The following is a 54,525-nucleotide window of genomic DNA, read 5'->3' as shown; positions in this document are numbered from 1 at the left end:
CCAGGATGCAGGCGCCCAGTGCCACGGCGGACAGGGCCATTTCGGGGCCAATGCTGTGGTCTGAAAAGCCGATGACAGCACGTGGAAAGGCATTTCGCAGCTCGGTAATGCCTTGCAGGCTGACGATTTCAGGCGGTGAGGGGTAGAGGTTGGTGCACTCCAGCAGGGCGTAGTCAATGCCGGCGTCGTCGAGCACTTTGACCGACGGGCGCATGCTGTCGATGGTCTGCATGCCGGTGCTCATGATGATGGGCTTGCCGAAGCTGGCAATGTGCCGGATGAGCGGCAGGTGGTTGCATTCGCCCGAGCCGATCTTGAAGCCGGCCACGCCAATGTCGTTCAAAAAATCGGCTGCAGCACGCGAGAACGGCGTGGAGATGTAGATCATGCCCAGCGCTTCGGCGTGCTTTTTCAGGGCAATTTCATCGTCTTTCGACAGGGCGCACCGGGCCATCACCTCCCAGATCGACACGTCGGCATTGGGCGGGAAAATGCCCTTGGCCTCGTCGGTCATTTCGTCATCGACAAAGTGCGTCTGGTGCTTGACCATTTCGCAGCCGGCCTTGTGCGCGGCGCTGACCATGGCCTTGGCCACATCGAGGCTGCCGCCATGGTTGATGCCGATTTCGGCGATAACCAGTGGCGGCTGGGCGAGGGAGATTTCTCGGTGAGCGATTTTCATCATGAAGTTCCTGCGGGAAGACCAGTGAGGAGCGCTTCGCAACGCTCGAAGTCAGGGAGATTATCGATGTCGTGGCTGCGCTCGGGCGGCATGACAATGCTGCCCATGCGCTGGGTAACAAAACCTTGGTTGTCCAAAAACCACTGGGCCTGCATGGCGTAGACAGCGCCGTTGGGTTTGTAAACAGCAGGTAGGCTCTGGCGGTTGGCAAAGCAGTGTTCGGGGCGCGACAAGGGGACAAAGCGGCCGTCTTCGATCTGCCCCCACTTCAAAACGCCTCGGTCAGCTTCTGTGACGGACAAGACGAGATCGAACTCGCCACTGGACAGACTGCGCAAGGCAGCTTGCACGTCGTCCATCACACGCAGGGGCGAAGTGGCTTGCAGCAGCACCACCGCCCCGCTCACTTTTTCGGTTTGCAGCGCGTGCAACAGCACTGGCGCCATCGAGACGGTGTCGCCGCACAATGCGTTTGGGCGGTGCAATGTGGTCACGCCGCTGGGGAGATCGGCGTTCAGCACCTCGATGATGTCGGTGCTGATGAGCACGCGGCTGGCACCTGCTGCCAAGGCAAGATCCACCGCATGGCGGTAGAGCGGCTTGCCAGCCAGCAAACGGGTGTTTTTTCCGGGCAGGCCCTTGGAGCCCCCGCGAAGGGGAATGATGGCTGTCCAGGGTGTCGATGGCGGTGTGACGAGCATGGGCCTAACTATACTGAAGCGTTGAGCCACCAAATGGCGCCCGTTTTTGCACCATGAACCAACCACCTCACCTTGCCGCACCGCCTTTTCCCAGCTGGGGGCTGGGCTTGATCATCAGGGCATATGAGTTGATGTGGCACCTGCTGCTGCCCTTGGTCTGGGTGTTGCTGTGGCGGCGAGGGGCCAAGGAACCCATGTACCGGCAGGGTTGGAACGAGCGATTTGGCGCAGTCCACTGCGCTTTGACGAACCCGGTCTGGGTCCATTCGGCGTCAATGGGTGAAATGCGGGGAGCCGCGCCCTGGGTGCACGCGCTGCTGGCACAAGGCCATTCGGTGTTCATCACCACGCTCACCCCTGCGGGTCGACTGACGGCACAACAGCTGTTTGGTGCAGCCATGCAGGAAGGGCGCCTGCAACTGGCTTACGCCCCGCTAGAGCTGAGTTGGGCGGTACGCCGGTTTTTGGCCCGCGTGCGGCCCTGCTGCGCGGTTATGACCGAAATTGATACTTGGCCGGTGTTGCTTGCAGCGGTACGCCGCGCCGGCGTGCCGCTGGCCATGGCCAATGCCCAATACCCCCGGGCCAGCTTTGAGCGCGATCAGCGCTGGGGAGGCTTTCGGGCCCGGTTATTCAAAGCGTATGAGCTGGTGATGTGCAAGTCACACCTGCACGCGCAGCGCTTTGAAAAAGTGGGTTGCCCACGGGTCGCCATCGTGGGCGAGACGCGGTTTGATCTGCCCGTGTCAGCCAGCCAGCTGGAAGCGGCTGGCAACACGCTTCTGACCTATCGTCTCCACGACCGGCCGGTGGTGTGTTTTGCCAGCGCCATTGTGGGCGAGGACGGCATTTTTATTGGCGCCATGCAAGCCATGCAGCGCGCAATGGCACAAGCGGGGCGCCCCGCCCCGTTGTTTGTGTATGTGCCGCGAAGCCCGCAGCGTTTTGATGCAGTGGCCGAGCTGATGCTCGCGGCAGGGCTGCGGGTGGTGCGACGCAGCCAGGCGCTGGATGCGAAGCTGCAATGGCAGCACACACCCGACTGGGCACAAACCGAGGTGCTGCTGGGCGACTCCCTTGGCGAAATGTATTTTTACCTGGGGTTGAGCCAGGTGGTGGTGGTGGGTTCATCGTTTGGCGACAAAGCAGTCCACAACATCATTGAGCCGCTGGCGATCAACAAGCCGGTGTGGACCGGGCCCAGCGTGCGGGGCATTGAATACCCGGCACTGGAGGCCATGGAGGCCGGTGTGCTGCACCATGCGCAAGATGGTGACGATCTGGCTCGGCAGCTCACAGCGGTCCTGGCTGAACCCAGCGCGTATGCGGCGCTGGTGCAAAAGACGCAACACTTCAATGCCACCCATGCCGGATCGGCTGCCAAGCACATGGCGGTGTTCTCAACCTGGCTGCGAGCGCGCTCCACACCATGAGCTTGTTTCGACCCCGCGCTTTGCGCTTCTATGGCGCCATGTTTGAGGCACTTTCGCCCCTCTGGCGCTGCTGGCTCAAACGCCGCCTTCACCAGGGCAAGGAAACACCGAAGAGCCTGGACCAGCGCTGGATGCGCCACGCACCTGCGCGCCCACAGGGCACGCTGGTGTGGGGCCATGCGGTCGGCGTGGGTGAGGCCCTGGCCTTGGCGGGCTTGCTCAAAAGACTGCATGAGCAACGCCCAGATCTGCACTTCCTGATCACCACCACCGCCCGCACCTCCGGCGAGGCGCTGGCGCGGCAGCGGTTGGGACCCCACTTTACTCACTGGTTTGCGCCAGTGGACACGCCCAGCAATGTGGCCAAGTTTTTGACTCACTGGCAACCTGACTTGGCCTTGTGGTGCGAAATGGACCTGTGGCCGGCCCTGATAGATGCCACGGCCCAAAGGGGTATGCCGCATGTGCTAGTCAATGCACGGTTGAACGACGCTTCAGCCGCCAAACGGCGCTGGGGACGCAATCTGTATGCACCGCTGCTCGCTGGTTTTAACGCCATCTGGGCACAAAACGCCGAAACGGCTGGCCATCTGCAAGCACTTGGAGCACGGGCAGATCGGGTCGAGATCACAGGCACCATCAAGGCCATGGTCCCCCCACCTGCGGCCGACACCGACGAGCTGCAACGCTGGCACACCGCGCTGGAAAGCCGTGTGGTGTGGGTGCTGGCCTCAAGCCACCCGGGAGAAGAAGAGCTGGCACTGGCTGTGCACGCCCTTTTGCGCCGCAAATACCCGGATGCTCTGCTGGTATTGGTCCCACGCGACGCAGGTCGCGGCCCGATGGTGGCGGACCTGTGTGGCCCAGCCACCCCGTTGCGCAGCCAAGGCGCCATGCTGCCCACAGAAGCCGCATGCTACGTAGCAGACACCATGGGCGAGCTGGGGCTGTGGTACCGCCTGAGCCGCGTGGCCATGGTGGGCGGATCGTGGGTGTCCGTGGGTGGACACAACCCGTATGAAGCCACCACCCTGGGCAACACCGTTTTGCATGGGCCTCTGGTTCACAACTTCAGCGAAAGCTATGCCGACCTGGATGCTCAGGGTTTGAGCGTGCTGGCCTCTAGCCCCGAGTCGCTCGCGGCAGCCGTACGCGAGGTGTGGGCTGCCACCCAGGTGACCGGGCCACAGCTGTGCGCCGATGGACCCGCCAACAGGGAGCGAAGCGCTGTGCACATTGCAGACCTTCTGGCCCTGCTGCCTTCAGCGAACGCGCCTTAAACCAACGTGCCTCAGTGCGCGCTGGCGCCCACCACCGCGTCGGGCTTGGCCTGCTTCAGTAAAGCGAACATGGCAGTTTCTATGCGGTGTAGCGCCTCAGGCGTGTGCCCTTCAAACCGCAGCACGAGCACCGGTGTGGTGTTGGACGCGCGGATCAGACCAAAACCGTCGGGCCAGTCCACGCGCACGCCGTCGATGGTGGAAATCTTGGCGGGCGCGTCGAACCGGGCCAGTGCAACCAGTTGCTCCACCACCGCATGCGGCTCGCCTTCGGCGCAGGCCACGTTGAGCTCAGGTGTACTGAAGCTGGTGGGCAGCGCGTTCAGCACCGCATTGGCATCGGGGCTGCGGCTCACAATTTCCAGCAGACGCGCACCAGCGTAGCTGCCATCGTCAAAGCCGTACCAGCGCTCCTTGAAGAAAATGTGGCCGCTCATTTCGCCACCGAGCGGGCTGTCCAGCTCTTTCATGCGCGCCTTGATGAGCGAGTGACCGGTCTTGTAAATGTGGGCCACGCCGCCTGCTGCCTCAATGGCTGGCGCCAGACGCTGCGAGCATTTCACGTCAAAAATGATATTGCCGCCGGGTACGCGCGAGAGCACGTCTTGGGCAAACAAAATCATCTGGCGGTCGGGGTAAATGTTGTGGCCTTCTTTGGTCACGATGCCCAGGCGGTCGCCGTCACCGTCAAAGGCCAGGCCCAGCTCGGCGTCGGTTTCGCGCAGCACACGCATCACGTCTTGCAGGTTTTCAGGCTTGCTGGGATCGGGGTGGTGGTTGGGAAAGTTGCCGTCCACTTCGCTGAACAGCTCCACCACCTCACACCCCAGCGCCCGGAACAGCGCGGGCGCCGAAGCGCCGGCCACGCCGTTGCCACAGTCCACCACCACCTTCATCGGGCGGGCCAGTTTCACGTCACCCACAATGCGGTCGGTGTAGGGCTTGAGCACATTCACCAGGCGCACGCGCCCACCCTCGGCGAGTTGGTGGTTTTCTGCCTCAATGATGCGGCGCAAAGCCTGAATGTCGTCGCCGTAAATAGCACGCCCACCCAGCACCATCTTGAAGCCGTTGTAGTCTTTGGGGTTGTGGCTGCCCGTGACCTGAATGCCGCTGCTGCACAGCGTGTTGGCCGCAAAATACAGCATGGGCGTGGTGGCCAGGCCCACATCGATCACGTCCACACCCGCCGCCACCAGGCCGCGAATGAGTGCCGCAGCCATGCTCGGGCCGCTCAGGCGGCCATCACGCCCCACCGCCACGGTGCGCTCACCCTGGCGCATGGCCACCGTGCCAAAGGCCAGGCCCAGGGCTTCGGCCACGCCTTCGTTGAGCGTGCTCGGCACAATGCCGCGAATGTCATAGGCCTTGAAGATGGATGCGGCGACTTGCATGGTGTTTTTCCCTGAACGCTTGGAGTGCCGGCATTGTAGGGGGCACGGCTTGCGGAAACACTTTGCTGGAGCACCTGAGAAGCTTGTCCGGAAATGGCCAGTCAGGGCGGCCGTACCGGCTTACCATGTGCCCCATGAACCGCCCTGTGAACCTCGATGACGGAGCCCGCTACCGCGCGCTGTGCTCGCACGACGCGCGGTTCGATGGCCGTTTTTTCATCGGGGTCACCTCCACCGGCATCTACTGCCGCCCAGTCTGCCGCGTGCGCACGCCGCGGCGCGAAAACTGCCGCTTTTTTGACCACGCGGCGCAGGCCGAGCAGGCAGGGTTTCGACCCTGCCTGCGCTGCCGCCCCGAACTGGCGCCGCTGGACCGCCACTGGTCTGCTGAGGACGCCGGCGCCATCCTGGCCCGCCAGGCCATGTGCTTGCTGGACGACCCACAAAGCTGGACTTCCGCCGCCGCAGAAGGCACGGCCGTTAGCCGGCTTTCAGCGCGGCTGGGTGTGAGCGATCGGCACTTGCGCCGCATTTTTGAGGCACACATCGGGGTCTCACCCCAGCGGTATTTGCAAACCCGCAAACTGCTCATTGCCAAACAATTGCTCGCCGACACGCGCTTGCCGGTGTCGCAAGTGGCGCAGGCCAGCGGCTTTGCCAGCCTGCGGCGCTTCAACAGTGCCCTGCAGGCCCACTACGGGCTCAGCCCCACGCAAATGCGACGCAGCCAGCCCACACCCCACGCCCACGAAGCGGCACACGCAGGCACCACCGTACACCTGTCGTGGCGCCCGCCGTACGACGCCACAGCCATGCTGGCGTTTCTGGCCGCGCGGCAACTGCCCGGTGTGGAATGGGTGCAACCCGAAGCGCTTAGCCTGCACCGCACCGTGCGGCTGGTGGTGGGCGGTCAAGTGCACACCGGCTGGCTGATCGCGCAGTTGCAGCCTGCGGCCCACCGGCTGGAGTTGCGCGCCAGCGTCAGCCTGCACGCCGTGCTACCCAGCCTGCTCTGGCGAGTGCGGGCGCTGTTTGACCTGGACGCCGACCCGCAAGCCATCAACGCGGTGCTGCACCCGCACTTCCCCACCGGCGACGGCTTGCGCGTGCCGGGAGGTCTGGACGGCTTCGAGCTGGCCGTGCGCGCGGTGCTGGGTCAGCAGATCACGGTGGCAGCGGCGCGCACCCTGGCTCAGCGCCTGGTGGAGCGCTTTGGCGTACCCATCGACACACCGTTTTCGGGCCTGAACCGCCTGTTTCCGTCGGCACACACCCTGGCCAACGCGGAGCCCCAGGCTTTGGGCGAGCTGGGCATCGTGCGCCAGCGCCAAGCCGCCATCCAGGGGCTGGCCCGAGCCGTGGCAGACGGTTCGCTGGACCTGGACGGCCAAGCCGATCTGTTGTCGACGCTACAGGGCTTGCAGGCGCTGCCTGGCATCGGTCCCTGGACGGCGCACTACATCGCCCTGCGGGCCCTGCGCTGGCCAGACGCCTGGCCCACGGGCGACGTGGCGCTGCACCAGGCCCTGGGTCTGAACCACCGCCTGGGCGCCGCCACCCGGCGCCAGGCCGATAGCTTGGCCAGCGCCTGGCGACCCTGGCGCAGCTACGCGGTATTGCGCACCTGGGCTGGCACCTACCTGGGACCGGCCACTGCCCCACTGGAACCCACCCCATGAAAAAAACCCCGATTTTGGTCAAAACCACGGTGACATCACCACTTGGCAACCTTTTGCTGGCAGCCAGCGCACAGGGTTTGGCTGGTGTCTGGTTCACCAACCAGCGCCACCTGCCAGCTGACAGCCTCATCGACAGCTGGCCCACCGATGCCGGCCACCCGGTGCTGCAAGCCGCAACGCAGCAGCTCACCCGCTATTGGGCGGGCGCGTTGAACGCCTTCGACCTGCCGCTGGACTTGTCAAGCGGCACGCACTTTCAGCAATCGGTCTGGAACGCCTTGCTCACCATACCCGCCGGCCACACACAGCGCTACGGCGAGCTGGCCAGCCAGATCGGCCGCCCCGCGGCAATGCGCGCTGTGGGTACCGCCATTGGGCGAAATCCCTTGAGTATCGTGGTGCCTTGCCACCGGGTGGTCGGAGCGGACGGCTCACTCACCGGCTATGCTGGCGGGCTTGACCGCAAGGCCGCCCTGCTCCGCCTGGAGCAGGGCGCTGGTCTCTTTTCGACACCCTCCCCATGTCACCCACCCTGATTACCGAATTTTTCCTGCTCGCCGCGCTCTGGGGCTCTTCGTTTCTGTTCATGCGCTTGGGCGCTGCCGAGTTTGGTGCCCTGCCCACCGCTGGCTTGCGTGTGACGATGGCAGCACTGTTTTTGTTGCCCGTCTTTCTGGTCAAAGGCGTCTGGGCCGACTTCAAACAACGCGCCAAACCCATCCTTTTTGTGGGCCTGCTCAACTCCGGCATTCCCTTTGCCTTGTTCGCCTTTGCGGTGATGCACATCACCACCGGCCTCACGTCCATTCTCAACGCCACGGTGCCGCTATCGGGCGCGCTGGTGGCCTGGCTATGGCTCAAAGACCGGCCGAGCGGCTCTCGCATGCTCGGTTTGCTGATTGGTTTTGTGGGCGTTGCGTTGCTGGTGGTCGGCAAATCGGGCTTCAGCGCAGCCGGGGTAGCCGGCTCAGGTGCCTCCGGCACCACCTTGCTGGCCATGGGAGCCTGCCTGCTGGCCACCCTGTGCTACGGCCTGGCGGCGAGCTTCACCAAGCGCTACCTCACCGGCGCTCACCCGCTGGCCACCGCCACGGGCAGCCAGATGGGAGCAGCACTGGGCCTCGCCCTGCCCACGCTCTGGCTGTGGCCCGCCCAGCCCGTGAGCCTGAGCGCATGGGGTGCCTTGGCCGCGGTCGCGCTGTTTTGCACGTCCATCGCCTACATCCTGTTCTTTCGCATCATCGCCAAAGCCGGCCCCAGCCGGGCCCTCACCGTGACCTTTCTGGTGCCAGTGTTTGCGCTGATGTACGGCGCACTGTTTCTGGGCGAAAGCATCACCGCCTGGATGGTGCTCTGCGGTGTCGTCATTGTGTGCGGCACAGCGCTGTCCACCGGACTGGTTCGGCTGCGCTGGCTGGAACGCGCCACATGAGCCTTCGCAAGATTGGACACGAGGAACAGCCATGAACTCAGCGCGCCACAAAAAACTGCGGCTCAAAACACCCAAGCCCCGCAACCCGCTGGTGGTGCCGGCGGCCAAACGCAAAGCTGGAGCCCACGGCAAGAGCACGGCAGCGCAACGGCGTGCCGAAAAAATGGCGCTACAGAAAAGGGATTGGAACGCCCAAAAAGACGGTGACTAACGCGCAACGACACGCAAGACACAACCAACAGGCAAGAAAAAACCGCCCAAATCTTACGACTTGGACGGTCTATCATTTTACTGGCGGAGTGGACGGGACTCGAACCCGCGACCCCCGGCGTGACAGGCCGGTATTCTAACCAACTGAACTACCACTCCGCAGTGGTGCAGCTTTTGCCTGATTCTTTAAAGCTTCAGGCCAAGTGCCACAAACTTGGCGACCCTACGGGGATTCGAACCCCGGTACTCACCGTGAAAGGGTGATGTCCTAGGCCTCTAGACGATAGGGTCAAAACCTTGGAACTAACCGAGCTTTGTATTATATCACCGATAAAAACCGGCTTTAAGACACAAAACTAAATTTTGGTGGAGGTAAGCGGGATCGAACCGCTGACCTCTTGCATGCCATGCAAGCGCTCTCCCAGCTGAGCTATACCCCCACAGGGTTTGTCGTTTTGCGCTTCTAAGTTATTCACTGATCAGTGCATCCCGCCAAGCCTCAAATTATAGGACAAATTTCAAGCGTTTTGCAATCTGTCCAAAATTGTTTGTTGTTTTTGCAATTCAAGCACCGCGTCCAGCGACGGCGTCTGGGCGGTGCCCATGACGAGCACACGCACCGGCATGGCCAGTTGCGGCATTTTCAACCTGTGCGCAGCCAACACCTCTTTGATGGCTGCTGAAATGGCTGCACGTTCCCAGGCACAGGTGGCCAACTTGGCGGCCAGCGCCAGCACCGCAGGGCGCACGGCATCGGTCACATGCTGTGCGTGCTCGTCAGGGTTCGGGGTGATGTCGGCGTAAAACGCTGCCGCCCAGTTGGCCAGGGCCACGGTGGTGTCGCAACGGTCTTTGAACAAGGCGCAAATGCGGGGTAGGCGCTCGTCAACCAAGATGCCGCGCTTCTCCAGTTGCACGGCCACCAGCGGGGCCAGGGCGTTGTCGTCCATGGCCTTGAGGTGCTGCGCATTGACCCAGCGCAGCTTGGCCTCGTCAAACTGGGCGGCGCTGCGGCCCAGGTGATCCAGGTTGAACCATCCGAGGAACTGAGCCCGGCTGAAAATTTCGTCGTCACCGTGGCTCCAGCCCAGGCGGGCCAGGTAGTTCACCATCGCGTCGGGCAGGTAGCCTTCGTCGCGGTACTGCGTGACGGGTTTGGCGCCATTGCGCTTGCTCATTTTTTCACCCAGCTCGTTGAGCACGGTGGGCAGGTGGGCGTACACCGGCGGCTCTTTGCCGAGCGCCTTGAAGATGTTGATCTGGCGCGGCGTGTTGTTCACATGGTCGTCACCGCGGATCACGTGGGTGATGGCCATGTCAATGTCGTCCACCACGACGCAAAAGTTGTAGGTAGGCGTGCCGTCCGGCCGGGCGATCACCAGGTCGTCAAGCTCGTCATTACGGATTTCGATCAGGCCCTTGACCTTGTCGTCCCACGCCACCACACCGCCCTGCGGGTTTTTGAAACGCAGCACCGGGCGCACGCCCTCGGGCACTGGCGGCAGCACCTTGCCGGGTTCTGGGCGCCAGGTGCCGTCGTAACGCGGCTTTTCCTTGTTGGCCATCTGGCGCTCGCGCAAGGCGTCCAGCGCTTCCATGCTCATGTAGCACGGATACACATGGCCGGCGGCCACCATGTCGGCCAGCACCGCCTTGTAGCGGTCCATGCGCTGCATTTGGTAGAACGGGCCTTCGTCGTGATCCAGGCCCAGCCACTTCAGGCCTTCAATGATCACGTCCACGGCGGCCTGCGACGAGCGCTCCAGGTCGGTGTCTTCGATGCGCAAGATAAACGTGCCGCCGTTGGCACGGGCAAAAGCCCAGGGGTACAAGGCCGAGCGGATGTTGCCCAGGTGAATGAAGCCGGTGGGCGACGGGGCGAAACGGGTGCGGATGGGCGTGGTCATGTGTTGGATCGGTGGCAGCGGCTTGGCGGGCAAGGGCGCTGTGTCAAATACTGGAAAGGCCGCGGTCCAGGTCGGTCTGGATATCGGTGATGTGCTCCAAACCCACCGCCACGCGAATGAGGCCCTGGCTCACGCCGGCCAGTTGGCGCTGCGCTTCGGTCAGGCGGCCGTGCGAGGTGCTGGCGGGGTGGGCAACCAGTGTTTTGGTGTCGCCCAGGTTGGTTGAAAGCGACAGCATCTGCATCGAATCGAGCACATGGAAGGCGCGCTGGCGTCCCTGGTCGGCGTCAGCCGCCTTCACCTCGAACGACAACACAGCACCGCCGCAGCCGGACTGCTGCGCCATGGCGAGTTCGTGCTGCGGGTGGCTGGTGAGGCCTGGGTAATGCACCCGTGCAACCGCCGGATGCACTTGCAGCCACTGCGCCAGCGCCAGTGCGCGAGCCGACTGCGCCTGCATGCGAATGTCCAGCGTCTCCAGCCCTTTGAGCACCACCCAGGCGTTGAACGGCGCCAGCGTCATGCCGGCGCTCTTCATGATGGGCAGAAAACTCTTGGTCACCAACGCCTGGCTGGCACACAGCGCGCCGGCCATCACGCGGCCCTGGCCGTCCAGGTATTTGGTCCCGGAATGCATGATGATGTCGGCACCCAGCGCCATGGGGCGCTGCAGCGCTGGCGTGGCAAAACAGTTGTCCACGCAGAGCAAGGCGCCGGCGTTGTGGGCAACGTCGGCCAGCGCGCGGATGTCGCACACATCGGTGAGCGGGTTGGTGGGCGTTTCGGCAAACAGCAGTTTGGAGCTGGGCTTGATGGCGGCTTTCCAGGCGTTCACGTCGGTCTGCGACACGAAACTGGACTCGACACCGAACTTGGCCAGGTCGGTGCCAATGAGCTTGATGGTGGAGCCAAACATGGAGTGCGAGCAGATCACATGGTCGCCCGCCTTGAGCAGGCCCATGCACATCAGCAAGATGGCCGACATGCCCGAGGCGGTGGACATGCAGGCCTCGGCGCCCTCGAGCGCGGCCAGACGCTGCTCCAGGCTGGCCACGGTGGGGTTGCCGTAGCGGCCGTAAGTGAAGCCTTCTTCGTCGCCGGCAAAGCGCCGGGCCGCCGCTTCGGCGCTGGGCTGCACGTAGCCGCTGGTCAGGTACAGCGCTTCGGAGTTTTCACCGTACTGGCTGCGCTCCACCGCCGCGCGCACGGCGAGCGTGTCGCGGTGCAAGCCTGCCAACGCATCGCCGTGGGCCGGGTTCTCTGTGTTCATGTTCAAGCTGTCTTCAGAAAAGGCCTGCACGCATCAAGCGGTCTGGGCGTTGGGCAAGGCCAGGCGCGAGGTGTCTTCCTCGCCCTCTTCGCTGTGGTCGCGGCCGGCGTTCATGCGCGCGATGTCTTCCAGCGTGATGTCGCCGGTGACGTACACACCGTCAAAGCACGAGGCGTCAAAGCCGGCGAGCTTGGGGTTGAGCGAACCAATGGCCTGCTTCATGGCGTCCACATCCTGGTAAATCAGCGCGTCGCAGCCGATGCTGATGCGGATTTCATCAACCGTGCGGTTGTGGGCCACCAGCTCGTCGGGCGTGGGCATGTCGATGCCGTAGACGTTGGGGTAGCGCACCGGCGGCGCGGCACTGGCCAGGTACACCTTGCGCGCACCGGCGTCGCGCGCCATCTGCACAATCTCGCGGCTGGTGGTGCCGCGCACAATGGAGTCGTCCACCAGCAGCACGTTGCGGCCCTTGAACTCGCTGGCGATCACGTTGAGCTTCTGGCGCACCGACTTTTTGCGCACGCCCTGCCCCGGCATGATGAAGGTGCGGCCCACGTAGCGGTTTTTCACAAAACCTTCGCGGTACGGCAAGCCCAGCAGCTGGGCGAGTTCCATGGCGCTGGGGCGCGAGGACTCTGGAATGGGGATGACCACGTCGATTTCGTTCGGCGGCACGGTAGACACCACGCGCTTGGCCAACGTTTCACCCATGTTCAGGCGGGCCTGGTAGACGGAGATGCCGTCCAGCACCGAATCGGGCCGGGCCAGGTACACATACTCAAACACGCAGGGGTTGTGGCTGGTTTTTTCGGCGCACTGCTCAAACTGCATGTTGCCGTCCAGGTCCACAAACAGCGCCTCGCCGGGCATCACATCGCGGTCGAGTTCAAAGCCGTTGCCCTCCAGGGTGACCGATTCGCTGGCCACCATCACACCGGCCGGACTGCGGCCCACACACAGGGGGCGGATACCAAAGGGATCGCGAAACGCCACCAGGCCGTGCCCCGCAATCAGGGCAACCACTGCGTAAGACCCGCGCACCCGCTGGTGCACCCCACGCACGGCAGCGAACACGTCGGCCGGTTTCAGGGTGATGCCACGGGTGACCTTTTCCAGCTCGTGCGCTAGCACGTTGAGCAACACCTCGGAATCGCTGTCGGTGTTGATGTGCCGGTGGTCGGTCTGAAACAGCTCCTTTTTCAGCGCCTGGGCGTTGGTCAGGTTGCCGTTGTGCACCAGCACCAGGCCAAACGGCGCGTTCACGTAAAAAGGCTGCGCTTCTTCTTCGCTGTAAGCGTTGCCCGCGGTGGGGTAGCGCACCTGGCCCAGGCCGCAGTTGCCGGGCAGCGCCCGCATGTTGCGGGTGCGAAACACATCGCGCACCATGCCTTTGGCCTTGTGCATGAAAAATTTGCGGCCCTGCTGGGTCACGATACCGGCAGCATCTTGGCCGCGGTGCTGTAACAGCAGCAACGCGTCGTAAATCAGTTGATTAACCGGCGCCTGGCTGACCACGCCCACGATTCCACACATGTTTGATCCTTGACGAGAAACGAAAAATTCAGACTAAAACCACAGCGCTCTGAAGCACGGCTCAGGGCAGATAGCGGGCCACGGCCTCGGGCAACAAAGGCTTCACCTCGTGCAGCGTGGCAGAGAGCACACCCGCCCCGCGAGAGGCCTGCCATGCGCCTTGCTGCAAGGGCGTCATGCTCACCACCACCGCAACGCCGAGCAAGATCACGACACCGCGCACCAGCCCAAACGCACCACCCAGCACCCGGTCTACCGGCCGCAGGCCCACCGACTCCACCAATTTTTTAACCACCCAGGCCACCAGACCGCCCGCAAAGGCCGCCACCATGAACACCACCGCAAAACCGGCTGCCAGCTGCAGCGGGGCTGAAAAACCGTCCATGGGCAGCCAGGCAGCCACATCACTGGCGTAAGCCTGGGCCAGCACAAACGCCGCCACCCAGCCCGCCACGGAAATCACCTCGTACACCAGCCCGCGCCACAAACCCAGCACAGCCGACAGCAACAGCACGGCCAGCAAGGCCCAATCGATCCACACCATGGGCATCAGGCCCGGGCCGCTGCGAAAGGCATCACAGCGTGAGAATGGCCGCAGGCAAGCCCAGCGCCTTCACGCGCGCGGCCGCTTTGTCGGCCTCGGCTCTGGACGCAAACGGACCCACCCGCACCCGGATGCGCTTGCCTTCTGATGTTTCGGCCACATGGGTATAGGTCTTGAGGCCAGCGCGTTCCAGCTTCAGACGCACTTCGCGGGCCCGGGCAGCGTCGGCAAACGCGCCCACCTGCACCACAATGCGCTCGGCCGATTCAGCGGGCTTGCCTTCCAGCAGCGCTTTAGCGCGCGCGGCTTCGGTGGCGCTGGCTTTGGCAGCCGCTGGCGGCGGCGCTGCAGGTTTGGCGGATTCGGGCTGCACTTCGGGCGCCGGGGCCTGTTTGGCCGGTGAAGCTGCAGGGCGCACGCTTTCAACCACCTCTTCGCGAGCGCTCAGGCTGTCGCTGGTGGTCACGCCGCTGCCTGCACCCGCAGCGGGCTGCTGGGTTTCGGCTGGCGCGGACGGGCTAGTGGACGGTGATGTTTTGGCGGCCTTGAGGGGCGCGACCGGGTTCTTGGCTGGAATCTCGATGGGAATGTCCACCGAAATCGGGCGCGGCTGGGTGTCAAACAACAAGGGAAAACCCAGCACGCCCAACAGCACCAGCACCGCAGCCCCAATGAGGCGGTGGCGGGCGCGCCGGCGCACGGCCTCAATGCTTTGGGGCGGGTGTGTCGCCGGGTTGCCCTGGGAGCCTGAACGGGATTTGAACATTCGCGGTAGAGACCCTGACACCATCAACGCCTGGCGATAACGGCCTCAGGAAACAAGGTGTTTGGCGGACATTCGAGGTACGCCGTCCTGCAAAACGCCGCCCACGGTGAAGAACGAACCGAAGACCACGATTCTATCAGCGGGGTCTGCCTGCGCCACGGCTGCGCGCAGCGCCTCCATCGGGCTGGCATGGCAGCCGGCCACCCGGGTTTTGCCCCCGGGCGCTGTGGCCGGGGTGTTGTTGAGCACCTGCGCCAGCGCATCGGCCTTCATGGCGCGTTCCAGCGGCAGGTCGGTCAGGTGCCAGTGGTCGATCAGCGGCGCAATGCGCTCCAGCATGGCGGGCAGGTCTTTGTCGGCCATGGCGCCAAACACAGCGTGGGTGGTGGGGTAGTAGCCCATGGCATCCAGGTTTTCGGTGAGCGCGGCCACCGAATGCGGGTTGTGGGCCACGTCCAGCACCAGGGTGGGCGTGCCAGGGACGATCTGGAAACGACCCGGCAGCTCCACCAGCGCCAGCCCGTTGCGCACCGCCTGCGCCGTCACGGGCAGGCGCGAGCGCAGCGCTTCCACAGCTCCCAGCACACCCGAGGCGTTCACCAGCTGGTTGGCGCCGCGCAGCGCGGGGTAAGCCAGGCCCGCATAACGCCGCCCGCCGTGCGATGGGTGCATGGCCCAGCCCCACTGCTGCTGGTCGCCGGCGAAATGGAAGTCTTTGCCCAGCCGCCACAAGTCAGCACCCACTTCCAGCGCACGGTCCAATATGCTTTGGGGTGGCACCGGGTCGCTCACCACCACCGGGCGCCCGGTGCGCATGATGCCGGCCTTCTCGTAGCCAATGGCTTCGCGGTCGTTGCCCAGCAGGGCCATGTGGTCCAGCGCAATGCAGGTGATGACAGCGCAGTCGGTGTCGATGATGTTCACCGCGTCCAGCCGGCCGCCCAGGCCCACTTCCAAAATGGCGACATCGAGCCCGCTGCGCGACAAGGTGCGCAAAATGGCCAGGGTGGTGAATTCAAAGTAGCTCAGGCTGACCTCTTCCTGGTCAGCACCCTGCCCCTTGCGGGCCGTTTCCACTTCGGCAAAGGCGGGCAACAGTTCTTGCGTGGCCACCGGTTCGCCGGCGATGCGGCAGCGCTCTTCAAAATGCACCAGGTGCGGCGAGGTGTACACCCCGGTGCGGTAGCCCGACTGGGTGTAAACCGCTTCCAGCATGGCGCAGGTGGAGCCCTTGCCGTTGGTGCCAGCCACGGTAATGACCGGGCAACCCATGGCCAGGCCCATGCGCTGGGCCACGCGCTGCACGCGCTCCAGCCCCATGTCGATGGTGACGGGGTGCAGGCGCTCGCAGTGGGCCAGCCACTCGGGCAGGGTGTGGGGGTGGGAAGGCAGATCGATGTTGAGCATGCGCCGATTGTCCCATTGCGCTTGGTGCAGCCAAGGCATCAAGGACAATCTGCGACATGACCACGATTTACGGCATCCCCAACTGCGACACCGTCAAAAAAGCCCGCACCTGGCTGACGGACCATGGCGAGGAACACCAGTTCCACGATTTCAAAAAACAAGGCGTGCCCGAGGCGGCGCTGGACCAATGGCTGGCCGCGCTGGGCTGGGAGCCCCTGGTGAACCGCAAAGGCACCACCTGGCGCAAGCTGGACGAAACCACACGCGCCGCCGTGGTGGACGCCGCCAGCGCACGAGCACTCATGTTGGCGCAGCCCAGCGTGATCAAGCGCCCGGTGGTGCAGTGGGCCGACGGCGTGACCGTGGGCTTTGACGCCGAGGCTTGGGAAAGCCGTCGCTGAACGCGAAACGCCCGGCCTAAAATCAACGTTTTCGCCTTTACATTTTCTCCGCCCATGACCACCACCCACATCGACGGCGTGACCGTCACCACCCAGGCCAGCGTGTACTTTGACGGCAAGTGCGTCAGCCACGGCATCACTTACCCCGACGGCACGAAAAAATCGGTCGGCGTGGTGCTGCCCGCCGCGCTCACCTTCAACACCGGCGCGCCCGAAATCATGGAATGCGTGGCCGGCGGCTGCGAATACAAACTGGCCGGCACCGACGCCTGGCTCAAGTCCGGCCCCGGCGACACGTTCGCTATCCCCGGCAACAGCAGCTTCGACATTCGGGTGACCGAGCCCTACCACTACATCTGCCATTTCGGCTGATCGGACACAGAACATGGCCACCATTCTTCAAAACCTGCCCACACAGCAGAAAGTCGGCATCGCCTTTTCCGGCGGCCTGGACACCTCCGCTGCCCTGCTGTGGATGAAGCAAAAAGGCGCAATCCCCTACGCCTACACCGCCAACCTCGGCCAGCCCGACGAGCCGGACTACGACGAGATCCCGCGCAAGGCCATGCAGTACGGCGCCGAACAGGCGCGCCTGATCGACTGCCGCACCCAGCTGGCGCACGAAGGCATTGCCGCGCTGCAGTGCGGTGCCTTCCACATCAGCACCGCCGGCGTGACCTACTTCAACACCACGCCGCTGGGCCGCGCCGTCACCGGCACCATGCTGGTGGCCGCCATGAAGGAAGACGACGTCCACATCTGGGGCGACGGCAGCACCTACAAGGGCAACGACATCGAGCGCTTTTACCGCTACGGCCTGCTCACCAACCCCAGCCTGAAGATCTACAAGCCCTGGCTCGACCAGCTGTTCATCGACGAACTGGGTGGCCGCGCCGAGATGAGCGCCTTCATGACGGCAAACGGCTTCGGCTACAAAATGAGCGCCGAAAAAGCCTACAGCACCGACAGCAACATGTTGGGTGCCACGCACGAAGCGAAAGACCTGGAGCACCTCAACAGCGGCATTTCCATCGTCAACCCCATCATGGGCGTGGCGTTCTGGAAAGACGAGGTTGAAGTCAAGCGCGAAACCGTGACGGTGCGCTTTGAAGAAGGCCAGCCGGTCGCCCTGAACGGCCAGACGTTTGACAGCCTGGTGGACCTGATCCTGGAAGCCAACCGCATCGGTGGGCGCCACGGCCTGGGCATGAGCGACCAGATCGAAAACCGCATCATCGAAGCCAAGAGCCGCGGCATTTACGAAGCCCCCGGCCTGGCGCTGCTGCACATCGCCTACGAGCGCCTGGTCACCGGCATCCACAACGAAGACACGATCGAGCAGTACCGCATCAACGGCCTCAAGCTCGGCCGCCTGCTCTACCAAGGCCGCTGGTTCGACCCGCAGTCCATCATGCTGCGCGAAACCGCCCAGCGGTGGGTGGCGCGCGCCATCACCGGCGAGGTCACCATCGAACTGCGCCGCGGCAACGACTACTCGATCATGAACACCGAGAGCCCGAACCTGACCTACGCGCCCGAGCGCCTGAGCATGGAAAAGGTGGAAGACGCACCGTTCACGCCGCTCGATCGCATCGGCCAGCTGACCATGCGCAACCTCGACATCGTGGACACGCGAGCCAAGCTGGGTATTTACGCCAAGAGTGGACTGCTGTCGCTGGGTGAAGGGGCGCAAATGCTCCGACTGGAAGGCGATAAGTAATCCGTCGCACTGCTCAACGAAAAACGGCCCTCAAAGGGCCGTTTTTTATATTGATTACACACAAACTCGGCGGATTCAAAAGTGAAGTGCAACACCCTGGATTTCACTGAACAATGGCGGAATGTTGCGGGCTGAACGTCTCTGAGGCCTGAACCGGGCTCGCTTGATGTGCGGAGCGGAAGCAGTTACAACGAGATCTCGATTTTGGTGGCGAGGTCCAATCAGGGTTGACGCCACTGCCTGCAGGCAAAAGGCAGGACATGAAACCGCTGCGGCCGAGCAGGATGGGGCCGAGCGGATCGTCGCTGAGCGCCGTGGCCATCGCGCGCTCGCCGCCGGGGCCCCTTTGACGCGGTAACCGGCCCTCAGGGCTTCGACAAGCGAGGCGATGTTGGCCGGCGTGTCATTGAAGACAAGGATCGTTTTCTTGGGCAGCCCGCTCACTTGGGCGAGCTGAATCGAAACAAGGGGGTGGCAGATGAACATCGAACTCGGTTTCTACGACGGGCTTTCGGCCGTCTCGTACGGCTTGCTGACGCTGTCGTACATGATGCGCGACATCGCGTGGCTGCGGGTCATCACGGTGTTCGCCTGCCTGATCGACTTCATCGTCTACTACTTCATTCGCCCCGGGCAGCCCATGTGGGTGCAGATCGGCTTCAACGTCGGCATCGTGTTGATCAACGGCTACCAGCTCTGGCTGTTGTACCGCGAGCGGTCGATTACGGACCTGACGGAAGACGCCGCAGCGCTGTACCGCAAGACCTTCTCCGTGCTGACGCCGGTCGAGTTCCGGCACCTGCTGCAAATCGGCCGCCAGAGGGCTCTCGCCGACGGTGAGGCGCTGGTGGAGGCGGGCCGCCCGGTGGACGGGGTTGCAGTGGTTACCCGCGGCCGGCTCGCGGTCAGCCTGAACGGCCACCCCATCTCCCAGGTGGAGGACGGCGGCTTCGTCGGCGAGGTCAGCTACCTGACCGACCGGCCAGCGTCGGCCGATGTGCACGCGGCCGGGCCGGTGCAGGTGTTCGAGCTGCCGCGCGAGGCGCTGACCCAACTGCTCGACAAGCGCCCTGAATTGAAGAGCAAGCTCGAAGGCCTGTGGGGGCGCTTGCTGGCGGACCGCTTGCGTATGCTGACCAACAAAGTGGGCGCGGCGCCGCCGCCGACGGCCTTTGAGTGGGCGCCGACTTCGTAGGCGGGGTATGGGACACACCTCGAACACCCGAAGGCCGCGAGCACCATGCAAAGGGGTCTTGCCTTTTGCCCTCCTGCGCGGATTCCTCGGCGAAGTCCACAAAAACGCGCGACAGTCTGACCCTGCATGGAGGGAGGCGCCCGATCCCCTGCTCTCACTTTCCAATGCCCCAAACAGAAAGGCGCCCCGTGGAGTGCCTTTCTTCGATGTGTCAATGACCGGTGTCTGTCAGATCACCACCGGCTCCGGCTCCAGCAGGATGCCGAAGCGCTCGTACACGCTGGTCTGGATGGCTTTGGCCAGCGTCATCACCTCGCCGCCGGTGGCGCCACCCCGGTTCACCAGCACCAGCGCCTGGCGTTCAAACACCCCGGCGTTACCCACGCTTTTGCCTTTCCAGCCACAGGCGTCTATCAGCCAGCCTGCGGCCAGTTTGATGCTGCCGTCGGGCATGGGGTAGTGCACCACTTTGGGGTCGCGCGCAATGATGTCGGCGCACTGCTCTTCGTTCACGGTGGGGTTTTTGAAGAAGCTGCCGGCGTTGCCAATGACGGCCGGGTCGGGCAGCTTGGCGCGGCGAATGGCCACCACCCAGTCAAATATCTGGCGTGCGTCGGGCGCTGAAATGCCGGTCTCGGCCATCTTGCGTTCCAGATCCAGGTAGCCCAGCACCGGCTTCCAGGGCTTGGGCAGCCAGAACCGCACCCGCGTGATGAGCGCCCGCCCGGCCAGCCCCAGGCCCTTTTCACCCGCTGGCGCGTGCTTGAACACCGAGTCGCGGTAGCCAAAACCGCACTGCGCGGCGTCGAGCGTGAAGGCTTTGCCGGTGTGCAGGTCGATCGCGTCCAGCGAATGAAAGCGGTCTTGCAGCTCCACGCCGTAGGCCCCAATGTTTTGCACCGGCGAAGCGCCCACCGAGCCGGGAATAAGCGCCAGGTTTTCCAGCCCCGGCCAGCCTTGGTCCAGCGTCCAGGCCACAAAGGTGTGCCAGTTTTCACCGGCTCCGCCTTCCACCAGCCAGCCTTTGGGGGTTTCTTCCACCAGGCGGCGCCCGGCGATTTCGACCTTGAGCACCAGCGGCTTCACGTCGCCCGTGATCACGAGGTTGCTGCCGCCCCCCAGCACAAACGGCGGTGCGGCGGCGGTGTCGGCAGCCCAGTCGGCGCTGCCCATGAGTTGAAGCACATCGGCCTCGGAGCGCACGCGGGCCAGCCGCTGCGCACGGGCCACGATGCCAAAGGTGTTGTAGGGCTGGAGCGCCACGTTGTTCTCGACTAACATCGTTGGATTGTCTCACCCACGCTCTCTGGAATCCTCACCATGCCCTCTTTTGACACCGTTCTCGAAGCCGATTTTGTAGAAGTGAAAAATGCCGTTGAACAGGTGGCGCGCGAAATTGGCACGCGCTTTGACTTCAAGGGCACCAGCGCCGCCGTTGAACTTAAAGAGAAAGACATCACCCTGTTTGGTGACGCCGACTTTCAGCTCCAGCAGGTGGAAGAGGTGCTGCGCAACAAACTGGCCAAACGCAACGTGGACGTGCGCTTTCTGGACAAAGGCAAGGTCGAAAAAATCGGCGGCGACAAGGTCAAGCAGGTGGTCAAGGTGCGCAACGGCATTGCCACCGAAGATGGCAAAAAGATCCAGCAGGCGCTCAAAGCCAGCAAGCTCAAGGTGCAGGGCGCCATCCAGGGTGACGCGGTGCGCGTGACCGGCGCCAAGCGCGACGACCTGCAGGCGGCCATGAATGTGATCAAGGCTGAGCTGAAAGACCTGCCGCTGTCGTTCAACAACTTCCGGGATTGAACGTGCCCACACGCTCCGCCGCTTCGCGGGTCGCGGCCCCCCAAGGGGGCGCGCTCGCCTTGGGGCGGCACAGCCGGGCCTTCGGCGCCCGCTGATCCAGACACCCCATGCCCACGCCTTTGCTGCCTGCACTGGTCCTCGCGCTCGCCGCGGGTTCGTCGTTGGCGCAGTCGGTGGCGCTCTCGGGCGTGGCGGGCGCCAAGGCGCTGCTGACCGTGGACGGCGCGGCGCCCAAGTTCGTCAGCGCCGGCCAGACGCACCAAGGCGCGAAACTGCTGAGCGTGCAAGGCGAAACCGCTGTGGTGGAGGTGAACGGCCAGCGCCAGACCCTGCGGGTGGGCGACGCACCCGTGAGCGTGGGCAAGCGCACAGGCGACGCGGGCGCGCAGCGCATCGTGCTCACGGCCGACAGCCAGGGCCACTTCATGCCGCCGGGCCAGATCAACGGCCGTGCGGTGCAGTTCATGGTGGACACCGGCGCCACCCTGGTCATCTTGAGCGAAGCGGACGCCAAACGCATCAACCTGCCCTTCGAGCAGGGCCAGAAGGTGCGGGTCAGCACCGCCAACGGCGGCGCGGTGGGCTACCAGGTGCGGCTGGACTCGGTGAAAGTGGGCGACGCCCAGGTGTTTGCGGTGCCCGCCATCGTGCTGCCCCAGGCCATGCCTTATGTGCTGCTGGGCAACAGCTTTCTGACCCGCTTTCAGATGCAGCGCAACAACGACCAGCTCACGTTGGAGCGGCGTTTCTAGGCCTCCCATCGCCGGTTTCACTCTGGGGTGGGTGGAGCATCTTCGCTGGCTGGCGACGTATCAGAGCGGCTCGTTCTGCGCAGCGGTCACCACGATCTCGATCTTCCAGGCCCGGTCGGCCAGCGCCGCTTGCACCGTGGCGCGCGGCGGGGCGGTGCCGGGCACCACCCAGGCGTCCCACACCGCGTTCATGGCGGCAATGTCGTTGATGTCGCTCAGGTAAATCTGCGCCCGCAAAATGCGCGACTTGTCGCTGCCGGCTTCTTGCAGGCGCGCCTGCACCTGGTCCAGCACATCTTGCGTCTGGCCTGTAACGTCGGTGTCGCCGCGCTCGGGCACCATGCCGGCCAGGTACACCACGCCCTGAAACACCGCCGCCTCGCTGTACCGCGCGGCCACACCGTGGCGCACCAACTCGTTGCTCATTTTTTTGCTCCCAGTTTGCTTTCTTTGCCCGCCAGCAAACGGTTGATGTTGTCCGCGTGGCGCCACACCAGCAGCACACCCATCACAGCCAGGCTCAGCACCATCACACCCGGCGCGCTCCAGGCTACGCGGTCGCCAAACAGGTAAAACGCTGGCGCAAACACCGCCGTGACGATGGAGGCCAGCGACGAATAGCGAAAAAAGTAGGCCACGATCACCCAGGTGAGCAGCGCAGCCAGGCCCAGCCAGGGCTGAAAACCGATGATGACGCCCGCCGCTGTAGCCACGCCCTTGCCGCCCTGAAAGCGAAAGAACACCGGAAACAGGTGACCCAGAAACGCGGCCAAGCCCACCAGTGCCACCGTACCGTCACCCAGGCCGTAGGGCTCGCCCCACCAGGCCACGGCCACCACGGGCAACCAGCCTTTCAGAGCGTCCAGCAGCAGCGTGACCACCGCCGCAGCCTTGTTGCCCGAGCGCAGCACGTTGGTGGCACCCGGGTTTTTGCTGCCGTAGGTGCGCGGGTCGTTCAGCCCCATGACGCGGCTGACCAGCACCGCAAAGGAGAGCGAGCCGACAAAATAAGCGGCCACCGTGGCCAACAGGGGGTATGCGAATTCCAAACAAAGCTCCTCGTGGTGTGACGGCTGGTGGTTGCCAGCGCTGCGGCTATTCTGCCAGCGCGCACTGCACCGGCTGAGCGCCCAGCGGGCCCGACAGCACCGCCGGGTGGATACCCACCAGAAACCCGCGGCGCCCACCATTGATCCAGATCGCGGGCAGCGCCAGCACCGAGGCTTCTACCCACACCGGCATGCTGCGTTTCAGACCAAAAGGCGAAGTGCCGCCCACAAAGTAGCCGCTGTGCCGGTTGGCCACTTCGGGCTTGCAGGGCTCCACCGACTTGGCCCCGATCTGGCGCGCCAGGTTTTTGGTCGACACGGTGCGGTTGCCGTGCATCAGCACCGCCAGCGGCTGCGCCCGCTCGTCTTGCATGATCAGGGTCTTGACCACCGCAAACGGGTCCAGACCCAGCACCCGCGCGCTGTGCTGGGCACCGCCGTGCTCCAGGTAGTCGTAAGGGTGTTCGGTGAACGCAACCCCATGCGCCTTGAGCCAGGCAGTGGCGGGCGTTTCCGAGACATGGGTCTCCCCCCTGCGCCGTTTCACGGCTTCCCCCCTCTCTGGCGCGCTTTCAGCGCTGGGAGGGGGGACGGCACCTGCGGCCTGACGAAGCCAGTTCCGCGGTGCCTCTGGACAACGCCCCCTCGTGCACGGCCTTGTGGCTTTATTGAGCTGGGTCGCGGCATTCCCACCGAATTTTGTCGATTTCAGCCAGCAGTTCGGGCGAGAGCTCGGTGCCCCACGCGTCCAGGCATTCGTCCAGCTGGGTCAACGAAGTCACGCCAATGATGGTGCTGGCCACGCGCCAGTTGCGGTAGCAAAAGGCCAATGCCAACTGCGATGGCGTGAGGCCGTGGTCGCGCGCCAGCGTGTTGTAGCGGCGCGCTGCGCCCAGTGCTTCCGGGCGGCCCCAGCGCTGCTTGCGCATGGAGTCGTACAACGCCATACGGCCAGCATCACCCACCAGGCCCGTAGCGTCGTATTTGCCCGTGAGCAAACCGAACCCCAGTGGCGAATACGCCAGCAGCGATACGCCGAGGCGGTGGCAGGTCTCGTCCATGCCGTTCTCGTAGCTGCGGTTGATCAGGCAGTAAGGGTTTTGCACCGTGTCCACCCGAGGCAAGCCGTGCTGTTCGGCCAGGCGCACAAACTCGTGCACACCGTAAGGCGTTTCATTGGACAGACCGACTGCCTTGACCTTCCCAGCCTTGACGAGTTCGGCCATGGCTTCCAGTTGTTCATGGATGGAGGCACAAGGCTTGTCTTTGCTGGGGTCAAAGTACAGCGCGCCAAACGCGGGCGTGTTGCGTGCCGGCCAATGGATCTGGTAGAGGTCGATCACGTCGGTTTGCAAGCGGCGCAGGCTGCCCTCGCAGGCGTTGATGATCTCGGCCTTGGTGACCCCGGAGTTTTCGCCACGGATCCAGGGCATGCCGCGCGACGGACCAGCGACCTTGGTGGCCAGCACCAGCTTGTCACGCGCGCCCGGTGTTTTGGCAAACCAGTTGCCCAAAATGGTTTCGGTGGCGCCGCAGGTTTCGGCCCGGGCCGGCACGGAATACATCTCGGCGGCATCCAGAAAATTGACGCCTCGCTCCAGCGAGCGGTCCAGGATGCTGTGTGCGTCGGCCGCGGTCACCTGCTCGCCAAAGGTCATGGTGCCAAGACATATGGGCGTTACCTGTAGCGCGCTGGCGCCAAGTGAGACAGTTTTCATGAAATATTTGTAAGCAAAGATGGAAGTCGTTGGCGAATCAAGAATACAGGGTGTAAGTTTAGACTTCAACCGCGCAGAGGGCTGGTCACTAGCGCAACAAGCGACGCGCTATGCTCACAACCTGGCGAATGCCAGTTGCAGCTTCAGCCGCAGCGATTTTTCGTAACAACCGAACAGGAGCATTGAACATGCATCACAACAAAACGCAATTGCCCCGCGCCTTCACCGCTGCCGTCCTGGCGGCCGCGATTACCCTCACAGGCTGCGCCAACATGACCGAAACCCAGCAAGGCACGGCCAAAGGTGCTGCCATTGGCGCTGCCGCTGGTGCCCTGCTCGGCGTGGCCACCGGAGGCTCCAAACGCGCAGGTACGGGCGCGGTGCTGGGTGCTGGCGCCGGCGCGCTGGGTGGCTACATCTGGTCGCAAAAAATGCAAGAGCAAAAAGCCGCCATGGAAAAGGCCACCGCAGGCACCGGCGTGGGCGTGACCCAAACCGCCGACAACCGCCTGAAGCTGGACATTCCGGCCGACATTTCCTTTGACGTGGGCCGCTCGGCCATCAAGTCCAATATGGCGGGCGTGCTCAACCAGTTTGCCAACACGCTGAACGCCAACCCGGTGACCAGCGTGACCATCGTCGGGCACACCGACAGCACCGGCAGCGACGCGGTGAACAACCCCCTGTCGCTGGACCGCGCGAACAGCGCCCGCGACTACCTGATTGCCCGTGGCGTGGCGGTGAACCGTTTCAGCACCGAAGGCCGTGGCTCGCGCGAACCCGTGGCCGACAACGGCACGGCTGAGGGCCGCGCCAAAAACCGCCGCATTGAGATCTACGTGGCCGAACCAGCCGCCAAGTAAGCCGCCGCCTCGGGGCGCTCGCCCCGAGACCCAGCACAGGGACGCGCCGTCAGGCCCGTCCCTGCTGTTCTTTGTAGCGCCGCTCTTCTTGCAGGCGCAGCACACGCCGCTGCACCTTGCCGGTGGTGGTCATGGGCAAAGCGTCCACAAATTCAATTTCTTTCGGGTATTCGTAGGGTGCCAGCTTGCCCTTCACATGGGCCTGCAGCTCGGCCGTCAGGCGCTGCACAAAAGCGGCATCACCCACCACCCGGCCTGGCTGGGCGGCCAGGTATTCCTGCGCCAGCACCACATAGGCTTTCACCACGGCACCACGCTCGGCATCGGGTTTGGGCACCGCCGCCGCGTTGGCCACGGCCGGGTGCTTCACCAGGCAATTTTCAATTTCGCTGGGGCCAATGCGGTAACCCGCAGCCTTGAACACATCGTCCGCCCGGCCCTGGTACCAGAGGTAGCCGTCGGCATCGCGCACCGCCATGTCCCCGGTTCGGCACCAGCTGTTGGCCGGGTCGCCGGTGTACTTGGCTCGGGTTGAGGCCTCGTTTTTCCAGTAGCCCAAAAAGAATATCGGGTCGGGCTGGCCGTGCACATCCAGCCGGTGCACCGCCACGTCGCCCGGCACGCCCACCGGGCATTCGTTGCCCTCGTCGTCGATCACCGCCACCCTGTGCCCGGGATACCCTTTACCCATGCTGCCGGCACGCGCGGGCCACAAGCGGGCGCAGTTGCCCACGATGTAGTTGATCTCGGTCTGGCCAAACATTTCATTCACCGTGACGCCCAATTGCTGCTCGCAGTAGGCAAACACCGCGTCGCCCACCGCCTCGCCCGCGCTCATCAGGCCCTGCAACTGCAGGCGGTAATGGTCTTGCGGCGCGGGAAAGGCTTTCATCATGGCCTTGAGCGCCGTGGGAAACAGAAAGCTGTGCGTCACTTGGTGGCGCTCCAGCAATTCAAACGCCGTTTGCGGGATGAAGCGGCCGTTGTAACCCACGATGGGCCGGCCGAAATACAGCGTGGGCAACAACGCGTCCATCAGGCCGCCGGTCCAGGCCCAGTCTGCCGGCGACCAGAACACCGCTTGCGAAGGCTGCGCGGCATCAAACGGGTCGAAGCCAAACCAGTTCTGGCTGCACACAAAACCGGTCAGGTTGCCGATCAGTGCTCGGTGCGGAATGAGCGCACCCTTGGGGTTGCCCGTGGTGCCGCTGGTGTAAATCAGCACCGCTGCTTCATCGGCCAGTGTGGGAACCAGATGGAATTCAGTATGTGCCTGGGCCAGCACCGCCGTCCAGTCCAGCGCATTGCCAAGTTGCGCCTGCGCATCCACCGCCAGCACGTTGTGCAGCAACGGGCAATGGGCGCTCACCGCCTGCACGGCGGCCAGCGTGCTCGCATCGCAAATGGCGGCCACTGCCTCGCTGTCTTGCAAACGAAATTCAAGCGCCTCGGGACCAAACAGCTGCGACAGCGGCATGCCAACCGCGCCCATTTGCAGCACCGCCATGTAAGCCACGGCGGTCTCAAACCGCTGCGGCAACACAATGGCCACGCGGTCGCCACGCTGCACGCCCAGCGCCGTGAGCGCGTTGGACAGGCGGTTGGCCTGGTCCTGCAGTTCGGCGTAGCTGTGGTGGCAGTCGGGCTGGTCGGTGGCGCAGGCGATGACGGCGGTCTGCGCGGCGTGGGCAGGGTCGGCGGCCCAGCGCCGGGCGCACACCTCGGCTATGTTGAAGCGCTCGGGCACCAGCCAGCGGAACTGGCTGTGCAAGGCGGCATACACGTTGGCGGAGGCAGCATCTGCGGTCTGGCGACTGCGCGGACTCTGTGCGGTTTTATGTGCTGCGTTCTTGTCTCGGCGTTGACTCGGGCGCATGGCCTGTCTCCATCTCGGTCTTTATGATCCGATGAATGTACCAAGCCCTGAAAGCCTCGCGCAGCGAGTTTGTCCCGATTCGCAACCTCAGCTACCACGTGCGCGTCTGGGGCGAGCCCGACTTGGCCCGCGCTCCGTTGGTGCTGGCGCATGGGTGGATGGACGTGGCCGCTTCCTGGCAGTTCATGGTGGACGCGCTGGCGCACAAGCGCTGGATCATTGCGCCCGACTGGCGGGGTTTCGGCCTGACCCGCGCAGCAGGCCCCGCACCGGACAGCTACTGGTTTCCCGACTACCTGGCCGACCTGGACGCCCTGCTGGACCACTACACCCCCGACCAGCCGGTGGACCTGGTGGGCCACAGCATGGGTGGCAACGTGGTGATGGTGTACGCCGGCGCACGGCCACAACGCATCCGCCGGCTGGTGAACCTGGAAGGCTTTGGCATGCCGGCCACCCAGCCCGCCCAGGCGCCGGGCCGCTACGCCCAATGGATGGACGAGGTAAAAGCGCTGCACCGGGGCGAACAGGCGCTGAAAGCCTACGACTCGCCCGACGCGGTGGCCCGCCGGCTCATGAAAACCAACCCGCGCCTGGCGCAAGACAAAGCCGACTGGCTGGCCCGCCAATGGGCCGCCCCCAACGCGCAGGGGCAGTGGGAAATTTTGGGTGATGCCGCCCATAAGGTGGTGAGCGCCTACCTGTACCGTGTGGACGAGGTACTGGAAATGTACCGGCGCATCAGTGCACCGGTGCTCGTGGTGACCGCCAGCGACGACAGCCTGAGCCAGTGGTGGAAAGGCTGCTTCACCTTGGCCGAACACCACGAGCGCCTGAGCGCCGTACCGCGCTTGGACAACGCGGTGGTGAACGACGCGGGCCACATGCTGCACCACGACCAGCCCCAGGTGCTGGCCCACACCATCGAGCATTTTTTGGCCCGGGCTGACCTGACCTGAACCGCCCAGGCGCATGGGCCCAGGCAGGCTGGACCGACCCCCTTCAGCACGCCCGGCAAGGCTCGGCGCAACCGCAGGCCAGACGTGAGAAAATCGCGGTTTCGGCCCGGCGCAGCACGCGCCACCCGCACCGGGTGGCTCAGCGCCGGACGCCCCTTTTTTCAGCACACCACAACACCGAAGGATCCCCCATGGAAGCCGAACGCAGCAACGCCATCCGCAGCCAACTCGAAGACTTGACCACCCGCGTGGTCGAGTTACGGAGGTATCTTTGACTACGATGCCAAAGCATCCAAACTGAAAGAAGTCGAATCGGCGCTTGAAGACCCGACGGTCTGGAACGACCCCAAGCGCGCCCAGGACCTGGGCCGCGAGAAAAAGTCGCTCGAAGACGTGGTGCTCGTGCTGGACCGCCTGACCAGCGAACTGGCCGACAACTCCGAGCTGTTCGAGATGTCGAACGACGACGGTGACGACGCCGGCCTGATCACCATTGAAGGCGAAGCCGCCAAGGTGGCCGCCGAGGTGGAAAAGCTCGAATTCCGGCGCATGTTCAGCAACCCGGCCGATCCGCTGAACTGCTTCCTGGACATCCAGGCCGGCGCGGGTGGCACCGAAGCCTGCGACTGGGCGAGCATGCTGCTGCGCCAATATCTGCGCTACGCCGAGCGCAAGGGCTTCAAAACCACGATTGAAGACGAAACCGCCGGCGACACCGCCGGCATCAAGGGCGCCACCATCAAGATCGAAGGCGAGTACGCCTTTGGCCTGCTGCGCACCGAAACCGGTGTGCACCGCCTGGTGCGCAAAAGCCCGTTCGACTCGTCGGGTGGGCGCCACACGTCGTTTGCTTCGGTGTTTGTTTACCCGGAAATTGATGATTCGATTGAGATCAACATCAACCCGGCCGACGTGCGCACCGACACCTACCGCGCCTCGGGCGCTGGCGGTCAGCACATCAACAAGACCGACTCGGCCGTGCGCCTGACGCACATTCCCACCGGTATCGTGGTGCAGTGCCAGGACGGACGAAGCCAGCACGGCAACCGCGACGTTGCCTGGAAGCGCCTGCGCTCCAAGCTGTACGACTTTGAACTGCGCAAGCAGCAAGAAGAGCAGCAAAAGCTGGAAGACACCAAGACCGATGTGGGTTGGGGCCATCAGATTCGCAGCTACGTGCTGGACAACAGCCGCATCAAAGACCTGCGCACCAACGTCGAAATTTCGGCCACCCAAAAAGTGCTGGATGGCGACCTGGACGCCTTCATTGAAGCCTCGCTGAAGCAAGGCGTTTGAATGGTTCAAGCCCTGATCTTCGACATGGACGGCACCATGATCGACTCCATGCCCTCGCACCAGCGCAGCTGGGTTGAGTTCACGCGCCGCCAGGGGCTGGACATCGACGTGCCCGAGCTCATGCGCCGCACCACCGGGCGCACGGGTGTGGAATGCATGCGCCAGCTGTTTGGGCAAGACCTGCCCGAAGATCAGGCCACCGCCTTTGTGGCCGACAAAGAAGCGGTCTACCGCGAGCTGTTTGCGCCAGTGTTCAGCGAAGTCGCCGGCTTCAAAGCCTTTCTGGCGCAAGCCCAGGCGCGCGGTCTGGCCGCCGGCGTCGGTACCGCCGGCGACCGCCACAACCAGGCCTTTGCCTACCAGCACCTGGCGCTGGAGCAAACACTGCCCACGGTGGGTGGCGACGAAGGCTTGCCCGGCAAACCCGATCCCGCCATTTTCCTGGAAGTGGCGCGGCGCCTGGGTGTGGCGCCCGAGCGCTGCATCGTGTTTGAAGACGCCCCGCTGGGCATTGAAGCGGCGCGGCGCGCTGGCATGCGCGCCGTGGCCATTTGCAGTTCACACCCGGCCAACGAACTTGACGGCCCCCACGTGCTGGCCCGCGTTCCCGACTACCACGCCCTGATCACATCCCGTTTCCTGGAGACCCACCATGTCCCTTCTGCGTGAGGCCAATGGCCCAACCACGGTGGTCCGCCGCGAAGACTACGCCGCCCCCGCCTACTGGATCGACACCGTCGAGCTGAGTTTTGACCTGGACCCGGCCAAAACCCGGGTGCTGAACAAAATGCGCCTGCGCCGCAACCCCGCCGTGGCGGCGCAAGCGCTGCGCCTGGACGGCGAGGAACTGAACCTGGCACGCGTGCTGGTCAACGGTGCTGGCTGCTCGTTCAAGATGGACGGCAACCAGCTGGTGCTGGAGAACCTACCCGAAGGCGATGCGCCCTTTGACCTGGAAATTTTCACCACCTGCGCGCCCGACAAGAACACGCAGTTGATGGGCTTGTACGTGAGCCAGGGCACGTTTTTCACCCAGTGCGAGGCCGAGGGCTTTCGCCGCATCACGTATTTCCTGGACCGCCCCGACGTGATGGCCAGCTACACCGTGACGCTGCGCGCCGACAAAAAGCGCTACCCGGTGCTGCTGTCCAACGGCAACCTGGTGGAAGAAGGCACGCTGCCCGACGGCCGCCACTTCGCCAAGTGGGTCGATCCGCACAAAAAGCCTTGCTACCTGTTTGCCCTGGTGGCTGGCCAGCTGGTGGCGCGCGAGCAGCGCATCACCTCGCGCAGCGGCACCAACCACCTGTTGCAGGTGTACGTGCGCCCGGGCGACATGGACAAGACCGAGCACGCCATGAACTCGCTGATCGCCAGCGTGGTGTGGGACGAAGCGCGCTTTGGCCTGCCACTCGACCTGGAACGCTTCATGATCGTCGCCACGGCCGACTTCAACATGGGCGCCATGGAAAACAAGGGCCTGAACATCTTCAACACCAAGTACGTGCTGGCCAACAGCGCCACCGCGACCGACACCGACTTCGCCAACATCGAGTCGGTGGTGGGCCACGAATACTTCCACAACTGGACCGGTAACCGCATCACCTGCCGCGACTGGTTCCAGCTCTCGCTCAAGGAAGGCCTCACAGTCTTCCGCGACCAGGAATTCAGCATGGACCTGTGCGCCGAGCCTTCGGCGCGCGCGGTCAAACGCATTGAAGACGTGCGCGTGCTGCGCACCGCCCAGTTCCCCGAAGACGCAGGCCCCATGGCCCACCCGGTGCGGCCCGACAGCTACGTCGAGATCAACAACTTCTACACCGTCACCATTTACGAAAAAGGTGCCGAGGTTGTGCGCATGATGCAGACCCTGGTGGGGCGCGCCGGCTTCGCCGCCGGCATGACGCTCTACTTTGCCCGCCACGACGGCCAGGCCGTGACCTGCGATGACTTCGCCCAGGCCATGGCCGATGCCAACCCGCAGTCGGACCTGGCGCGGCTGCTGCCGCAGTTCAAGCGCTGGTACAGCCAGGCCGGTACGCCGCATCTGCGCGCCGACGGTGTTTTTGACGCCGCTGCGCGCAGCTACACGCTCACGCTCACGCAGCGCTGCGACCCCTCGCCCGGTCAGCCGGCCAAGCAGCCGTTTGTCATTCCTGTGGCCTTGGGCCTGCTGGACGCCAACGGCACCGAACTGCCCCTGCAACTGGCCCACTGGAACCAGCCCGAGGCTGGCACCCGTACCTTTGTGCTGACCGAGGCCAGCGAGAGCTTCACCTTTGTGAACGTCGACAGCGAGCCGGTGCCCTCCATCCTGCGCGGCTTCTCGGCCCCGGTGGTGCTGGACGTGGACTACACCGACGCGCAATTGCTCGGCCTGCTGGCCTCTGATACGGACGCTTTCAACCGCTGGGAAGCCGGCCAGCGCCTGGCTCTGCGCCTTGCCCTGCACGCCATTCGCGCGCAAAGCGCTTTACCGCACGACCCCCTGGACGCAGCCTACTTAGCCGCCATGCGCACCGTGCTGCGCCACCCGGCGCTGGACGCCGCGTTCAAAGAACTCGTGCTCACCCTGCCCAGCGAAACCTACATCGCCGAACAACTGGACGTGGTCGACCCCCAGCGCATCCACGCCGTGCGCGAAGCCATGCGCGAGCAGCTGGCGCATGCCCTGCACGACGACTGGGTCTGGGCGTTTGAAACCCACAAAGACAACGGCGCCTACCGCCCCGACCCGCTGGGCACCGGCCGCCGCGCGCTGGCAGGCCTGGCGCTCACCATGCTCTGCCTGGCTGCACGCAGCAACGGCAACCCCGTGTGGCCCGGCAAGGCCTACCAGCGTTTCAAAGACGCCGGCAACATGACCGACCGCTTCAACGCCCTGTCGGCCCTGGTCGTCAGCGGCCAGCCGCTGGCCCCCGACGCGCTGAGCCGCTTCCACAGCATGTTCCGCAGCGAAGCGCTGGTGATCGACAAGTGGTTTGCCCTGCAAGCCGGCGCGCCTGACCGGGGTGGCAACGTGTTGCCCGCCGTGCGCCAACTGCTCGCCCACCCCGACTTCAACCTGCGCAACCCCAACCGCGCCCGCAGCGTCATCTTCAGCTACTGCAGCGCCAACCCGGGCGGCTTTCACCGTGCCGATGCGGCGGGTTACGTGTTCTGGAGCGAGCGCGTCATCGAGCTTGACGGCTTCAACCCGCAAGTCGCCGCGCGCCTGGCGCGTGCGCTCGACCGCTGGAAAAAGCTCGCCGAGCCCTACCGCAGTGCCGCGCGCGAAGCCATTGCCCGCGTTGCCGCCAAGCCCGACCTGAGCAACGACGTGCGCGAAGTCGTCACGCGCTCGCTGGCCGACTGAGCCTTTTTGACAGATCGCCAACCGCTGCAAACCGCTTTCAACGACCCCTGAAAACCATGTCCAAACGCATTTCACTCACCCGCTACCTGGTCGAACAACAACGCGTCGACGGCCACATCCCCGGCGACCTGCGCCTGCTGCTTGAAGTGGTGGCAAGGGCCTGCAAACACATCAGCCAGGCCGTCAACAAAGGCGATCTGGGCGACGTCCTGGGTGCGGCCACCACCGAAAACGTGCAAGGCGAGATGCAAAAGCAGCTCGACATCATTGCCAACGAAGTGCTGATCGAAGCCAACGAATGGGGTGGCCACCTCGCCGCCATGGCCAGCGAAGAAATGGAAGGCATCTACGTCGTGCCCAACCGCTTCCCCCAGGGCGAATACCTGCTCATGTTCGACCCGCTCGACGGCTCGTCCAACATCGACGTCAACGTGTCCATTGGCACCATCTTCTCGGTGCTCAAAAAAGGCAACGAAGACCCCACCACCATTGAGCCCGTCAACGAGCAAGACTTCTTGCAGCCCGGCAGCCAGCAAGTAGCCGCCGGCTACTGCGTCTATGGCCCGCAAACCACCCTGGTGCTCACCGTGGGTGACGGCGTGGCCATGTTTACCCTCGATCGCGAACAAGGCTCGTTCGTGCTCACCAAAGAACACATCCAGATCCCGCCCGACACCAAAGAATTCGCCATCAACATGAGCAACATGCGCCACTGGGACGAACCCGTGAAGCGCTATGTGGACGAATGCCTGGCCGGCAAAGAAGGCCCACGCGGCAAAGACTTCAACATGCGCTGGGTGGCCAGCATGGTGGCCGACGTGCACCGCATCCTCACCCGCGGCGGCGTCTTCATGTACCCCTGGGACAAGCGCGAACCCGAAAAAGCCGGCAAGCTGCGCCTGATGTACGAAGCCAACCCCATGAGCTGGCTGGTGGAACAAGCCGGCGGCGCAGCTACCAACGGTCGCCAGCGCATCCTGGATATCCAGCCCACCAAACTGCACGAGCGCGTCAGTGTGGTTTTGGGATCAAAGAACGAAGTCAACCGGATCACCAGCTACCACAGCACGCTATAATCCAAGGCGTTGCCGGTGTAGCTCAGTCGGTAGAGCAGCTCATTCGTAATGAGAAGGTCGGGTGTTCGATTCATCTCTCCGGCACCAACGTACACAAGAAAAGCCCGCTATGAAATTAATAGTGGGCTTTTTCTTTTTCCGGCGGACACAGCCTTTTTGAAGGCGTCAGCAAGACGAATATCCTCGCCCGGGCAACATCACCAGACAGTACACCGCCATGAGACTCAGCGTGGGGGCTCAAACAATGGCGCGACACAGCCATCGAAATCGTTGTGGTTCAGCAGGGCGTTGAGCCCAGGGGAAACACCTTGCCGCCGGTCCAACTTGACTTCAGCAGATGGGCGGCAGAAACAGAAAACCCCGGAAACCTTGCGATTTCCGGGGTGTCTATTTGGTGCGGCTGGCAGGAATTGAACCCACGACCCCTTGGTTCGTAGCCAAGTACTCTATCCAACTGAGCTACAGCCGCGAAGCCTTGTATTGTAGCAGCGTTTTCAGACCAATTTTCTGCAACAAGGCTGAGGAGTATCTTGGTAGGCCGTGACAGACTTGAACTGTCGACCAAAGGATTATGAGTCCTCTGCTCTAACCAACTGAGCTAACGGCCCCAAGAGCGCTCGATTGTAGAGGCTTGCGGACGCGCTTACTTTCCGTGGCTGAGCGCGTTGCTCACCAGCTTGGATGTGACGTCCACAATCTGGATCATGCGTTCGTAAGGCATGCGCTGCGGCCCTATGACGCCGAGTGTGCCGACCACCTGGCCGTCAACTTCATAGGGTGCCGTGACCACAGACAGGTCTTCAAACGGTACCACCTGGCTTTCGCCGCCAATGTAAATGCGAACACCGTCTGCCTGGGCCGACACATCGAGCAGGCGGATGAGTTGGGTTTTTTGCTCGAACAGATCGAACATGCGTCGCAGGTTGCCCATGTCGCTTGAAAACTCGCTCACAGACAACAGGTTGCGCTCGCCAGACACCACCACTTCTTCTTGTGCGGCATCGGCCTCTGCGCCGATTTCAACGGCGGCTTTCATCAGGTCGGCGATTTCACCGCGCAGGGCGTCCACTTCGGTCTTCAGCCGTTCACGCACCGCTTCCATGGCAAGGCCCGAGTAGTGGGCGTTGAGGAAGTTGGCTGCCTCCAGCAATTGCGACTGGGTGAAGTTGACCTGGGTGTGGATGATGCGGTTTTGCACATCGCCTTCAGGCGAGACGATGATGACCAGCACCCGGCGCTCGGAGAGGCTGAGAAATTCAATGTGGCGAAACACGGACGCGCGCCGCGGCGCCATGACGACGCCCACAAAATGCGACAGGCTGGACAACATTTGCGCGGCGTGGCTGATGACGCGTTGCGGCTGGCCGGCGTCAAAACCTTGGCCCGTCATGTCGCTCATGGGGGCGAACCCATCGCGCCTGACCGTGAGCATGGTGTCGACAAACAGGCGGTAGCCCCGGGCCGTGGGAATGCGCCCGGCCGAGGTGTGGGGGCTGGTGATCAGGCCCAACTCTTCCAGGTCGCTCATCACGTTGCGAATGGTGGCGGGAGAAAGCTCCAACCCCGCGGCTTTGGCGAGCGTGCGAGAACCCACGGGCTGTCCGTCGGCGATGTATCGCTCAACGAGGGCTTTGAGCAGCAGCTTGGCGCGGTCATCTAACATGGTTTCATTTTAGGAGGGTCTGCTCCCGCGTGGCGGCCGCATAGCAAGGGTTTCCGGGCAAACCACTACAAAGAAGCTATGTTGTAATTTGCCGATGAGTCTGCCATCCGACACCAGGTCTGCACCACCCCGAGAGCGCCGGCCGCTGCGCTTTGCGCATGTGGTCATCATCGGCAAATACCACGCGCCGGGCTCGCGCAACGCGGTGGACGAAATTGCCCACTTTTTGCATGCCGAGGGTTGCGACGTGTCGCTTGAGCAGGAAACGGCGCTGAACACCGGCTTGCTGCAGTACCCGGCACTGGATGTGCCGGCCATGGGCAACACCTGTGACTTGGCGCTGGTGGTGGGCGGCGACGGCACCATGCTGGGCATTGGTCGCCAGCTGGCGCGCTACGGGGTACCGCTGGTGGGCATCAACCAGGGCCGGCTGGGCTTCATCACCGACATTCCCTTTGAAAGCTACCGCGAAAAACTGCGGCCCATGCTGCGCGGTGAATACGAGGACGACCCGCGCGCCCTGATGGCAGCCAGCGTGTGGCGTGATGGCCGCTGTGTGTTTGAAGCCACCGCGCTGAACGACGTGGTGGTGAACCGGGGTGGTGTGGCCAGCATGATTGAGCTGCGGGTGGAGGTGGACGGCCATTTTGTGGCCAACCAGCGGGCCGACGGTCTGATCATCTCCACACCCACGGGCTCCACGGCCTATGCCCTGTCGGCCGGAGGGCCGCTGCTGCACCCGGCCATTGGTGGCTGGGTGATGGTACCGATCGCGCCGCACACCCTGTCCAACCGGCCGATCGTCTTGCCCTCCAGCAGCGAGATTGCGGTGGAAATCGTGTCCGGCAAAGACGCGAGCGCGAACTTTGACATGCAGTCGCTCACCAGCCTGATGCACGGCGACCGCATTGTGGTGCGCCGCTCCGAACACGCCCTGCGTTTGCTGCACCCGGTGGGCTGGAGCTATTTCGACACCCTGCGCAAAAAACTGCACTGGAACGAAGGGGCCTGAAAGGCCGGTCACAATACGGGCGACACCCCAAAACCCGACCCTGGATTCCGACGTTCATGAGCCTCAGACGCATCGTTTTGCGCGACTTCGTCATCGTGCAGTCCCTGGACCTGGACTTGGGCAGCGGCTTCTCGGTATTGACTGGAGAAACCGGCGCCGGCAAGTCCATCCTGATCGACGCCCTGCAATTGGCCTTGGGTGCCCGAGCCGACAGCGGCGTGGTGCGCGAGGGTGCCGCCCGCTGCGAAATTGCCGCCGAGTTTGACGTTTCGCCCGCGCTCACACCCTGGCTTGAAGAGCAAGGCTTCCCGGTGGAAGACGCCCTGCTGCTTCGCCGCACGGTGGATACCGAAGGCCGCAGCCGCGCCTGGATCAACGGCAGCGCCGCCACCATGACCCAGCTGAAGGCGCTGGCCAACGACCTGGTAGACATTCATGGCCAGCACGCCTGGCAAAGTCTGACCCGGTCGGAAGCTGTGCGCGGGTTGCTGGATGCCTACGCGGGCGTGGACACGACCGCAGCCCAGCAGGGCTGGGCCGAATGGCGCAGCAAACGCAAGGCGCTGGAAACCGCCACCGAGCGTCAGAACACGCTGCAACAAGAGAGCGAGCGCTTGGCCTGGCAAATTGCCGAACTCGACAAGCTCACCCCGCTGCCCGATGAATGGGCCGAACTGAACACCCAACACAGCCGCCTGGCCCACGCGCAAGCCTTGCTGGACGCGGTGCAGGTGGCGGTGTCGGCGCTGGACGACGACGAACCCAGCGCGGGCAGCCTGCTGCACCGCGCGCTCAGCGCGCTGCAGGCACAGGCGCACATCGAACCGCAGTTTGCCGATGCCATTGAGGCGCTGGAAGCCGCGCTGGCGGGCGTGCAAGACACCGTGCACAGCCTGCACCAGTACGCCCGGCGCACCGAACAAGATCCTGCCAGCCTGGAAGCGCTGGACGAACGGCTGTCGCAATGGGTGTCTCTGGCGCGGCGCTACCGCCGTCCGCCCGAAGAATTGGCCGACCTGCACGCGCAGTGGAAGACGGAGCTGGCCCGTGTTGACCAAGCGCTGGATCTGGCCGCCTTGCAGCGGGACGAGCGCCAGGCCTGGCAAGCCTTCTCATCCGCCTTGCAAGTGCTGACGAAAAAACGCCAGCAAGCCGCACCCAAACTGTCCAAGGCGGTTTCGGACACCATGCAGACCCTGGGCATGCAGGGTGGCCGCTTTGAAGTGAGCCTGCAGCGGCTGGAAGAACCGCAAGCCGAGGGCTGGGAACAGGTGGAATTTTTGGTGGCGGGCCACAGCGGCGTGACCCCTCGCCCGGTGGGCAAAGTGGCGTCTGGCGGCGAACTCTCGCGCATTGCCTTGGCCATTTCTGTCGTGACCAGCCGTTTGGGGCAGGCACCCACCTTGATTTTTGACGAAGTGGACTCGGGCATTGGCGGCGCAGTGGCCCACACCGTGGGCCAGTTGCTGCGCCAGCTGGGTGCCGACCGACAGGTGCTTGCCGTGACCCACCTGCCCCAAGTAGCCGCCTGCGCTGACCACCACCTGCTGGTGAGCAAACAGCAGGCTGGCCCGCAGACGGTGAGCACCGTCAAGGCCATCACACCGCAGGGCCGTGTGAGCGAACTGGCCCGCATGCTGGGTGGCAGCGAAGCGTCTGAAGTGTCGCTCGCCCACGCCCGCGAACTGCTGGCCAACTGAATGACCGCCACCATGCCCGCACCCCCATCCCACGCGATCGAACTGGTGCTGATCACCGGCATGTCCGGCTCCGGCAAGTCCGTCGCGCTGACCGCACTGGAAGACGTGGGCTTCTATTGCGTGGACAACCTGCCGCCTGAGCTGCTGGAGCCGTTCATTGCCCTGGAGCAGAGCCACCGGGCCGAAAAGGTGGCGATTGCCATGGACGTGCGCAGCGCAGCGTCGCTGCCGGGTCTGCCCCAGCGGCTGGCTGCGCTGCAAAAGCACCCCGGCCGCCAGGTGAACCTGACCATTCTTTTTCTGGATGCCAACACCGACACGCTGGTGCGGCGTTTTTCAGAAACCCGGCGCCTGCACCCGCTATCGCTCAAAACCAGCCACGACCAGCGCCGCGCGCTGACCGACGCGATTGAGCACGAGCGCGAACTGCTGGCCGAGCTGCACGAGCTGGCCTTGGTGATGGACACCAGCCTGATTCGGCCGGCCCAGTTGCGCAGCCAGATCAAGGACATGCTGGGCGCCTCGCAGTCGCCGCTGACGCTGGTGTTTGAGTCCTTTGCCTTCAAGCGCGGTGTGCCGATGGATGCAGACTTCATGTTTGACGTGCGCATGCTGCCCAACCCGCATTACGAACCCGAGCTCAAGGCCCTCACGGGACGCGACGCGCCAGTGGCCGATTACCTGGCCAACCAGCCCGAAGTGGCGCAAATGCGTGAGCAAATCATGGCGTTTCTGCAGCATTGGCTGCCCCACATGCTGCGCGACCACCGCAGCTATGTGACCGTGGCCATTGGCTGCACAGGCGGGCAACACCGCTCGGTCTACCTGGTGGAGCAACTGGCGCAAGCCTTTGGTACCGAATGGAGCACGCGCGTGCGGCACCGCGAAGTCAATGGGTGGCCACAACCACCTGCCTCGACTGACAACACCAGCGCCTGAGCGCATCACGGCTCAGGCGCTCAGGCTGGCGTACCGTCCAGCCAAGGCGCCAGCAACAACCGCACCGGAGCGGGCAGGCCGTGCCCATGCAGTGCTGCAGCGTCCACCCAGGCGCCCGGCATGTCGCTGAGCACAGGCAGCGGCGCATCCACCACCAGCAAGCGCGGGTGCAGACGCAGTTCGCGGTGTGTCAGGCTGTGTGCCACTGACTCCAGCTCGCGCACTCCTTGCCGCAAGGGCTGCGGCAGCGTGTCCAAAAGGGCAGCCTCGCTGTCAAACACCGGGGGACAATACAAGCCTGCCCAAATGCCCGGCGCTGGTCGGCGCGCCAGCCAGATACGCTCACGGCCCGGCGCCCCCGACTCGCGCAACAACAGCAGCCACCAGCTTTCGTGCCGGCGCTTCACCGCGCGGGTCTTGACCGGGTAATTCGACACCGTGCTGACTTCGCGCGCACGGCAGATCGTTTGCACCGGGCAGCGTTCGCAGGCCGGACGGCTGCGTGTGCACAGTGTGGCACCCAGATCCATCAGACCCTGGGTGTAAGCGGTCATGTCGTCGGGCGACGGGGCATGGGGCAGCAGGCCCTGGGCCAGATCCCACAGCTCGCGCTGGCGCGCGGTCTGCGCCAGGTCGCCGTCAAAAGCCAGCAGGCGCGACAGCACCCGGCGCACGTTGCCGTCCACGATGGACACCCGTTCGCCGTGGCAAAACGCCGCGATCGCCGCAGCGGTGGAAGTGCCAATGCCAGGCAGCGTCTGCAGCGCGGCAGCATTGCCGGGAAACACACCACCGTGCTCAGCAACCACCGCCTGGGCACAGCGGTGCAGGTTGCGTGCACGGCTGTAATACCCCAGCCCTGCCCAGAGGGCCATCACCTCGTCGGCACTGGCTTCGGCCAGCGCTTGAACGTTAGGAAACTGGTCCAGGAAGCGGGGAAAGTACGACAGCACCGTGCTCACCTGGGTCTGCTGCAGCATGACTTCAGACAACCACACCCGGTACGGATCGCGGGTGTGCTGCCATGGCAAGCCACTGCGGCCGTGCAGGCGCTGCCAGTCGATCAGCAGCCGGGCAAATGCCAACGGCAGGCCACTGCCTGCGTTCACCTCCGCGGCGCTCATGCTGCGGGGGTGCTCTCGGGCTCTTCTTCGGGTGCTGCCAGCAGGTGGTCGGTCAGCTCGGACAGTTTGGCGTCCACCAAATTGAGCTCGGCCTGCTGCGACTGCAGTTCGCGAATGCGCTCGTCGAGGCCACCCGCCGCCTGCTGAATGCGCGCAACCGCCTCAATGCGGCGCGAAAAATTGCGGCGCCGCTCACGCAGCTGGGCGTCGAGCTGGGCCGCTGCCGACTTGTTCCACAGCTCCACCTCGTTGACGGCTGTGTCGTAAACCACCCGCAGACGGCTCATGAGCGCTCGGGCCAGACGCTCGGCAAATTCCGGCTGTGCCAGACGCAAGGCATTGCCCAGGCTGAGGTACTGCAAATGGCTTTTTTCGATCAGGTCGAGCTCACGCGCGTAGTGCGCCAGCTGGGGTGGCGTGGGTGCCTGCAGCGAAAAACCGTACTCGGCATTGAGGCCCTTGAAACTGCCCTCCAGCATGGACTGGATATCACCCGCCAGCTTGTGCGCCCGGGCCAGATCAGCCCGCAAGCGCTCAAAAGTGTGCCCATAAGCCCGCTTGACACCCAGCTTGATGCCAGGCTGCTTGAGTGCACGGGCCAGTTCGGCCACCTCGGTTTTGAGATGCGTGGCGCTGAGCAAGACAAAAAGGTCTTTCAGCAGACGCAGATGCACCGAACGCACCGCCTGAATCTTGGCCCCGCTGGCGTCGAAATCGGCCTGCTCCTGCTCAATGCGCAACCGCATCTGCTTGATCACGCCCACGTTTTTGCCGCGAAGCCCCTCCAGCTCCTGCACCTGCTCCACCAAGTCCCGGGCGCGGATGTGCACCAGGCGGCCGGTTTCCTGGCGCAACAGCTGAATGCCCGAGCCCACCACCGAGCTCAATATCTTGCGGCGCTGGCCCAGCAAGCCCACGCCCAACGCGGTTTCCAGCTCCATCAAATTGCTGGCTTCCAGCAGCTTGTCGTCGCCATTGACCTTGGCCAGCAAACCTTTTTGCGCGGAAACCGCCAGCACCTGCCGGGGCGAAAGGCCCAGGATGTCGGCAGAGTCGGTGCGTTGCGAGGCAATTTGCAGCTGCACCTGCTCTGGCGAGCTCAGCGCATCCCACATGGTGTCAATCTTGTTCAGCACCACCAGGCGCGATGCTTTGCGCTCTCCCAACACCGCCAGGTGCTGGCGCCAGATGGTGAGGTCCGACTTGGTCACGCCGGTGTCGGCCGCCAAAATAAACACCACCGCATGCGCCTGCGGCAACAGGCTGACCGTCAACTCGGGCTCGGCGCCAATGGCATTGAGTCCCGGTGTGTCCAGAATCACCAAGCCCTGTTTGAGCAATGGGTGCGCCATGTTGATCAAGGCGTGGCGCCACTTCGGTACTTCGATCAATCCGTCCGACCCCACCAGCGGGTTGTCCTCGGGCACCTCGTCGTCCCAGAAACCCAGGGCGGCCGCTTCCGACTTGCTCACCCTGCGCACCTCAGCCACCTTTTGAATCGCCTTGGCCAGTTGTTTCGGGTCATTGACATCCAGATCAATGCGTTCCCACTTGTCGGGCGCGTTGCGCCAGTCCAGCAGCGACTGGGGCTGCAGCCGGGTTTCAATGGGCAGCAGCCGCAGGCAAGGCGGCACCTCAGCGTCATAGCCCAGCTCGGTGGGACACATGGTGGTGCGCCCGGCACTGGCCGGCATGATGCGGCGCCCATAGCCAGCAAAAAACACCGCGTTGATCAGCTCGGACTTGCCGCGCGAAAACTCGGCCACAAAGGCCACCGTGATCTTGTCGTTCTTGACCTGCGCGTGCAGCTGCTCCAGCCGGTCGCGTACACCCGCTTCCATCAGATCGTGGTCGGTCAGCCATTCCGAAAGCAGCCTAAGCCGCAAGGCAAACTGCTTGCGCCAAGCGCCGTGCTGATCAAAGTCCTGATTGAAGCTCATGGGCCATGTTCTGTAGTGATTCTTCAATATAGCACCGGGCCCGTGGCGCATAGGGCCCGGCAGCCAGAACCCCCAGCTCTCGGGACGAGCGGCTTACGGCTTCTGGCAGTGAGGACAAAAAAACGTGGACCGCTGCCCTTGGCGGATGCTTTTGATGGGCGTGTCGCACACCCGGCAAGGCAAACCATCGCGCCCGTACACCATGGCGTCCAGCTGGAAGTAGCCGCTCTGCCCTTCAGCGCTTGAAAAGTCGCGCAGGGTGCTGCCACCCAGCGCCACGGCGCGCTGCAACACCGCCACAATGGCCGCGTGCAGCCGCGCTGCCCTCGGCTTGCTCAGGCGGTCGGCCCGCACGGTGGGGCGTATGCCCGCCATGAACAGCGCTTCCGACGCATAAATATTGCCGACCCCCACCACGATATCGCCCGCCAGCAGCACTTGCTTGATGCTGGCACGACGCAGTTGCAACGCACGGTGAAACGACAGCGGATCAAATCCCGCCTCCAGCGGCTCCACGCCCAAGCGCCCCAACAGCTTCACAGCGCGCGGATCGTCCAGCGAAGCGGCGAACACCACGGCACCAAACCGGCGCGGGTCGTGCAGGCGCAAAAAGCCTCGGCTGGTAACCAGCTCAAAATGGTCATGCACCCCGCGCGGTGGCAGGACGGGCGCAAACTGCAGGCTGCCCGACATGCCCAGATGCAGCAGCAACACACCCGCGTCCAACTGCACCAGCAGGTATTTGCCACGCCGCGTCACGCGCAACACGCTACGCCCCACCAAGCTTGCCGCTTCGCAACCCAGCGCCCACCGCAGGGGCTTGCCCATCTGCACATTCACAATGTGTGCACCGGCAATGCGGTCAGCAAAGCTGCGGCGCGTCACCTCTACTTCCGGGAGTTCGGGCATGACAAAGGCTTTTCAGAAAGTGATCAGGAACGCCTGCACGGTCTTTGGATCAGACCCGCAGGCTCCCCGAAAGCCTTCTATTATCATGAGTCAATGAACACCTTGCACCGCAGCGTCCATCCGGCTTTGAGTCGTGCAAAAGGGGCGCGGCGCCGCCCTTATCAAGCTCGCAAGCGGTTCGCGCTACTGGCGGCTTTGCTGCTGGGTGGCTCGCTGAGCGCGACAGCCCAGACGGCGCCAGCTGCCCCGCCAGCCACGGCGACGGCGACCACGACCCCGGTGATCAACTCGGCGCTGAATGCCCCGCTTTTTTACCAGCTGCTGCTGGGAGAGCTGAATGTTCAGGCCGGCGAGCCGGGTACCGGCTACTCGCTGATCCTGGACGCTGCGCGCAAGCAGCGCGACGAGCGGCTTTACCGGCGTGCCGTGGATGTGGCGCTGCAAGCACGGTCGGGCGAAGCCGCGCTGACCGCTGCACGCGCCTGGTCGCAAGACCTGCCGCAGAGCCCCGAGGCCCATCGGTTTGTGCTGCAAATCCTGCTGGCACTCAACCGCGTGGGCGAAGCCGGTCCGGTGTTGCGCGCGATTTTGGACCGCAGCACACCCGCCGAGCGCAACGACACCCTGAACGCCATTCCCCAAACGTTCGCCCGCGCGACCGACAAGGCCCAAGCCCTGGCGGTGGTGCGCGAAGCACTGAGCGGCTCGCTCAAGCAACCCGACAATGCAGCTGCCGCCTGGACCACGTTGGGCCGCATGGAATTGGCGGCAGGCCAGTTGCCCCAGTCCCTCGTCTCGGCACGCCAGGGCCACCAGGCCGACCCCGCATCGCCCTTCCCCGCTCTGCTGGCGCTGGAGCTGCTTGAGCGCGGCCAGCCCGATGCCGAGGCACTGGTGCGCAGGCACCTGCAAGTCAGCCCGCAAACGCCGTCGGGTACGCCACCCGTGGCGCTCACCTACGCGCGGATTTTGCTCGACCTGCAGCGCTACGCCGATGCGCGCAGCCAGCTCGACGCCATCACCGCCAGCCAGCCCACCCTGGCCGAGCCATGGTTGCTGCTGGCGACGCTGCAGGTGCAAGACAACGCACTGCCCGCAGCCACCGCGTCGCTGCAAAACTACATGGCGCTGGCTCGCCAAGCAGGCGACGAGCGCTCGGCCCGCGGCCTCACACAGGCTTACCTGCAAATGGCGCAGATTGCTGAAAAGCAAAATGACTTTGCAGCGGCCAACGCCTGGCTAGACCGGATTGAAAACGCAGACGACATCATGGCGGCGCAAATGCGCCGCGCCTCGCTGCTGGCCCGTCAAGGGCAGCTGGCACAGGCCCGCGCCTTGCTGCGCAACCACCCAGAGCGCCGCCCGGAAGACGCCCGCCTGAAGCTGGTGGCAGAAGCCCAGCTGCTGCGAGACCTCAAGGCCTGGCAGCAAGCCTATGAAGTGTATGCAGAGGCCAGCCGGCGCTTTCCCGAAGACACCGAACTGCTGTATGACCAGGCCATGATGGCCGAAAAGGCGGGCCAGCCGGAGGCCATGGAGCGGCTTTTGCGCCAACTCATCGCAGCGAAACCCGATTACCAGCACGCCTACAACGCACTGGGCTATTCGCTGGCCGACCGCGACGAGCGCCTGCCCGAAGCCAAGCAACTGATTGAAAAAGCGGTGGAACTGGCACCCACCGATGCCTATATCCAAGACAGCCTGGGCTGGGTTGAATTCCGCTTGGGCAACTTCCCGCGTGCGCTGGCAATTTTGCAGGCCGCTTACGGCAAGCGCCCCGATGCCGAAATTGCAGCCCACCTGGGTGAAGTGCTCTGGACCATGGGCCGACGCGAAGAAGCCTTGAAGATCTGGCGCGAGGGCCTGCTGCTCTCCAGCGACAACGAAACACTGCAGGCCACCCTGAAACGGCTTCGGGTTTCTCCATGAGTCTTGCGGGAAAGTCGAAAAACTCGGGTCAGCTTGGCCGCTGGCTGGCCCACGTCCGGTGTCAACTGCTGGCGCTGATGTGCGTGCTGCTGCTCTCTGCCTGCGCCACACCACCACGCGCAGCGCTGCCGGGCGAGACCGCCTGGAACGGCCGCCTTTCGGTGCGGGTCGACAGCGATCCACCGCAGTCGTTTTCCGCTGGCTTTGACTTGCGCGGCTCGCCGCACACCGGTGAGCTGCAACTGACATCGCCATTGGGCAACACCCTCGCCACCGTCTTGTGGTCCCCGCAGGGCGCCGAGTTGCGGCAGGGGCAACAAGTCACCACCCGAAGCAGCCTTGAGCTGTTGACCACGGAGCTGAGCGGCACCAGCCTGCCGGTGGCCGCTCTGTTTGGCTGGCTGCAAGGCAAGCCCAGCGAAGACGCCCAAGGCTGGCAGGCCGACCTCGCCCGCCAGCCTGAAGGCCGCATCACCGCGCGGCGCGCAACTCCGCTGCCCGCGGCCGAGCTGCGCATCGTTTTCCAGCCATGACCCATTTCACGTCGCGCGCGCCGCTGAAGCGGCTTTTTGATGTCCCCGCGCCCGCCAAACTCAACCTGTTTTTGCACATCACCGGTCGGCGTGCAGACGGGTACCACCTGCTGCAATCGGTGTTCATGCTGATCGACTGGTGCGACACCCTGCACTTTGAGCTGCGCCACGACGGGGCGATCAGCCGAGAAGACCTCACCGCCGCACACCTGCCAGCCGAAGACCTGGTGGTGCGCGCAGCACGCCTGCTGCAACAAGCCACCGGCTGCACGCTGGGCGTTCACGTGGGGCTCGAAAAACGCCTGCCCGCCGAAGCCGGCATGGGCGGTGGGTCCTCTGATGCCGCCACTTGCCTGTTGGCGCTCAACCGGCTGTGGGGACTTGGCCTCAACCGTGCACAGCTTGCGGCGCTGGGTCTGCAGCTGGGCGCCGACGTGCCCTTCTTCATTGGTGGGCGCAACGCCTGGGTAGAAGGCGTGGGCGAGCAACTGACACCGCTGTCGCTCGAAGATGCCCGGTTTGTGGTGGTCAAACCACCAGGAGGCGCTTCCACACAATCCATTTTCAGCTCCCCGCTTTTGAAGCGCGACACAAAGCCTGCTATAATCCAAGGCTTTGCTGCAAACGATGCAAGTGAGCCGTTAAAGCACAGCATCCAGAACATTCTGGATATTGGGCACAACGACCTGCAGCCCGTCGCACAAGCGTTGTGTCCTGATGTAGGGCGCTGCATCAACTGGCTCCAGAGCCATGGGTTGCAAGGACGTATGAGCGGGTCGGGCACCGCGGTGTTTGCGCAAATACGACAGTCTCTCGATCTGTCAGATGCCCCTGGCAACTGGTTGGTGAAAGATTGCAAAAATATGGATGCACATCCATTGCTTGAGTGGTGTTCCGGGTAGAATCCTGGTTTACGCAAAACCCAGGCAGTTGATGCGTAACCTGCGACAGTTTTGGGTTGTTTGGGTGGCACTTGTGCCAAGCAAACAACCAGCGTAGGGGAGTCGCCAAGTTGGTAAAGGCACTGGATTTTGATTCCAGCATGCGAGGGTTCGAGTCCTTCCTCCCCTGCCATTTCATTTGATCCACACCACGTAACAAAACGGCCATCCTGCGGTGGCCATTTTTTATCGGCGATCCTGTGGGGCCGTCGTAGAAACAGCTGGGAACACCATGCAAGTTCAGCCCCCGGATTTCATGATCTTCACCGGCAATGCCAACCCGGTATTGGCCGCTGAAATTGCACAACACCTGGGTACGCAGCTTGGCGCCGCCAACGTGGGTCGCTTCTCCGATGGTGAAGTCACGGTGGAAATCACCCAAAACGTGCGCACCCGCGAGGTGTTCGTCATCCAGTCGACCTGCGCTCCGACCAATGAGAACCTTATGGAACTCATCATCATGGTCGACGCCCTCAAGCGCGCTTCTGCCTCACGCATTTCGGCCGTGATCCCCTATTTTGGCTACGCCCGCCAAGACCGCCGGCCGCGTTCGAGCCGTGTGCCCATCACCGCCAAAGTGGTGGCCAACATGCTGCAGGCCGTGGGTGTGGACCGCGTGCTGACCATGGACCTGCACGCCGACCAGATCCAGGGTTTCTTTGACATTCCGGTGGACAACATTTACGCCTCGCCGGTGTTGCTGGGTGACCTGCGGGCCAAGAACTATTCCGACCTGCTGGTGGTTTCACCAGACGTGGGCGGCGTGGTGCGCGCACGCGCGCTGGCCAAGCAGCTCAATTGCGACATGGCCATCATCGACAAGCGCCGACCCAAAGCCAACGTGTCGGAAGTGATGCACGTGATTGGCGACATTGACGGCCGCAACTGCGTGATCATGGACGACATGATCGACACCGCAGGTACGCTGGTGAAAGCCGCTGAGGTGCTGAAAGAGCGTGGCGCCAAGAGCGTTTACGCTTATTGCACGCACCCTATTTTCTCGGGCCCGGCCATTGAGCGCATTGCCAAGGGCAATGCACTCGACGAGGTCGTTGTGACCAACACCATTCCTTTGTCGCAGGCTGCACAGGCCTGCGCCAAGATTCGCCAACTCTCCGTGGCACCGCTGATGGCTGAAACCATTGCGCGCATTGCTTCAGGCGAGTCGGTCATGAGTTTGTTTGCCGACCAGGACAATCTTTTTTAAGACCCGGTCAGCAGCAAGAAGCGGGCTGTTCCCATGGTGGGGATCGCCCTTTTGAAACAGAGGCGTTCTGGTCGCGGGACCCCTCAAATGGAGAATGTTATGCAATTTGTCGCTTTTGAGCGCGCCAAGCAGGGTACGGGTGCGAGCCGCCGTCTCCGCAACACCGGTCGTGCGCCCGGTATCGTTTTTGGTGGCGAAGCCGCCGCGTCGCTGATCGAACTCGATCACAACGCCCTCTGGCACGCCCTGAAAAAGGAAACGTTCCACGCCTCCATCCTGGACATGGAAATTGCGGGTTCGGTGCAAAAAGTGCTGTTGCGCGACGTGCAATACCACCCCTACAAGCCGCAAGTCCTGCACGTGGACTTCCAGCGCGTGGACGACAAGACCCGCCTGCACAAAAAGGTGCCGCTGCACTTCATCAATGGCGAAAACTCGCCTGCCGTGAAAGAAGACAAGTGCGTGATCAACCACGTGATGACCGAAATCGAAATCGAGTGCCTGGCCACCCAGTTGCCCGAGCACATCACGATTGACCTGGGTGCTGTCGTCAAGGGCTCCACCGTGCACACCGGCGACATCAAGCTGGACAAGAACGTCAAGCTCGTCATGCACGGCCGCAAGAACCTGACCGTGGCCACCGTGGTTGAGCCTGTGACCGAAGTGATCGCAGCCCCTGTGGTTGTGGTGGACGACAAGAAAGGCAAGAAGAAGAAATAAGTCCTTCCGGACCTTTTCTCTCTGCCCGAAACGGCCCGCTCTGCGGGCCGTTTCTCTTTGTAGCGTCACCGATAATTTGCGCATGATCCGACTGATTGCCGGACTGGGAAACCCCGGTCCAGAATACGAACACACCCGCCACAACGCCGGCTTTTGGTGGGTGGACGAAGCCGCACGCCTGCTCAAGGTACCGCTGCAGATGGAACGCAGCCACTTTGGGCTGGTGGCACGGGCCAACGTAAGCGGCCACAGCGTGTGGCTGGTGGAGCCGCAGACGTTTATGAACCTGTCGGGCAAGTCGGTCGCTTCGGTGGCTCGGTTTTTCAAGATTGCACCCGAGGAGGTGCTGGTGGTGCACGACGAGCTGGATTTGCCGCCCGGCGAAGTGAAGCTGAAAAAAGGTGGCGGACACGCGGGACACAATGGACTGCGCGACATTCATGCCCAGCTCGGGAGCGCCGACTACTGGCGGCTGCGCGTGGGCATTGGTCACCCGGGCAACAAGAATGAGGTGGCCAACTGGGTGCTGAAAAAACCCTCACCCGATGACCGCATTGCCATTGCACAAGCGCTGGACCGCAGCCTCAAGGCCTTGCCCAACCTGATAGCTGGCGAAATGGACAAGGCGACGGCGCTGATTCACACCAGCAAACCACCACGCCCCAAGCCACCCCGGCCACCCAAGGCCGACGCGCCCGTGGTTCAGACGCCTGATGCCGGTGCTGTGCCGCTGGTGGACACGTCGGTGGCGGACAAGGGCTGACCGGCCTTTTGCAGCCGCTGGTATTTTTGCCACAGCGTTTCCCGGGTCTCGATGTGGTCCGGGTGAAGGGGAATACAGGCGACCGGGCACACCTGAACACACTGCGGCTCGTCAAAGTGGCCCACACACTCGGTGCATTTGGCCGGGTCAATCTCGTAAATTTCCTCACCCATGTAGATTGCCTCGTTCGGGCATTCTGGCTCGCACACATCGCAGTTGATGCATTCGTCGGTGATCATCAGCGCCATGTCAAGCCTCCAGCTTTTTGGGCAACAGCCGCTGTGCCACCGCAGCGTTCACCATCTGCGACACGTCGCCGCTCAGGTAGGAAATCTCGCGGACCAGGGTGCTGGAAATGCATTGCAGCTCGGCCTGCGGCAACAAAAACACCGTTTCTACGGTCGGGTTGAGCTTGCGGTTCATTGCCGCCATCTGGGCTTCGTAGTCAAAGTCTGTGAGGTTGCGTATGCCGCGCACCACCGCCGTGGCGTTTTGCTGTCGGCAAAAGTCCATGATCAGACCGTCAAACGGCAGCACCCGCACCCGCCCGGGCATCCGCGATGCGGCCTCAGCTGTCATGTCCAGCCGCTCGGCCAGGGTGAAGCGCGTTTTTTTGTGGTGCGCCATGGCCACCGCAATGATCACCTCGTCAAACAGCAGGGAAGCACGTCGGGCCACGTCTTCATGGCCGAGCGTCAACGGGTCAAAAGTACCGCTGTAGATAGCGATGCGGGGGCTACCGGATGACTGGGACAGATCGAAACTCATGCCCTGAATTATGCGGGACGGGTGCTGTGGCCCGACTTATTGGGCGGGCAATAGCCGCAGCAGGTGAAAGGCGACTTGGCCGGCTTTGCCCTGGCGATGGACCTGCAGCCCGGTCTGGGCCAGCTCATCAGCGCTCCAGACGCGGGGCGCTTCCAGGTAGATCAAACCCGTTTCGCCCACAGCGGCACGGGCAGCAGCCAGCGCCGAAAGTACCAGGGCGTCGTTTTGCCCATCGGCAAACGGCGGGTCCAGAAACACCACGTCCAGCCGCAGGCCGCCGCGCTGGCGCAGAGCCGCCAAGCCGTCACCACGCTCCACGCGCACCGTGTCGGCGCTGAGCTTGGCCTTGGTGCGGCTCAAGGCGCTCAACAAGGCGCCATCCTGCTCGACCAGCACCACTTCGGCGGCCCCACGCGAGGCGGCTTCAAAGCCGAGGGCACCCGTGCCTGCAAAGGCGTCGAGGCAGCGCAGGCCCTTCAGATCCTGCCCGAGCCAGTTGAACAAGGTTTCGCGCACGCGCGCAGGCGTGGGCCGAAGACCGGGATGGTTGGGCACCGGGAGAATGGTGCGCTTCCATTGGCCACCGATGATTCGCACCTCATTGGGTGCGCTGGCTGGGCGCTTGTGCGCTGCAGGTGCTGGTGCTGGTTTTTTCATGCCCGTAGCTTAACGCTCAAGGCTTTGCGCCCACCACCACGGTCACCATCCGATCGGGCTGCAGCACGCGGCTGAACGCACGGCGAATGTCGGCCACGCTCACCTGCTGAACCTGCCCGGTCCAGGTGTCGAGATAGTCCAGCGGCAGGCCGTTCCAGGCGATGTTGGCCACGTTGTCCAGCAGTTTGCGGTTGCTGTCGATGCGCAGCGCAAAGCCGTTGATGAGGAAGTCTTTGGCGGCTTGCAGCTCGGTGTCGGTCGGACCTTGTTCAACGAACTGGCGCACCACGTCGCGCGCCACGGTCACAGCCTGTGCGGCCTGGTCGGGCCGGGTGGTCAGACCCACCTGAAACGCACCGGCGTGCAGGCCAGGCGAGAAGTAGCTGTAAACGCTGTAGCTCAGGCCGCGTTTTTCGCGCACCTCGGTGGTGAGGCGCGACACAAAGCCGCCACCGCCCAAAATGTAATTGCCCACAAACAGGGGGAAAAAGTCGGGGTCGTTGCGGGCCACGCCGGGTTGACCCATCAGCACCTGTGCCTGGGCCGCTTCGAATGGCCGCTGCTCGTTCACCGCTTGCGCCAGCGGCTGCACCTGGGGCACGGCGGGCAAGGCCTCACAGCCGTGGGGCACCACAGCGCCCACCAACTGGCCCACGATGCGGTCGGCCTGGGCGCGGTCGATGGCGCCCACCAGCGTCACCTGGGCGCGGCAGGCGGCCACGTGGCGGCGGTAAAAGGCGCGCATGTCGGCCACGGAAATGGCGTTGAGTGTGGCTGCCACGGGCTCAAACCCGTAGGGATGGTTGCCGTACACGGCGCGGGCAAAGGCCCGGCCGGCCTGGGTGGCGGGTCGGGTGTCGGCTTCTTTCAGCGCGGCCAGCGTGCGCTCACGGTCGCGCTGCCACACCCGCTCGGGCCAGGCGGGGGCGGCGAGCTGGCGGGCGGCCAGGGCCACAGCGCGTTCCAGCAAATCGGGCTCGGTGAGGGTGCGCAGCGACAGGCTGAAACGGTCGCTCCCCGCCTGCGCGCCAAACTGCGCACCCAGATCGACCCAGGCTTCGCTGAGCTGGTTTTCGTCCAGAGCAGGCTGGCTGCCCTGTGCCGCCACACCGGCTGAGAGCAAACCGGCGGTGGCACTGGCCAGACCGGCCTGAGCGGCAGGGTCGCGGCGGCTGCCGCCGTCAAAGTCAAGCTGCACGTCCAGCATGGGAATGGTCGGGCTGGCCACGAGGTACACGCGGGCACCGCTGGTGTGCGTCCAGTGTTCGATGGGAATGGCGGCCTGCGCGGGCAACAGGGCGCCCAGCGCCAGCAAGCCGGCCAGCCAGACACCGGGGCGGGCGATGTGAAGCGTGTTTTTGATCATGGTGGGTTTCGCAAACATCAGCGAGCCGATCAATGCCGGCCCAGCACAGGCCGGGGCTTGGCAGGGCTGCTGCCGGCGGCGGTGCGCCGGCTGGGGTCGGGCACCAGCACGGCGGTCGTGAGCTGTTCGTCGGAAAAATAGCGTTGCGCCACCGACTGCACCTGCGCCGCCGTGACCTGGCGCAACGCCGCCATGAGGCGGTCGCCGGTGTTCACGTCCATGCCGTTGATCCAGTAGTTACCCAGCTCACGGGCCTGGTTGAAAACCGAGTCCAGTTTGTAGATTTCACCGGCGGTCCATTGGGTTTTGACGCGCTGCAACTCGGCCGCGCTGATGCCTTCACGGGCGATGCGCGCCACTTCGGTTTTGAGCGCAGCCGAAGCGGCGTCGGCCGACACGCCGCGGGCCGGCACAGCGCTGAGCAAAAACAGCTGCGGGCCACGGCCATACAGGCCGTAAGAGGCGCCGGCGCTGTCGGCCACGCGCTTGCCACCCATGCCCTGGCCTTGCACCAGCGCCCGCTCCAGCCGGGCACCGCTGTAACCGTCGAGCACGGCCGAGAGCACGGTCAGCGCCAGCGCGTCCTGGCTGGCGGGGTCTTCTCCGCCGGTCCACTGCGGTACTTTGAAGGCCAGCGCCACCATGGCCTGCTCGGCCGCCGCGCGGTATTCCAGGCGGCGCGGGCCGGTTTGGTCGGGCTCGACGCGCGGTTTGCGTGGGGGCACCGCGCGGGCGGCCAAGGCACCGTAATGCTTTTCGGCCAGCGCGCGCACCTGGGCCACGTCCACATCGCCCGCGATCACCACCGCGGCGTTGGCCGGGGTGTACCAGCGCTGGTAAAAAGCGCGCACGTCGTCGGGCGTCATCGCGTCGAGGTCGCTCATCCAGCCAATGATGGGCCGCCGGTATGGGCTGGCCTGGAACACCGCCGCGTTGAGCGCTTCAAACATGCGGGCACGCGGTGAATCTTCGGTGCGCTGGCGGCGCTCTTCCTTGATGACTTCGAGCTCGCGTTTGAACTCGTCGTCGGCCCACTGGTTGTTGGCAAAACGATCGGCTTCCAGCCGCATCACCTCTTCCAGCTTGGCTGCCGGCACCTGCTGGTGGTAGGCGGTGGCATCGCGGCTGGTGAAGGCGTTTTCGCGCGCGCCGAGTGCGGCCATGCGGCGGGAAAATTCACCCGGCTTGAGCGTGGGCGTGCCTTTGAACAGCATGTGCTCCAGCGCATGGGCCACGCCGGACGTGCCGTCGACCTCGTCGATGGAACCCACGCGCACCCACAGCATGTGGGCCACGGTGGGCGCGCGGCGGTCGGGCCGCACGATCAACGTCATGCCGTTGGCCAGCATAAAGGTGTGGGCCAGTGGCTCGGCTGTGGGTTGCGACGCTGTGGCCGCAGGGGTTGGAAGGTTCGCTGGCGCCTGCGCCCAAGCGCCGGATGCGCTGAGCGCCAGGGTCAAAAACAGCGCGTTGAAGCGCGTGTCAAGCAGGTGCATGGTGCGTTTCATAGAATGCAATGGATTCTAGAGATTGAAAAATGTTCTCGTTCTTCCGAAAAAAAACCCCTACCCCCCCTCCAGCGCCCGCCCCAGCACAGCCACCCGTTGCTGAGCCCGCTGCTCCACCTGCGACGGTACCGGCCGTGGCGCCGGCGGCTGCACCCCTGCCTGTGGCCCCGCCTGCGCCCATGGCCGCGCCGACCCCTGTGGCGGGTGTGCCGCCCGTGGTGGCTGCCGCCGCACCCGAACCGCGCAAGGGCTGGCTCGACAAGCTCAAGGCCGGTTTGCGCAAGACCGGCGCCAGCATTGCCACGGTGTTCACCGGCACGCAGATTGACGACGCGCTGTACGAAGACCTGGAAACCGCACTGCTGATGGCGGACACCGGTGTGAAAGCCACTGAGCACCTGCTGGCCGATCTGAAAAAACGCGTCAAAGAACAAAAGACGACCGACCCCGCGGCCGTGAAAGGACTGCTGGCCGACGCGATCACCGACCTGCTCAAGCCACTGCAAAAGCCGCTGGTGATTGGCGAGTTCAAGCCCACG

52 protein-coding genes and 7 tRNA genes (2 of these 59 running past the window's edge) are annotated in these 54,525 nt (G+C 63.9%); 30 read left to right on the top strand and 29 right to left on the bottom strand.

Annotated elements, in window-relative coordinates:
• Window positions 1-682, bottom strand: the 5' portion of a protein-coding gene (locus AC0GNR_RS05730; protein WP_472900036.1) for an N-acetylneuraminate synthase family protein. The gene continues 362 nt to the left of window position 1, outside the view; the window shows 682 of its 1,044 coding nt (coding positions 1-682); it begins with the start codon at window positions 680-682; its stop codon lies off the left edge, out of view.
• Window positions 682-1,383 carry an acylneuraminate cytidylyltransferase family protein gene (locus AC0GNR_RS05725; RefSeq protein WP_472900035.1) on the bottom strand — a complete coding sequence of 234 codons (702 nt, stop codon included), beginning with the start codon at window positions 1,381-1,383 and terminating at the stop codon, window positions 682-684. The genes AC0GNR_RS05730 and AC0GNR_RS05725 overlap by 1 nt, the downstream gene beginning before the upstream one ends.
• 53 nt (window positions 1,384-1,436) lie before the next feature.
• Here AC0GNR_RS05725 and AC0GNR_RS05720 point away from each other — a divergent pair, with 53 nt between their 5' ends.
• Window positions 1,437-2,816 carry a 3-deoxy-D-manno-octulosonic acid transferase gene (locus AC0GNR_RS05720; protein WP_472900034.1) on the top strand — a complete coding sequence of 460 codons (1,380 nt, stop codon included), beginning with the start codon at window positions 1,437-1,439 and terminating at the stop codon, window positions 2,814-2,816.
• Window positions 2,813-4,096, top strand: a complete 1,284-nt coding sequence (locus tag AC0GNR_RS05715) for a 3-deoxy-D-manno-octulosonic acid transferase (RefSeq protein WP_472900033.1) — start codon at window positions 2,813-2,815, stop codon at window positions 4,094-4,096. The genes AC0GNR_RS05720 and AC0GNR_RS05715 overlap by 4 nt, the downstream gene beginning before the upstream one ends.
• An 11-nt stretch (window positions 4,097-4,107) precedes the next feature.
• Here the strand turns inward: AC0GNR_RS05715 and AC0GNR_RS05710 are convergent, their stop codons facing one another.
• Complete coding sequence (locus AC0GNR_RS05710; RefSeq protein ID WP_472900032.1) at window positions 4,108-5,490, bottom strand: phosphomannomutase/phosphoglucomutase; 1,383 nt, start codon at window positions 5,488-5,490, stop codon at window positions 4,108-4,110.
• Between the two features lie 134 nt (window positions 5,491-5,624).
• On the opposite strand from AC0GNR_RS05710, the gene AC0GNR_RS05705 reads away from it, so the two are divergent.
• From AC0GNR_RS05705 to AC0GNR_RS05690, 4 genes are read left to right on the top strand one after another with little or no spacing between them, the layout of a single operon-like run.
• Window positions 5,625-7,169 carry an AlkA N-terminal domain-containing protein gene (locus AC0GNR_RS05705; protein ID WP_472900031.1) on the top strand — a complete coding sequence of 515 codons (1,545 nt, stop codon included), beginning with the start codon at window positions 5,625-5,627 and terminating at the stop codon, window positions 7,167-7,169.
• A complete protein-coding gene (locus tag AC0GNR_RS05700; RefSeq protein WP_472900030.1) occupies window positions 7,166-7,705 on the top strand; it encodes a methylated-DNA--[protein]-cysteine S-methyltransferase in 540 nt (179 codons plus the stop codon). Before AC0GNR_RS05705 ends, AC0GNR_RS05700 begins: the two co-directional genes overlap by 4 nt.
• A complete protein-coding gene (locus AC0GNR_RS05695) occupies window positions 7,690-8,601 on the top strand; it encodes a DMT family transporter (protein ID WP_472900029.1) in 912 nt (303 codons plus the stop codon). The genes AC0GNR_RS05700 and AC0GNR_RS05695 overlap by 16 nt, the downstream gene beginning before the upstream one ends.
• A gap of 31 nt (window positions 8,602-8,632) precedes the next feature.
• Complete coding sequence (locus AC0GNR_RS05690; protein ID WP_472900028.1) at window positions 8,633-8,812, top strand: hypothetical protein; 180 nt, start codon at window positions 8,633-8,635, stop codon at window positions 8,810-8,812.
• Between the two features lie 81 nt (window positions 8,813-8,893).
• On the opposite strand, the gene AC0GNR_RS05685 is transcribed toward AC0GNR_RS05690, so the two are convergent.
• The 9 genes from AC0GNR_RS05685 to folC form a co-directional block, all read right to left on the bottom strand.
• A tRNA-Asp gene (locus AC0GNR_RS05685) sits at window positions 8,894-8,970 on the bottom strand.
• A 56-nt stretch (window positions 8,971-9,026) separates the two neighbouring features.
• Window positions 9,027-9,102 (bottom strand) — tRNA-Glu (locus AC0GNR_RS05680).
• A gap of 73 nt (window positions 9,103-9,175) precedes the next feature.
• Window positions 9,176-9,251: transfer RNA gene (locus tag AC0GNR_RS05675), tRNA-Ala, on the bottom strand.
• 78 nt (window positions 9,252-9,329) lie between these two features.
• A complete protein-coding gene (gltX, locus tag AC0GNR_RS05670) occupies window positions 9,330-10,718 on the bottom strand; it encodes a glutamate--tRNA ligase (protein WP_472900027.1) in 1,389 nt (462 codons plus the stop codon).
• A gap of 43 nt (window positions 10,719-10,761) precedes the next feature.
• Window positions 10,762-11,988, bottom strand: coding sequence for an O-succinylhomoserine sulfhydrylase (locus AC0GNR_RS05665; RefSeq protein WP_472900026.1), 1,227 nt, complete (start codon window positions 11,986-11,988; stop codon window positions 10,762-10,764).
• A gap of 33 nt (window positions 11,989-12,021) precedes the next feature.
• Complete coding sequence (gene purF, locus AC0GNR_RS05660; RefSeq protein ID WP_472900025.1) at window positions 12,022-13,524, bottom strand: amidophosphoribosyltransferase; 1,503 nt, start codon at window positions 13,522-13,524, stop codon at window positions 12,022-12,024.
• A 61-nt stretch (window positions 13,525-13,585) separates the two neighbouring features.
• A complete protein-coding gene (locus AC0GNR_RS05655; protein WP_472900024.1) occupies window positions 13,586-14,068 on the bottom strand; it encodes a CvpA family protein in 483 nt (160 codons plus the stop codon).
• 31 nt (window positions 14,069-14,099) lie between these two features.
• Window positions 14,100-14,834 carry an SPOR domain-containing protein gene (locus AC0GNR_RS05650; RefSeq protein ID WP_472900023.1) on the bottom strand — a complete coding sequence of 245 codons (735 nt, stop codon included), beginning with the start codon at window positions 14,832-14,834 and terminating at the stop codon, window positions 14,100-14,102.
• A gap of 45 nt (window positions 14,835-14,879) precedes the next feature.
• The gene (folC, locus tag AC0GNR_RS05645; RefSeq protein ID WP_472900022.1) at window positions 14,880-16,241 is read right to left on the bottom strand and encodes a bifunctional tetrahydrofolate synthase/dihydrofolate synthase; all 1,362 of its coding nucleotides are present in this window, start codon (window positions 16,239-16,241) and stop codon (window positions 14,880-14,882) included.
• A gap of 56 nt (window positions 16,242-16,297) precedes the next feature.
• On the opposite strand from folC, the gene AC0GNR_RS05640 reads away from it, so the two are divergent.
• The 4 genes from AC0GNR_RS05640 to AC0GNR_RS05625 all read left to right on the top strand — a co-directional run bounded on the left by AC0GNR_RS05640 (window position 16,298) and on the right by AC0GNR_RS05625 (window position 19,557).
• Window positions 16,298-16,642, top strand: a complete 345-nt coding sequence (locus tag AC0GNR_RS05640; protein ID WP_472900021.1) for an ArsC family reductase — start codon at window positions 16,298-16,300, stop codon at window positions 16,640-16,642.
• 54 nt (window positions 16,643-16,696) lie between these two features.
• Window positions 16,697-17,014: a pyrimidine/purine nucleoside phosphorylase gene (gene ppnP / locus AC0GNR_RS05635; RefSeq protein ID WP_439112705.1), complete on the top strand. Its 318-nt coding sequence runs from the start codon at window positions 16,697-16,699 to the stop codon at window positions 17,012-17,014.
• A 13-nt stretch (window positions 17,015-17,027) separates the two neighbouring features.
• Window positions 17,028-18,362: an argininosuccinate synthase gene (gene argG, locus AC0GNR_RS05630; protein ID WP_472900020.1), complete on the top strand. Its 1,335-nt coding sequence runs from the start codon at window positions 17,028-17,030 to the stop codon at window positions 18,360-18,362.
• A gap of 478 nt (window positions 18,363-18,840) precedes the next feature.
• On the top strand, window positions 18,841-19,557 hold the full coding sequence (locus AC0GNR_RS05625; protein WP_472900019.1) for a Crp/Fnr family transcriptional regulator: 717 nt from the start codon (window positions 18,841-18,843) through the stop codon (window positions 19,555-19,557).
• A gap of 228 nt (window positions 19,558-19,785) precedes the next feature.
• Here the strand turns inward: AC0GNR_RS05625 and murB are convergent, their stop codons facing one another.
• Complete coding sequence (gene murB, locus AC0GNR_RS05620) at window positions 19,786-20,838, bottom strand: UDP-N-acetylmuramate dehydrogenase (RefSeq protein WP_472900018.1); 1,053 nt, start codon at window positions 20,836-20,838, stop codon at window positions 19,786-19,788.
• Window positions 20,839-20,877: 39 nt separating this feature from the next.
• On the opposite strand from murB, the gene AC0GNR_RS05615 reads away from it, so the two are divergent.
• The gene (locus AC0GNR_RS05615; RefSeq protein ID WP_472900017.1) at window positions 20,878-21,363 is read left to right on the top strand and encodes a YajQ family cyclic di-GMP-binding protein; all 486 of its coding nucleotides are present in this window, start codon (window positions 20,878-20,880) and stop codon (window positions 21,361-21,363) included.
• Between the two features lie 107 nt (window positions 21,364-21,470).
• Window positions 21,471-22,115, top strand: a complete 645-nt coding sequence (locus AC0GNR_RS05610; protein ID WP_472900016.1) for a retropepsin-like aspartic protease family protein — start codon at window positions 21,471-21,473, stop codon at window positions 22,113-22,115.
• A 60-nt stretch (window positions 22,116-22,175) separates the two neighbouring features.
• Here the strand turns inward: AC0GNR_RS05610 and AC0GNR_RS05605 are convergent, their stop codons facing one another.
• From AC0GNR_RS05605 to AC0GNR_RS05590, 4 genes are all read right to left on the bottom strand, one after another.
• Window positions 22,176-22,541 (bottom strand): RidA family protein, encoded by a 366-nt coding sequence (locus tag AC0GNR_RS05605; protein ID WP_472900015.1) that lies wholly within the window; start codon window positions 22,539-22,541, stop codon window positions 22,176-22,178.
• Complete coding sequence (gene plsY, locus AC0GNR_RS05600) at window positions 22,538-23,164, bottom strand: glycerol-3-phosphate 1-O-acyltransferase PlsY (RefSeq protein WP_472900014.1); 627 nt, start codon at window positions 23,162-23,164, stop codon at window positions 22,538-22,540. Before plsY ends, AC0GNR_RS05605 begins: the two co-directional genes overlap by 4 nt.
• Window positions 23,165-23,210: 46 nt before the next feature.
• Window positions 23,211-23,711 carry an aminoacyl-tRNA deacylase gene (locus tag AC0GNR_RS05595; protein WP_472900013.1) on the bottom strand — a complete coding sequence of 167 codons (501 nt, stop codon included), beginning with the start codon at window positions 23,709-23,711 and terminating at the stop codon, window positions 23,211-23,213.
• Window positions 23,712-23,829: 118 nt separating this feature from the next.
• Window positions 23,830-24,882 (bottom strand): aldo/keto reductase, encoded by a 1,053-nt coding sequence (locus AC0GNR_RS05590; protein WP_472900012.1) that lies wholly within the window; start codon window positions 24,880-24,882, stop codon window positions 23,830-23,832.
• Window positions 24,883-25,070: 188 nt separating this feature from the next.
• On the opposite strand from AC0GNR_RS05590, the gene AC0GNR_RS05585 reads away from it, so the two are divergent.
• Complete coding sequence (locus AC0GNR_RS05585) at window positions 25,071-25,745, top strand: YiaD family glycine zipper/OmpA-like lipoprotein (RefSeq protein ID WP_472900011.1); 675 nt, start codon at window positions 25,071-25,073, stop codon at window positions 25,743-25,745.
• Between the two features lie 49 nt (window positions 25,746-25,794).
• Here AC0GNR_RS05585 and AC0GNR_RS05580 read toward each other — a convergent pair whose 3' ends face one another.
• Window positions 25,795-27,621, bottom strand: coding sequence for an acyl-CoA synthetase (locus tag AC0GNR_RS05580; RefSeq protein ID WP_472900010.1), 1,827 nt, complete (start codon window positions 27,619-27,621; stop codon window positions 25,795-25,797).
• A gap of 35 nt (window positions 27,622-27,656) precedes the next feature.
• On the opposite strand from AC0GNR_RS05580, the gene AC0GNR_RS05575 reads away from it, so the two are divergent.
• From AC0GNR_RS05575 to AC0GNR_RS05550, 6 genes are all read left to right on the top strand, one after another.
• Entirely contained in the window at window positions 27,657-28,580 is a 924-nt protein-coding gene (locus AC0GNR_RS05575) for an alpha/beta fold hydrolase (protein WP_472900009.1), read from the top strand.
• A gap of 191 nt (window positions 28,581-28,771) precedes the next feature.
• Window positions 28,772-29,876 (top strand): peptide chain release factor 2 gene (gene prfB, locus AC0GNR_RS05570; RefSeq protein WP_472900008.1). Its coding sequence is split into 2 segments (ribosomal slippage): window positions 28,772-28,852 and window positions 28,854-29,876, totalling 1,104 coding nucleotides; the frame shifts between segments, so codons are not numbered across the junction.
• The gene (locus AC0GNR_RS05565) at window positions 29,877-30,545 is read left to right on the top strand and encodes an HAD family hydrolase (protein WP_472900007.1); all 669 of its coding nucleotides are present in this window, start codon (window positions 29,877-29,879) and stop codon (window positions 30,543-30,545) included.
• Entirely contained in the window at window positions 30,529-33,231 is a 2,703-nt protein-coding gene (gene pepN / locus AC0GNR_RS05560; RefSeq protein ID WP_472900006.1) for an aminopeptidase N, read from the top strand. The genes AC0GNR_RS05565 and pepN overlap by 17 nt, the downstream gene beginning before the upstream one ends.
• Window positions 33,232-33,287: 56 nt before the next feature.
• A complete protein-coding gene (locus tag AC0GNR_RS05555) occupies window positions 33,288-34,307 on the top strand; it encodes a class 1 fructose-bisphosphatase (protein ID WP_472900005.1) in 1,020 nt (339 codons plus the stop codon).
• A gap of 11 nt (window positions 34,308-34,318) precedes the next feature.
• Window positions 34,319-34,394 (top strand) — tRNA-Thr (locus AC0GNR_RS05550).
• 305 nt (window positions 34,395-34,699) lie between these two features.
• Here AC0GNR_RS05550 and AC0GNR_RS05545 read toward each other — a convergent pair.
• The 3 genes from AC0GNR_RS05545 to hrcA all read right to left on the bottom strand — a co-directional run bounded on the left by AC0GNR_RS05545 (window position 34,700) and on the right by hrcA (window position 35,970).
• Window positions 34,700-34,776, bottom strand: a tRNA-Arg gene (locus tag AC0GNR_RS05545).
• A gap of 62 nt (window positions 34,777-34,838) precedes the next feature.
• Window positions 34,839-34,915 (bottom strand) — tRNA-Ile (locus AC0GNR_RS05540).
• 35 nt (window positions 34,916-34,950) lie between these two features.
• Window positions 34,951-35,970, bottom strand: a complete 1,020-nt coding sequence (hrcA, locus tag AC0GNR_RS05535) for a heat-inducible transcriptional repressor HrcA (protein ID WP_472900004.1) — start codon at window positions 35,968-35,970, stop codon at window positions 34,951-34,953.
• Window positions 35,971-36,064: 94 nt separating this feature from the next.
• Here hrcA and AC0GNR_RS05530 point away from each other — a divergent pair, with 94 nt between their 5' ends.
• The 3 genes from AC0GNR_RS05530 to rapZ are packed head-to-tail and all read left to right on the top strand — an operon-like array spanning window position 36,065 to window position 39,621.
• Window positions 36,065-36,982 (top strand): NAD kinase, encoded by a 918-nt coding sequence (locus AC0GNR_RS05530; protein WP_472900003.1) that lies wholly within the window; start codon window positions 36,065-36,067, stop codon window positions 36,980-36,982.
• A gap of 56 nt (window positions 36,983-37,038) precedes the next feature.
• Window positions 37,039-38,682 carry a DNA repair protein RecN gene (gene recN / locus AC0GNR_RS05525; RefSeq protein ID WP_472900002.1) on the top strand — a complete coding sequence of 548 codons (1,644 nt, stop codon included), beginning with the start codon at window positions 37,039-37,041 and terminating at the stop codon, window positions 38,680-38,682.
• Window positions 38,683-39,621, top strand: coding sequence for an RNase adapter RapZ (rapZ, locus tag AC0GNR_RS05520; protein ID WP_472900001.1), 939 nt, complete (start codon window positions 38,683-38,685; stop codon window positions 39,619-39,621).
• Window positions 39,622-39,641: 20 nt separating this feature from the next.
• Here rapZ and mutY read toward each other — a convergent pair whose 3' ends face one another.
• The 3 genes from mutY to mutM form a co-directional block, all read right to left on the bottom strand.
• Window positions 39,642-40,745: an A/G-specific adenine glycosylase gene (mutY, locus tag AC0GNR_RS05515; protein ID WP_472900000.1), complete on the bottom strand. Its 1,104-nt coding sequence runs from the start codon at window positions 40,743-40,745 to the stop codon at window positions 39,642-39,644.
• On the bottom strand, window positions 40,742-42,685 hold the full coding sequence (locus AC0GNR_RS05510) for a dynamin family protein (RefSeq protein WP_472899999.1): 1,944 nt from the start codon (window positions 42,683-42,685) through the stop codon (window positions 40,742-40,744). The genes mutY and AC0GNR_RS05510 overlap by 4 nt, the downstream gene beginning before the upstream one ends.
• Window positions 42,686-42,778: 93 nt before the next feature.
• The gene (mutM, locus tag AC0GNR_RS05505; RefSeq protein WP_472899998.1) at window positions 42,779-43,594 is read right to left on the bottom strand and encodes a bifunctional DNA-formamidopyrimidine glycosylase/DNA-(apurinic or apyrimidinic site) lyase; all 816 of its coding nucleotides are present in this window, start codon (window positions 43,592-43,594) and stop codon (window positions 42,779-42,781) included.
• A 93-nt stretch (window positions 43,595-43,687) separates the two neighbouring features.
• Here mutM and AC0GNR_RS05500 point away from each other — a divergent pair, with 93 nt between their 5' ends.
• The 7 genes from AC0GNR_RS05500 (at window position 43,688) to pth (ending at window position 49,687) form a co-directional block, all read left to right on the top strand.
• Window positions 43,688-45,523 carry a tetratricopeptide repeat protein gene (locus AC0GNR_RS05500; RefSeq protein ID WP_472899997.1) on the top strand — a complete coding sequence of 612 codons (1,836 nt, stop codon included), beginning with the start codon at window positions 43,688-43,690 and terminating at the stop codon, window positions 45,521-45,523.
• On the top strand, window positions 45,520-46,056 hold the full coding sequence (locus tag AC0GNR_RS05495) for a lipoprotein insertase outer membrane protein LolB (protein ID WP_472899996.1): 537 nt from the start codon (window positions 45,520-45,522) through the stop codon (window positions 46,054-46,056). Before AC0GNR_RS05500 ends, AC0GNR_RS05495 begins: the two co-directional genes overlap by 4 nt.
• 23 nt (window positions 46,057-46,079) lie before the next feature.
• On the top strand, window positions 46,080-46,958 hold the full coding sequence (gene ispE, locus AC0GNR_RS05490) for a 4-(cytidine 5'-diphospho)-2-C-methyl-D-erythritol kinase (protein ID WP_472900053.1): 879 nt from the start codon (window positions 46,080-46,082) through the stop codon (window positions 46,956-46,958).
• 95 nt (window positions 46,959-47,053) lie between these two features.
• Window positions 47,054-47,130 (top strand) — tRNA-Gln (locus AC0GNR_RS05485).
• Between the two features lie 99 nt (window positions 47,131-47,229).
• Entirely contained in the window at window positions 47,230-48,204 is a 975-nt protein-coding gene (locus AC0GNR_RS05480) for a ribose-phosphate pyrophosphokinase (RefSeq protein WP_439112730.1), read from the top strand.
• Window positions 48,205-48,303: 99 nt separating this feature from the next.
• Entirely contained in the window at window positions 48,304-48,924 is a 621-nt protein-coding gene (locus AC0GNR_RS05475; protein WP_472899995.1) for a 50S ribosomal protein L25/general stress protein Ctc, read from the top strand.
• An 82-nt stretch (window positions 48,925-49,006) separates the two neighbouring features.
• Window positions 49,007-49,687 (top strand): aminoacyl-tRNA hydrolase, encoded by a 681-nt coding sequence (pth, locus tag AC0GNR_RS05470; RefSeq protein ID WP_472899994.1) that lies wholly within the window; start codon window positions 49,007-49,009, stop codon window positions 49,685-49,687.
• Here the strand turns inward: pth and AC0GNR_RS05465 are convergent.
• From AC0GNR_RS05465 to AC0GNR_RS05445, 5 genes are read right to left on the bottom strand one after another with little or no spacing between them, the layout of a single operon-like run.
• Entirely contained in the window at window positions 49,627-49,935 is a 309-nt protein-coding gene (locus AC0GNR_RS05465; RefSeq protein ID WP_472899993.1) for a YfhL family 4Fe-4S dicluster ferredoxin, read from the bottom strand. The two genes, pth and AC0GNR_RS05465, sit on opposite strands and share 61 nt — an antisense overlap.
• A 1-nt stretch (window position 49,936) precedes the next feature.
• The gene (gene coaD / locus AC0GNR_RS05460; RefSeq protein ID WP_472899992.1) at window positions 49,937-50,455 is read right to left on the bottom strand and encodes a pantetheine-phosphate adenylyltransferase; all 519 of its coding nucleotides are present in this window, start codon (window positions 50,453-50,455) and stop codon (window positions 49,937-49,939) included.
• Between the two features lie 36 nt (window positions 50,456-50,491).
• Complete coding sequence (gene rsmD / locus AC0GNR_RS05455; RefSeq protein WP_472899991.1) at window positions 50,492-51,112, bottom strand: 16S rRNA (guanine(966)-N(2))-methyltransferase RsmD; 621 nt, start codon at window positions 51,110-51,112, stop codon at window positions 50,492-50,494.
• A 16-nt stretch (window positions 51,113-51,128) separates the two neighbouring features.
• Complete coding sequence (locus AC0GNR_RS05450; RefSeq protein WP_472899990.1) at window positions 51,129-52,478, bottom strand: M16 family metallopeptidase; 1,350 nt, start codon at window positions 52,476-52,478, stop codon at window positions 51,129-51,131.
• Window positions 52,479-52,507: 29 nt separating this feature from the next.
• Window positions 52,508-53,986 carry a M16 family metallopeptidase gene (locus AC0GNR_RS05445; RefSeq protein WP_472899989.1) on the bottom strand — a complete coding sequence of 493 codons (1,479 nt, stop codon included), beginning with the start codon at window positions 53,984-53,986 and terminating at the stop codon, window positions 52,508-52,510.
• 29 nt (window positions 53,987-54,015) lie between these two features.
• Here AC0GNR_RS05445 and ftsY point away from each other — a divergent pair, with 29 nt between their 5' ends.
• Window positions 54,016-54,525, top strand: the beginning of a protein-coding gene (ftsY, locus tag AC0GNR_RS05440; RefSeq protein ID WP_472899988.1) for a signal recognition particle-docking protein FtsY. The gene runs 600 nt beyond the window's last position; only the first 510 of its 1,110 coding nucleotides appear in the window; it begins with the start codon at window positions 54,016-54,018; the stop codon falls past the right edge of the window.

The organism is Hydrogenophaga sp. LT287, assembly GCF_055702805.1.
This window is presented reverse-complemented; position numbering and strand designations above follow the sequence as displayed.

Excerpts from the sequence above, each read along its gene's own strand:
- AC0GNR_RS05500 (WP_472899997.1), top strand. The coding sequence starts at position 43,688 with ATGAACACCTTGCACCGCAGCGTCCATCCGGCTTTGAGTCGTGCAAAA.
- AC0GNR_RS05695 (WP_472900029.1), top strand. The coding sequence starts at position 7,690 with ATGTCACCCACCCTGATTACCGAATTTTTCCTGCTCGCCGCGCTCTGG.
- AC0GNR_RS05450 (WP_472899990.1), bottom strand. The coding sequence starts at position 52,478 with ATGATCAAAAACACGCTTCACATCGCCCGCCCCGGTGTCTGGCTGGCC.
- AC0GNR_RS05715 (WP_472900033.1), top strand. The coding sequence starts at position 2,813 with ATGAGCTTGTTTCGACCCCGCGCTTTGCGCTTCTATGGCGCCATGTTT.
- AC0GNR_RS05555 (WP_472900005.1), top strand. The coding sequence starts at position 33,288 with ATGTCCAAACGCATTTCACTCACCCGCTACCTGGTCGAACAACAACGC.
- AC0GNR_RS05720 (WP_472900034.1), top strand. The coding sequence starts at position 1,437 with ATGAACCAACCACCTCACCTTGCCGCACCGCCTTTTCCCAGCTGGGGG.
- AC0GNR_RS05625 (WP_472900019.1), top strand. The coding sequence starts at position 18,841 with ATGAACATCGAACTCGGTTTCTACGACGGGCTTTCGGCCGTCTCGTAC.
- AC0GNR_RS05480 (WP_439112730.1), top strand. The coding sequence starts at position 47,230 with ATGCAAGTTCAGCCCCCGGATTTCATGATCTTCACCGGCAATGCCAAC.
- AC0GNR_RS05655 (WP_472900024.1), bottom strand. The coding sequence starts at position 14,068 with ATGGTGTGGATCGATTGGGCCTTGCTGGCCGTGCTGTTGCTGTCGGCT.
- hrcA (WP_472900004.1), bottom strand. The coding sequence starts at position 35,970 with ATGTTAGATGACCGCGCCAAGCTGCTGCTCAAAGCCCTCGTTGAGCGA.
- AC0GNR_RS05615 (WP_472900017.1), top strand. The coding sequence starts at position 20,878 with ATGCCCTCTTTTGACACCGTTCTCGAAGCCGATTTTGTAGAAGTGAAA.
- AC0GNR_RS05590 (WP_472900012.1), bottom strand. The coding sequence starts at position 24,882 with ATGAAAACTGTCTCACTTGGCGCCAGCGCGCTACAGGTAACGCCCATA.
- AC0GNR_RS05690 (WP_472900028.1), top strand. The coding sequence starts at position 8,633 with ATGAACTCAGCGCGCCACAAAAAACTGCGGCTCAAAACACCCAAGCCC.
- recN (WP_472900002.1), top strand. The coding sequence starts at position 37,039 with ATGAGCCTCAGACGCATCGTTTTGCGCGACTTCGTCATCGTGCAGTCC.
- AC0GNR_RS05710 (WP_472900032.1), bottom strand. The coding sequence starts at position 5,490 with ATGCAAGTCGCCGCATCCATCTTCAAGGCCTATGACATTCGCGGCATT.
- murB (WP_472900018.1), bottom strand. The coding sequence starts at position 20,838 with ATGTTAGTCGAGAACAACGTGGCGCTCCAGCCCTACAACACCTTTGGC.
- AC0GNR_RS05705 (WP_472900031.1), top strand. The coding sequence starts at position 5,625 with ATGAACCGCCCTGTGAACCTCGATGACGGAGCCCGCTACCGCGCGCTG.
- AC0GNR_RS05530 (WP_472900003.1), top strand. The coding sequence starts at position 36,065 with ATGAGTCTGCCATCCGACACCAGGTCTGCACCACCCCGAGAGCGCCGG.
- AC0GNR_RS05665 (WP_472900026.1), bottom strand. The coding sequence starts at position 11,988 with ATGAACACAGAGAACCCGGCCCACGGCGATGCGTTGGCAGGCTTGCAC.
- AC0GNR_RS05465 (WP_472899993.1), bottom strand. The coding sequence starts at position 49,935 with ATGGCGCTGATGATCACCGACGAATGCATCAACTGCGATGTGTGCGAG.
- AC0GNR_RS05700 (WP_472900030.1), top strand. The coding sequence starts at position 7,166 with ATGAAAAAAACCCCGATTTTGGTCAAAACCACGGTGACATCACCACTT.
- AC0GNR_RS05495 (WP_472899996.1), top strand. The coding sequence starts at position 45,520 with ATGAGTCTTGCGGGAAAGTCGAAAAACTCGGGTCAGCTTGGCCGCTGG.
- AC0GNR_RS05565 (WP_472900007.1), top strand. The coding sequence starts at position 29,877 with ATGGTTCAAGCCCTGATCTTCGACATGGACGGCACCATGATCGACTCC.
- AC0GNR_RS05640 (WP_472900021.1), top strand. The coding sequence starts at position 16,298 with ATGACCACGATTTACGGCATCCCCAACTGCGACACCGTCAAAAAAGCC.
- AC0GNR_RS05605 (WP_472900015.1), bottom strand. The coding sequence starts at position 22,541 with ATGAGCAACGAGTTGGTGCGCCACGGTGTGGCCGCGCGGTACAGCGAG.
- purF (WP_472900025.1), bottom strand. The coding sequence starts at position 13,524 with ATGTGTGGAATCGTGGGCGTGGTCAGCCAGGCGCCGGTTAATCAACTG.
- ppnP (WP_439112705.1), top strand. The coding sequence starts at position 16,697 with ATGACCACCACCCACATCGACGGCGTGACCGTCACCACCCAGGCCAGC.
- AC0GNR_RS05510 (WP_472899999.1), bottom strand. The coding sequence starts at position 42,685 with ATGAGCTTCAATCAGGACTTTGATCAGCACGGCGCTTGGCGCAAGCAG.
- gltX (WP_472900027.1), bottom strand. The coding sequence starts at position 10,718 with ATGACCACGCCCATCCGCACCCGTTTCGCCCCGTCGCCCACCGGCTTC.
- AC0GNR_RS05610 (WP_472900016.1), top strand. The coding sequence starts at position 21,471 with ATGCCCACGCCTTTGCTGCCTGCACTGGTCCTCGCGCTCGCCGCGGGT.
- AC0GNR_RS05445 (WP_472899989.1), bottom strand. The coding sequence starts at position 53,986 with ATGAAACGCACCATGCACCTGCTTGACACGCGCTTCAACGCGCTGTTT.
- mutM (WP_472899998.1), bottom strand. The coding sequence starts at position 43,594 with ATGCCCGAACTCCCGGAAGTAGAGGTGACGCGCCGCAGCTTTGCTGAC.
- pepN (WP_472900006.1), top strand. The coding sequence starts at position 30,529 with ATGTCCCTTCTGCGTGAGGCCAATGGCCCAACCACGGTGGTCCGCCGC.
- argG (WP_472900020.1), top strand. The coding sequence starts at position 17,028 with ATGGCCACCATTCTTCAAAACCTGCCCACACAGCAGAAAGTCGGCATC.
- AC0GNR_RS05650 (WP_472900023.1), bottom strand. The coding sequence starts at position 14,834 with ATGTTCAAATCCCGTTCAGGCTCCCAGGGCAACCCGGCGACACACCCG.
- pth (WP_472899994.1), top strand. The coding sequence starts at position 49,007 with ATGATCCGACTGATTGCCGGACTGGGAAACCCCGGTCCAGAATACGAA.
- AC0GNR_RS05475 (WP_472899995.1), top strand. The coding sequence starts at position 48,304 with ATGCAATTTGTCGCTTTTGAGCGCGCCAAGCAGGGTACGGGTGCGAGC.
- folC (WP_472900022.1), bottom strand. The coding sequence starts at position 16,241 with ATGCTCAACATCGATCTGCCTTCCCACCCCCACACCCTGCCCGAGTGG.
- AC0GNR_RS05575 (WP_472900009.1), top strand. The coding sequence starts at position 27,657 with ATGTACCAAGCCCTGAAAGCCTCGCGCAGCGAGTTTGTCCCGATTCGC.
- coaD (WP_472899992.1), bottom strand. The coding sequence starts at position 50,455 with ATGAGTTTCGATCTGTCCCAGTCATCCGGTAGCCCCCGCATCGCTATC.
- rapZ (WP_472900001.1), top strand. The coding sequence starts at position 38,683 with ATGACCGCCACCATGCCCGCACCCCCATCCCACGCGATCGAACTGGTG.
- rsmD (WP_472899991.1), bottom strand. The coding sequence starts at position 51,112 with ATGAAAAAACCAGCACCAGCACCTGCAGCGCACAAGCGCCCAGCCAGC.
- mutY (WP_472900000.1), bottom strand. The coding sequence starts at position 40,745 with ATGAGCGCCGCGGAGGTGAACGCAGGCAGTGGCCTGCCGTTGGCATTT.
- AC0GNR_RS05725 (WP_472900035.1), bottom strand. The coding sequence starts at position 1,383 with ATGCTCGTCACACCGCCATCGACACCCTGGACAGCCATCATTCCCCTT.
- AC0GNR_RS05580 (WP_472900010.1), bottom strand. The coding sequence starts at position 27,621 with ATGCGCCCGAGTCAACGCCGAGACAAGAACGCAGCACATAAAACCGCA.
- AC0GNR_RS05585 (WP_472900011.1), top strand. The coding sequence starts at position 25,071 with ATGCATCACAACAAAACGCAATTGCCCCGCGCCTTCACCGCTGCCGTC.